At 63.0% G+C, this 57,671-nt stretch carries 44 protein-coding genes and 2 pseudogenes (1 of these 46 running past the window's edge); 23 read left to right on the top strand and 23 right to left on the bottom strand.

What is annotated here, in order from left to right; genetic code table 11:
* Positions 1-171, bottom strand: a pseudogene (locus V8J55_RS17550) (Hsp20/alpha crystallin family protein); the annotation flags it as partial.
* Between the two features lie 75 nt (positions 172-246).
* The gene (locus V8J55_RS17555; RefSeq protein WP_336447576.1) at positions 247-726 is read right to left on the bottom strand and encodes an Hsp20 family protein; all 480 of its coding nucleotides are present in this window, start codon (positions 724-726) and stop codon (positions 247-249) included.
* A gap of 437 nt (positions 727-1,163) precedes the next feature.
* On the opposite strand from V8J55_RS17555, the gene V8J55_RS17560 reads away from it, so the two are divergent.
* The 4 genes from V8J55_RS17560 (at position 1,164) to V8J55_RS17575 (ending at position 4,247) form a co-directional block, all read left to right on the top strand.
* Positions 1,164-1,691 (top strand): hypothetical protein, encoded by a 528-nt coding sequence (locus V8J55_RS17560; protein ID WP_336446897.1) that lies wholly within the window; start codon positions 1,164-1,166, stop codon positions 1,689-1,691.
* Between the two features lie 56 nt (positions 1,692-1,747).
* Positions 1,748-2,503: a hypothetical protein gene (locus V8J55_RS17565; protein ID WP_336446898.1), complete on the top strand. Its 756-nt coding sequence runs from the start codon at positions 1,748-1,750 to the stop codon at positions 2,501-2,503.
* Between the two features lie 61 nt (positions 2,504-2,564).
* Positions 2,565-3,143: a hypothetical protein gene (locus V8J55_RS17570; RefSeq protein ID WP_336446899.1), complete on the top strand. Its 579-nt coding sequence runs from the start codon at positions 2,565-2,567 to the stop codon at positions 3,141-3,143.
* 279 nt (positions 3,144-3,422) lie between these two features.
* Entirely contained in the window at positions 3,423-4,247 is an 825-nt protein-coding gene (locus V8J55_RS17575) for a hypothetical protein (RefSeq protein WP_336446900.1), read from the top strand.
* Between the two features lie 180 nt (positions 4,248-4,427).
* On the opposite strand, the gene V8J55_RS17580 is transcribed toward V8J55_RS17575, so the two are convergent.
* A complete protein-coding gene (locus V8J55_RS17580) occupies positions 4,428-5,498 on the bottom strand; it encodes a sensor histidine kinase (RefSeq protein ID WP_336446901.1) in 1,071 nt (356 codons plus the stop codon).
* Between the two features lie 409 nt (positions 5,499-5,907).
* On the bottom strand, positions 5,908-8,256 hold the full coding sequence (locus tag V8J55_RS17585) for a TonB-dependent receptor (RefSeq protein WP_336446903.1): 2,349 nt from the start codon (positions 8,254-8,256) through the stop codon (positions 5,908-5,910).
* Positions 8,257-8,347: 91 nt separating this feature from the next.
* On the opposite strand from V8J55_RS17585, the gene V8J55_RS17590 reads away from it, so the two are divergent.
* Positions 8,348-8,926, top strand: a complete 579-nt coding sequence (locus tag V8J55_RS17590) for a hypothetical protein (RefSeq protein ID WP_336446904.1) — start codon at positions 8,348-8,350, stop codon at positions 8,924-8,926.
* Positions 8,923-10,440, top strand: a complete 1,518-nt coding sequence (locus V8J55_RS17595) for a PepSY-associated TM helix domain-containing protein (RefSeq protein WP_336446905.1) — start codon at positions 8,923-8,925, stop codon at positions 10,438-10,440. The genes V8J55_RS17590 and V8J55_RS17595 overlap by 4 nt, the downstream gene beginning before the upstream one ends.
* Before the next feature lie 223 nt (positions 10,441-10,663).
* Here V8J55_RS17595 and V8J55_RS17600 read toward each other — a convergent pair whose 3' ends face one another.
* Entirely contained in the window at positions 10,664-11,209 is a 546-nt protein-coding gene (locus V8J55_RS17600) for an MATE family efflux transporter (protein WP_336446906.1), read from the bottom strand.
* 435 nt (positions 11,210-11,644) lie between these two features.
* Between V8J55_RS17600 and V8J55_RS17605 the strand changes: the two genes are divergently transcribed.
* Both V8J55_RS17605 and V8J55_RS17610 read left to right on the top strand, forming a co-directional pair.
* Positions 11,645-12,214: a TetR family transcriptional regulator gene (locus V8J55_RS17605; RefSeq protein WP_336446907.1), complete on the top strand. Its 570-nt coding sequence runs from the start codon at positions 11,645-11,647 to the stop codon at positions 12,212-12,214.
* A 41-nt stretch (positions 12,215-12,255) separates the two neighbouring features.
* Positions 12,256-14,748: a LuxR C-terminal-related transcriptional regulator gene (locus V8J55_RS17610; RefSeq protein WP_336446908.1), complete on the top strand. Its 2,493-nt coding sequence runs from the start codon at positions 12,256-12,258 to the stop codon at positions 14,746-14,748.
* Between the two features lie 20 nt (positions 14,749-14,768).
* Here V8J55_RS17610 and V8J55_RS17615 read toward each other — a convergent pair whose 3' ends face one another.
* From V8J55_RS17615 to V8J55_RS17630, 4 genes are read right to left on the bottom strand one after another with little or no spacing between them, the layout of a single operon-like run.
* Positions 14,769-16,193: an aldehyde dehydrogenase family protein gene (locus tag V8J55_RS17615; RefSeq protein ID WP_336446909.1), complete on the bottom strand. Its 1,425-nt coding sequence runs from the start codon at positions 16,191-16,193 to the stop codon at positions 14,769-14,771.
* Positions 16,190-17,680, bottom strand: coding sequence for an acetyl-CoA acetyltransferase (locus V8J55_RS17620; protein ID WP_336446910.1), 1,491 nt, complete (start codon positions 17,678-17,680; stop codon positions 16,190-16,192). Before V8J55_RS17620 ends, V8J55_RS17615 begins: the two co-directional genes overlap by 4 nt.
* On the bottom strand, positions 17,677-18,888 hold the full coding sequence (locus tag V8J55_RS17625) for a CaiB/BaiF CoA transferase family protein (protein ID WP_336446911.1): 1,212 nt from the start codon (positions 18,886-18,888) through the stop codon (positions 17,677-17,679). Before V8J55_RS17625 ends, V8J55_RS17620 begins: the two co-directional genes overlap by 4 nt.
* A 14-nt stretch (positions 18,889-18,902) precedes the next feature.
* Positions 18,903-21,326: a TonB-dependent receptor gene (locus tag V8J55_RS17630; RefSeq protein ID WP_336446912.1), complete on the bottom strand. Its 2,424-nt coding sequence runs from the start codon at positions 21,324-21,326 to the stop codon at positions 18,903-18,905.
* Between the two features lie 216 nt (positions 21,327-21,542).
* On the opposite strand from V8J55_RS17630, the gene V8J55_RS17635 reads away from it, so the two are divergent.
* Genes V8J55_RS17635 through V8J55_RS17645 form a run of 3 tightly spaced genes read left to right on the top strand, consistent with a single transcriptional unit; the run spans position 21,543 to position 25,250 of the window.
* Positions 21,543-23,375, top strand: a complete 1,833-nt coding sequence (locus V8J55_RS17635) for an AMP-binding protein (RefSeq protein WP_336446913.1) — start codon at positions 21,543-21,545, stop codon at positions 23,373-23,375.
* Positions 23,372-24,625 (top strand): cytochrome P450, encoded by a 1,254-nt coding sequence (locus V8J55_RS17640; RefSeq protein WP_336446914.1) that lies wholly within the window; start codon positions 23,372-23,374, stop codon positions 24,623-24,625. Before V8J55_RS17635 ends, V8J55_RS17640 begins: the two co-directional genes overlap by 4 nt.
* 7 nt (positions 24,626-24,632) lie before the next feature.
* Positions 24,633-25,250 carry a glutathione S-transferase family protein gene (locus V8J55_RS17645; RefSeq protein ID WP_336446915.1) on the top strand — a complete coding sequence of 206 codons (618 nt, stop codon included), beginning with the start codon at positions 24,633-24,635 and terminating at the stop codon, positions 25,248-25,250.
* A 21-nt stretch (positions 25,251-25,271) separates the two neighbouring features.
* On the opposite strand, the gene V8J55_RS17650 is transcribed toward V8J55_RS17645, so the two are convergent.
* The 4 genes from V8J55_RS17650 to V8J55_RS17665 form a co-directional block, all read right to left on the bottom strand.
* The gene (locus V8J55_RS17650; RefSeq protein WP_336446916.1) at positions 25,272-26,375 is read right to left on the bottom strand and encodes an NAD(P)-dependent alcohol dehydrogenase; all 1,104 of its coding nucleotides are present in this window, start codon (positions 26,373-26,375) and stop codon (positions 25,272-25,274) included.
* Positions 26,376-26,566: 191 nt separating this feature from the next.
* Positions 26,567-26,884 carry a 2Fe-2S iron-sulfur cluster-binding protein gene (locus tag V8J55_RS17655; RefSeq protein ID WP_336446917.1) on the bottom strand — a complete coding sequence of 106 codons (318 nt, stop codon included), beginning with the start codon at positions 26,882-26,884 and terminating at the stop codon, positions 26,567-26,569.
* A gap of 18 nt (positions 26,885-26,902) precedes the next feature.
* The gene (locus V8J55_RS17660; protein WP_336446918.1) at positions 26,903-28,333 is read right to left on the bottom strand and encodes an aldehyde dehydrogenase family protein; all 1,431 of its coding nucleotides are present in this window, start codon (positions 28,331-28,333) and stop codon (positions 26,903-26,905) included.
* A 7-nt stretch (positions 28,334-28,340) separates the two neighbouring features.
* Positions 28,341-29,228, bottom strand: coding sequence for a fumarylacetoacetate hydrolase family protein (locus tag V8J55_RS17665; protein ID WP_336446919.1), 888 nt, complete (start codon positions 29,226-29,228; stop codon positions 28,341-28,343).
* 122 nt (positions 29,229-29,350) lie between these two features.
* Between V8J55_RS17665 and V8J55_RS17670 the strand changes: the two genes are divergently transcribed.
* Both V8J55_RS17670 and V8J55_RS17675 read left to right on the top strand, forming a co-directional pair.
* Complete coding sequence (locus V8J55_RS17670; protein ID WP_336446920.1) at positions 29,351-30,154, top strand: acetoacetate decarboxylase family protein; 804 nt, start codon at positions 29,351-29,353, stop codon at positions 30,152-30,154.
* Positions 30,151-30,491, top strand: a pseudogene (locus V8J55_RS17675) (DOPA 4,5-dioxygenase family protein). Before V8J55_RS17670 ends, V8J55_RS17675 begins: the two are co-directional and overlap by 4 nt.
* A gap of 40 nt (positions 30,492-30,531) precedes the next feature.
* On the opposite strand, the gene V8J55_RS17680 reads toward V8J55_RS17675, so the two are convergent.
* From V8J55_RS17680 to V8J55_RS17690, 3 genes are read right to left on the bottom strand one after another with little or no spacing between them, the layout of a single operon-like run.
* On the bottom strand, positions 30,532-31,992 hold the full coding sequence (locus V8J55_RS17680) for an aldehyde dehydrogenase family protein (protein WP_336446921.1): 1,461 nt from the start codon (positions 31,990-31,992) through the stop codon (positions 30,532-30,534).
* Positions 31,993-32,003: 11 nt separating this feature from the next.
* Positions 32,004-33,335 (bottom strand): glutamine synthetase, encoded by a 1,332-nt coding sequence (locus V8J55_RS17685; RefSeq protein ID WP_336446922.1) that lies wholly within the window; start codon positions 33,333-33,335, stop codon positions 32,004-32,006.
* 8 nt (positions 33,336-33,343) lie between these two features.
* Complete coding sequence (locus V8J55_RS17690; protein ID WP_336446923.1) at positions 33,344-34,612, bottom strand: cytochrome P450; 1,269 nt, start codon at positions 34,610-34,612, stop codon at positions 33,344-33,346.
* A 108-nt stretch (positions 34,613-34,720) separates the two neighbouring features.
* Here V8J55_RS17690 and V8J55_RS17695 point away from each other — a divergent pair, with 108 nt between their 5' ends.
* Complete coding sequence (locus V8J55_RS17695) at positions 34,721-35,578, top strand: catechol 1,2-dioxygenase (protein ID WP_336446924.1); 858 nt, start codon at positions 34,721-34,723, stop codon at positions 35,576-35,578.
* A gap of 45 nt (positions 35,579-35,623) precedes the next feature.
* On the opposite strand, the gene V8J55_RS17700 is transcribed toward V8J55_RS17695, so the two are convergent.
* Together V8J55_RS17700 and qhpR are read right to left on the bottom strand one after the other, a co-directional pair.
* Complete coding sequence (locus tag V8J55_RS17700) at positions 35,624-36,469, bottom strand: type 1 glutamine amidotransferase (RefSeq protein ID WP_336446925.1); 846 nt, start codon at positions 36,467-36,469, stop codon at positions 35,624-35,626.
* An 11-nt stretch (positions 36,470-36,480) separates the two neighbouring features.
* Positions 36,481-37,491, bottom strand: a complete 1,011-nt coding sequence (gene qhpR / locus V8J55_RS17705) for an AraC-like transcriptional regulator QhpR (protein WP_336446926.1) — start codon at positions 37,489-37,491, stop codon at positions 36,481-36,483.
* 209 nt (positions 37,492-37,700) lie between these two features.
* Between qhpR and V8J55_RS17710 the strand changes: the two genes are divergently transcribed.
* The 4 genes from V8J55_RS17710 to V8J55_RS17725 all read left to right on the top strand — a co-directional run bounded on the left by V8J55_RS17710 (position 37,701) and on the right by V8J55_RS17725 (position 44,047).
* Positions 37,701-38,858 (top strand): MFS transporter, encoded by a 1,158-nt coding sequence (locus V8J55_RS17710; RefSeq protein ID WP_336446927.1) that lies wholly within the window; start codon positions 37,701-37,703, stop codon positions 38,856-38,858.
* 1 nt (position 38,859) lies between these two features.
* On the top strand, positions 38,860-40,293 hold the full coding sequence (locus tag V8J55_RS17715) for an NAD-dependent succinate-semialdehyde dehydrogenase (protein ID WP_336446928.1): 1,434 nt from the start codon (positions 38,860-38,862) through the stop codon (positions 40,291-40,293).
* Positions 40,290-41,588 (top strand): 4-aminobutyrate--2-oxoglutarate transaminase, encoded by a 1,299-nt coding sequence (gabT, locus tag V8J55_RS17720; protein WP_336446929.1) that lies wholly within the window; start codon positions 40,290-40,292, stop codon positions 41,586-41,588. Before V8J55_RS17715 ends, gabT begins: the two co-directional genes overlap by 4 nt.
* Before the next feature lie 89 nt (positions 41,589-41,677).
* Positions 41,678-44,047, top strand: a complete 2,370-nt coding sequence (locus V8J55_RS17725) for a TonB-dependent receptor (protein ID WP_336446930.1) — start codon at positions 41,678-41,680, stop codon at positions 44,045-44,047.
* Positions 44,048-44,081: 34 nt separating this feature from the next.
* Here the strand turns inward: V8J55_RS17725 and V8J55_RS17730 are convergent, their stop codons facing one another.
* From V8J55_RS17730 to V8J55_RS17740, 3 genes are all read right to left on the bottom strand, one after another.
* The gene (locus tag V8J55_RS17730; RefSeq protein ID WP_336446931.1) at positions 44,082-45,098 is read right to left on the bottom strand and encodes an AraC family transcriptional regulator; all 1,017 of its coding nucleotides are present in this window, start codon (positions 45,096-45,098) and stop codon (positions 44,082-44,084) included.
* Positions 45,099-45,123: 25 nt separating this feature from the next.
* On the bottom strand, positions 45,124-46,257 hold the full coding sequence (locus V8J55_RS17735) for a helix-turn-helix transcriptional regulator (RefSeq protein ID WP_336446932.1): 1,134 nt from the start codon (positions 46,255-46,257) through the stop codon (positions 45,124-45,126).
* Between the two features lie 144 nt (positions 46,258-46,401).
* Positions 46,402-46,554: a hypothetical protein gene (locus tag V8J55_RS17740; protein WP_336446933.1), complete on the bottom strand. Its 153-nt coding sequence runs from the start codon at positions 46,552-46,554 to the stop codon at positions 46,402-46,404.
* Between V8J55_RS17740 and V8J55_RS17745 the strand changes: the two genes are divergently transcribed.
* From V8J55_RS17745 to V8J55_RS17755, 3 genes are read left to right on the top strand one after another with little or no spacing between them, the layout of a single operon-like run.
* The gene (locus tag V8J55_RS17745; RefSeq protein WP_336446934.1) at positions 46,553-48,901 is read left to right on the top strand and encodes a TonB-dependent receptor; all 2,349 of its coding nucleotides are present in this window, start codon (positions 46,553-46,555) and stop codon (positions 48,899-48,901) included. The genes V8J55_RS17740 and V8J55_RS17745 overlap by 2 nt on opposite strands.
* A gap of 20 nt (positions 48,902-48,921) precedes the next feature.
* The gene (locus V8J55_RS17750; protein WP_336446935.1) at positions 48,922-50,694 is read left to right on the top strand and encodes an amidohydrolase; all 1,773 of its coding nucleotides are present in this window, start codon (positions 48,922-48,924) and stop codon (positions 50,692-50,694) included.
* Positions 50,695-50,719: 25 nt separating this feature from the next.
* Positions 50,720-52,429, top strand: coding sequence for an amidohydrolase (locus V8J55_RS17755; protein ID WP_336446936.1), 1,710 nt, complete (start codon positions 50,720-50,722; stop codon positions 52,427-52,429).
* Positions 52,430-53,004: 575 nt separating this feature from the next.
* Here V8J55_RS17755 and V8J55_RS17760 read toward each other — a convergent pair.
* Together V8J55_RS17760 and V8J55_RS17765 are read right to left on the bottom strand one after the other, a co-directional pair.
* Positions 53,005-53,574: an ankyrin repeat domain-containing protein gene (locus tag V8J55_RS17760; RefSeq protein WP_336446937.1), complete on the bottom strand. Its 570-nt coding sequence runs from the start codon at positions 53,572-53,574 to the stop codon at positions 53,005-53,007.
* A 72-nt stretch (positions 53,575-53,646) separates the two neighbouring features.
* Positions 53,647-55,308 carry a catalase gene (locus tag V8J55_RS17765; protein WP_336446938.1) on the bottom strand — a complete coding sequence of 554 codons (1,662 nt, stop codon included), beginning with the start codon at positions 55,306-55,308 and terminating at the stop codon, positions 53,647-53,649.
* Positions 55,309-55,929: 621 nt separating this feature from the next.
* Here V8J55_RS17765 and V8J55_RS17770 point away from each other — a divergent pair.
* Positions 55,930-56,589, top strand: a complete 660-nt coding sequence (locus tag V8J55_RS17770; protein ID WP_336446939.1) for a TetR family transcriptional regulator — start codon at positions 55,930-55,932, stop codon at positions 56,587-56,589.
* A gap of 176 nt (positions 56,590-56,765) precedes the next feature.
* Positions 56,766-57,671, top strand: the 5' portion of a protein-coding gene (locus tag V8J55_RS17775; protein WP_336447577.1) for a 4-hydroxyphenylacetate 3-hydroxylase family protein. It continues 603 nt past the right edge of the window; the window shows 906 of its 1,509 coding nt (coding positions 1-906); it begins with the start codon at positions 56,766-56,768; its stop codon lies off the right edge, out of view.

The following is a 57,671-nucleotide window of genomic DNA, read 5'->3' on the forward strand; positions in this document are numbered from 1 at the left end:
GAGGCCGCCGAACGACGACATACCGAACCCGCGGAAGAGATCGTCGAACAGGCGATTGACGTCGCGGTGAAGCGACACAAGCGGATGATCGCCCCGATCGCGCTCGGCGCTGACCGGAACGGGGAGCCGGTTCTCCTGCCGGCTCCAGGGGATCAGATCACGAATAGCCATGATAGCATCTCCTTTCTGGCTAGAGAGTTTCAGCGTGGCTCGCCGCCGCTGCGGGCGGCGAGCCGGTAGCTCGGGTCAGGCCGCCTCGAGGTCTTTCTTCTTCGGGGCTTCCAGGCGATCATTGGCAGGGGAACTGCCGCCGATCTCGATCTTGCGCGGCCTCATCGCCTCGGTGACGACCCGCCGCAGATCGATTCTCAGCAAACCATTATCGAAGTCGGCGGAGGCGACTTCGACATAGTCCGCAAGCTGGAAGCGCCGTTCGAAGTCGCGGGCCGCAATGCCGCGGTGCAGATACTGCCCCTCGTCATTGTCCTCGCCGCGCTTGCCGCTGATGGTGAGCTGATTCTGCTGGGCGACCACCTCGATATCCCCGGGGCGGAAGCCCGCCACCGCAAGCGTGATGCGGTAACTGTCCTCGCCCTGGCGCGAAAGATCGAAAGGCGGATAGCCTTCGCCGCCGTCGCCGCGCAAATCGGTCTCGAGGAGATCGAACAGGCGGTCGAAGCCGACCGTGGAGCGCCGATAGGGCGCAAAATCAAAACTGCTTCTCATTTTCCAAATCCTCCAAAGTTGAGCAATTTGGGCGTGAGAAACGCCGGAGAGAGCCGGCGCTCTCATTTGACCCACCGGGCCCGGTTTCGGCACCCGGCAATAAAAAGCTAGGAAGCCGAAAATCGCTTTCAAGAGATTTTTTCTGCGATCGGACTCCGCTCAGGCGGATTGACGCGCGAGCGGCGGATCGCCGCCATATGCGATTGGTACCAAAAAGCTGCCTGACTGCAAACGGCCAGATCCTTATGATCAGGTGCCGGGCAATCCGGCCAATTCCGCCGGTGTCACGACGGGCTGACTCCGATCTTTGCGTTCCGAACAACCTGTTGTGATCACGGTCACCTCACTCGCCGCGGCTTTGGGGAATAGGAGCTATGCCACATGATCCGGCGCCTGCCGCATGGCTCAAGGGCTCGAAAAGGAATGGAAATATCTTGATGAGTTTATTCACCGCCGTCGCCATGTCGGTCGCCGCCGCCTCACCATTGGCCGCAGAACCGGCCCCCGCCGCCGCGACCGAGGCGGCGTTCACCCCGCTCGACGAGATAGAACGGGTGCGCCATGAAGGCTGCGGCATCGATCAGTTCGAGGATTTCCTTGGCTGGTACGTCAGTTCGACCACGTCGGGAGGCTGGCTGGAGCAGGTGATCTGGACCAATTATATGGTGAAAGTCGGCAAGCTCGCCGATCCTGAGGGCGCAGCCAACTGGGTCGACCGTCAGGATTATGTCGGCCAGTTCCGCATCACCTCAGCCGACTATCGCTTCAGCCGCGAAAAGGGCGCCACCGGCACCGATTTCCGTCAGGTCACGCTGAAGCGCGTCGCCGAAAAGCAATATCGCGTCGACTGGCACGGCGGTCTGGGCTTCGCGGGGGTCGAAGGCGCCGACCAGGACAAGCAGGACGGCGCTTATATTTTCGAGTTCAAAAAGGACTGCTGGTATCTGACCGAAGATTTGCGTTGACCCGCGCAATGCTTCGAACTTGATCTTTTGTCCAACCCCTTGGATGAGGTAAGTCCATGCGATACCGTCACTATCTGAACCTGATCCCGCTGCTGTTGCTCGTTCCCACGGGCACTGATGCGCGGATCATCCGGATCGACAATGCGCAAACCCTCTCCCCCGATCTGGCCAATCTCCCCGAACCTCCCGCGATCTGGCGCTATACCTGCGATGTCGAACGGGTGCTGACGCGCGGTACGATCCGACTGTCGCGTCTGTACACCGATGAGGGCAAGCTCGATGGCGGCGATTTCATGCACTGGAACCACAAGGGCTATGATCCGTCGCGCCCCGACCGTCCACTCAACGTCGAGCTTTCCTATATATGGGAACCGCAGAACCAGCCCGCGATCGCACCGCGCGAAATCAATATCCAGGTCCGCGTCGGGCTCGACACCGATCTGCCCGAGGTCGCATGGCTCCAGATCCAGCGCCCCTTCCCGGTCAAGCCCCATGGCATCATAGATAGTAGCGCGCTCTCGTCGCAGGTCTTTCCCTACGCCGCTTATGACAAGAACAATGGCCATGGCGAACTGCCGCTCGGCGACCTGCTCGCCTATGCCGAGGGCTATGACGCGCTCGATTGGGCGCTGGTCCGTCCATCCGACCGGTTGGGTGGAGACAAGGAACTCGCGCGCGGCAAGCTCGACATCGCCGCGTTTCGCGAAGCGTTGGCGGCGCTCCCCGCGCTCCGCAAGGCGCTCGCGAAGAAAAGAGCCGCACCCAAGACGCAATGCAAACGGAGCCTGTGGCCCAACCATATCCTTTACTGATCGCGGGCGCCGCAGCGTTCCGGTCCACTCAAGCCAGATAATCCAAGAAGAGGACATCGATATGAAAATTGCAGCATTTGCCGGCGTCGCCCTGCTGGCCCTTTCGGCGTGCGGCCAGAGTGGGGGACAAAGCGAGGTCCCGCCCGCCGACACCGCGGCCGCCGCCAAGTCCGAACCCAAAATCGCCCCCAGCGTGCCCGTAAGCGTTGAGGAAGCCGAGCGCGCGCCCACCGACCTCTCGTCCTATGTTGGCAAATATCCGTTCGACAAGGTCGGCGGCCACCGCTTCCTCGACAATCCGGCGGTCAAGGCGGCGATCGCCGCCGCGGTGCCCGATGCCAAGCAGCGAGCGCAGGTCAAATTCGCCGACGACGGCCTCGGCCTCCCGATCGTCAAGGTCGACGGCGGCCGCATCCTTGTCTGGGGCGGAGCCAAGCGCGCCGAGGACCGTTATAACTGGGCTGTGGTGATCGCGCCCGACGGGTCAAAGCCAGAGGTCTGCATCTATGACGGGCTCGGCTATGGTGAGGACTTCCAGTCGGCGCAATGGTTCAAACCGGGCCAGCCGGGCATCATGAAGCAGGGCACCTGCCCCTCGACCGACGAAGATTATCCCGCCGCTGAAATCGCCGCGGGATAAATGCCCGGCGCAAGGTCGTTCGCGCCGGCCGACCTGCGTGAAGCGATCCAGCACGAGCATGGCTCGAGAGTGGCTTTCCCGGTCGATCCGTCGGCGGATAGGTCGATGGCGTCGCCGGTGGCAAAACCGACGGCTTTCGGAACCGTTAGCCGACCAGAAGTCCTGACTCTAACGCTTAAGGGAGCGCACAATCTTAAAGGCGCGCGCAAACGATGGCTAACGACGGGTGGGCCCCGCAGTACTATTTGGATAAGAAGTTTATCGATGCCAAGAGCACCGATGTCATTTTGGTTTAGAAAGAGAAGTTTGATCAAGGAATTACGAACATCGCTAGTGGCCGCGGTCATATTGTGTGCCGCGCAGGCTGCGGCCTCCCCGGTGTTTGCACAAGAAGATGCTTGGCAGCGCGATCCTGTCACCACTTCAGAAAAGAGGCTCGTCGGAAGAGCCGCAATTCCTGCGATTGTCGGGAACACGGTCGTTATCCTCTCCGCGGGCGATAAACGGGAGACTAGCGCCCAATATTATATGGCGAATGGCAAAATGCGGCGAGCGCGCAATGAGCAACCCTATTTTGATAACTGGGACCTCGAGCCTGAGGAGAAATGGTCGGTTCGAGAAGAGGCCGATCAGCTTTGCATCAGCGGGGGCGGTTGGAAAGAGGATCTATGTCTCGGTATTGCAGTCACTGGGGACCGTGTAACCTTGAAGGACAACAGGATCGGTCTCATCCATGGCATGATTTTAAAAGGTGACGCTCGAAATCTTTCCCCCGCGGCCGGAAAAGCAAACAAAGCGAAAGCGCGCGCCTTGGTCGGTAATACTCTTTTTTTGAAGGCGGCTGACCGCCAGTCCGATACGGACAGCGTTATCTATTTTCTGCGCGATGGCGTCGGCCGAGCGAGACGGGGGCAAGCAGCGGCTGTGCCGATCAAATGGATGTTACAGCTTAACGGCAATTTGTGCATCGTTGAGGCGGAACGCGAGTTCCGAGACAACAACTGTACCAGTTTGTCGATTGATGGCTCAGCCGCAACACTGGCTGCGCCGGATCGTGTTGAAATCCGTGGTCAGATTCTGAAGGGTAATGCGCTCAAAATTTGATTTACCTCGTATCATTTGACTTGCGCCGCGAATGTCCGTTTCGTGAGATCCGTGGCCGAAACCTGCCTGTCCGAAAACGGCCAGGTCAGGCCCATCGGGCGAACTCGTTGGCTAGACGCTGTGCGGCGAAGAGAACGATCTGGGTCGTCCGGAATTTTCCTTCCCCGGCGGGAGGGGTTATCAAATCGCGGCTATCTGCGCTTCGTCATTGGCGGCGACTTGCCGTGCGATCCGCGCGGTCCGGGTCAGTGACACGCGTGTTCCCGGCGCGGTGTCCTCGACTACAATCTCCGCCCCCAATTGTTTTGCGAGTGCCTGGACGATGCGCGTGCCTAGCCCGGCGGCCGATCGTTCGGGATCCTCGTCCATGCCGACCCCGTCGTCGGACACCGAGAGCGTCCAGTCGTCGCCCTGTGCGGCGTAGCCGACGATGATAAGGCCGGGACGGCCGTCAGGAAAGGCGTGCTTGAGCGCGTTGATCACCAGTTCGGTGACGACCAGCCCCATGCTGACCGACACATCGCCGCTGATCGATACCGGATCGACGTCGGTGGTCAGCGTCAATTGCTCGCGGTCATAGATCATCGACGCGCCGATGCTGGCGCACAGCTGCGCCAGATAGGGTTCGAGTTCGACTGCGCCGCCATCGGATTCGGCGAGGTGGCGCTGCAGCGTCGCGATCGACATCACGCGCTGATGCGCGTCGCTCAAATGGCCGCGCGCTTCGTCCGACTGCACCTTGCGTGCGCTCTGCATCAATATGCTCGCGATGATCTGCAGGCTGTTGGCGACGCGATGCTGCATCTCGTGGAGGAGCGCGGCATTGGCGTGAACCAGTTCCTTTTGGCGCTTCTCATTCCTCCGCTCCTCGGTGACGTCGATCACCGTGACCATCATCCGCGTGTTCAGGCCGTCGCCATAATCGAGCCGCTGCGCCTTGATCACGACGCATCGCACCTCCCCCGCGCTCGTCTCGATCTCCATCTCATACGCCTCGACCTCCGCTGCGCCCGACAGCGTCGCGTCGATCAACGAGTGCAGCCGCGGCAAGTCCCAATGATGATGGTCGAGGTCATAGATCGTCTGCCCGGTGACGGTGTCGGGATCGATGCCAAAGGCGGCACAGAAACTGTCGCTCGCCGCGACGATCGCCAGATTCTCGTCGAGCAGCAGCAGCGGGGCATCGGACGCGAGCACCAGCGCCAGCCCCAGCGTGCGGCCCAGATTGATAGGTGGATTGTCGGCAGCCATGCGGCGCGCCTTTCCGGTCGACCCGGACCGCAGGAAGCGGCCTTGTCGGCAGACCAAATCGGGGAGCGAGCTTGATCGACTCCGCCGACCATGCCCGAAAGCCGAGTATAGCATGCCCGCGAGCGCGGACGCGTATGAATTCGGCGCCCTTGCCCCTCCGAAGGGGGACGGTACGGCCACCGTTAGTCTATTGGGCGTGTTAGCCGCCACAATAGCCGGATGTCGGCTTTCCTGGATTTAGGCCCAACAGCGGGCCGTCTCAAATCGGCCAGAATAAGCGATGGGGCTGCAGCTACCTTCGCCGTTTCACGCAGTCGACAAGCGCGCGTAGCAGGGCGGGAAGCGGTTGGCAGGAAGACTGTCTTTTCCCACCGCGAGACGGTCGGGCACTGAAACCGATCAGGAGGCCCTAGAAGCGTCCCTCGAAGGTCAGCCCGATCATCCGCGGTTCGCCGAGCAGCGCCTGCAGGCGGCCAGCATTTCGATATTGATAGTCGTAATATTTGTCGTCGAAGATGTTCGTCGCGACCAGATAGGCGCCGAAATTGTTGTTGCTGTATCCGACCTTGGCGTTGACCAGCGTGCGCGCAGGAACGTCGCGCCCCGCCGACTGGGCGACGACGCTTTGATATTGGGCGCCGCGATAATTGGCGTTGACGTTGATCGACACACCGCTCGCATGGCGCCAGTCGAAACCGGCGGCAGCGGTCCAGCGCGGCGCCTGCGCGAACTGGTGCCCCGCCAGATCCTCGACATTGCCATTGTCGACGACGAAGTCTGAAAACCTGCTGTTCGCATAGCCGACCGAGCCGTAGACATTCAGGGCATCGGTGACGTCGAAGTCGCTTTCGATCTCGAAGCCCCAGACGCGCGACTTGCCCGCATTGCGGGTTTCATAGTCGAAGCGGTTCTCCGACAATTGGACCTGCACCTGCTGATCGGTCCAGTCGATATAGAAGGCGTTGGCGTTGAAGGTCAGCCGGCGGTCGAGCCATTGCGTCCGCAAGGACAGCTCGTAATTCCACGTATATTCCTGATCGTAGGTGAAAGCTCGCGCACGGCCGGGATTGATCCCGCTGCCGCCCGACCGGTAGCCGCGCTGGACGATCGCGCTCACCGTCTTGTCGGGCGCAACCTCCCACGACAAACCACCCTTCGGCAGGAATGCCTCATAGGTCGTCTTCCGCTGCGGCCCCGAACTGCTCGCATCCTCGACATCGGCGAGCAGCAGGTTGTTCACCGTTTGCAGGATGAAGGCAAAGGTCGGGTTCGCGGCATAGTCGGCCGGGTTCGGGATCGCCGTAATCAGCGAGACATCATTCTCGTTCCGCACCTTCTGCCTTTCACGGTCATAACGGAAACCCGTGAGCAGCTTCAGCCCCGGTGCGACCTCCCAGCTCGCGTCGCCGAACAGCGCCTGCGTCTGGATGTCGAAGGGATAGAGCTGTTTCGATGCGATGAAGACGCGCTGCGGATAGACGGCGCGAACCGCCCGCGCAGTGGCAAGCGCGGTCGCGGGATCGAGCCCGGCACCGCCCTGCGCCGGCGGCAGCGCGAGGAACCCCGCGACGCGATTGGTCAGGCCGAGATCCAGATCGAGGTCGAGGCTGAAGGTGCTGTTCGCCAAATAATCGGGATTCTTGTGGTGCGAATAATAGGCACCGATCAGGCCCTGCAACGGACCGGTGTCGAAGGTCAGCCGGACTTCCTGGCTGAAAATCTTCTGGTCGGTCGAATAGTCGCCATAGGCTTCGTCCTCGCGGCGCAGATCGCCATCGTACACCGAAAAGGTCTTGAGGTGATTATAGGTGCTGATCGACGACAGCGTGAATACGTCACCCAGCGGCAGCGACGCATCGAGCGTGAACAGGTCGGTGCTCGTTCTGGTATAGGTGTCGCGGTTCGCTTCGACCGTGCGGCGTTTCCAGCTGTTCGGCAGGTCGGTGAACGAATAGCCGCGTCCGTCATTGCCGAAATGCCGGTCATAGAGATAGGAGGCGACGATGCGCAGCCCGCCCGCGCCCCAGGGCGTGAAGAGCAATTTGGTGCGCACGACTTCGCTGTTCGACCTAGCATAGTCGCCGCCGGTGACGCTGTTCTTGATCAGCCCGTCGCCGCGCGCCAGTTCGCCCGCGACGCGAAACGCCAGCACATCGTCGATGATCGGCCCGCCGACCGCCGCGGCGAGGCGATATTCGCCGTTGGCATCGGTGATCATCGCGCGCGCCTTGCCGCGCCAGTCGAAGCTCGGGTCCGCGGTCTTGAGGATGATCGACCCCGCCAGCGCGTTGCGCCCCTGCAGCGTCGATTGCGGCCCGCGCAGGATTTCGACTTGGTTGAGGTCCCACAAGTCGAGCGGCCCGCCGCCGCTCGCTTCGCGCGGCAACGGCGATCCGTCGAGATAGACGGTAGCGAGGTCGCCGAGCCCGGTGCCCGAGACGTTCGTGCTCGCGATACCGCGGATGTTGAAACCAGATTCGCCAAGGGTCGACGCGACGTTCGCGGTGCGATCGATCAGGTCGTAAACCGAGATCAGATTCTGCCGGTCGATCTCTTCGGACGTGAATACTTTCACGCTTTCGGGGGTATCCTGCAACGTCCGATCGAACTTCATGCCGGTGACGACGATGTCGTTGCTCTCGCCGCCCGCTTCGGTTGTGCCAGCCTCGGCAGCCATGCCGCCGGCGTCTGCTGCGTGCACCGGCATCGCCGCGCCCGCCAGCAGCAGAAGAAGCATCGGCTTGAAAATCTTGGTCATTGCGAAGGACTCCCCATGTCGCTATCGAGCGGGGCCGCTATTGCTATTGCGAATGCGAGTCAATAGTTAGGGTGTGAAAAGGGGATATGCGATGGAAGACAGCTCGCCGCTCGCACCGGCTTTGCTGATGGTGATCGGCGTCGGCGCCGGTGCGTGGATGCTGCGAAAGTCCTGGGGGTCCAGGGATTCGCAGGGGGGCGGCTGGATGATCGGCGGCTGGCTGCTGATCGCCGCGTCCTTCGTGCACCCGATGTGGGCGCTCGGCACCGCGCGCGGCTTCTTCATCGCACTCGCGCTCGCCTCAACGGTCGCGCTCGCGGTCGTCGCGTCGGGCTACAGCATCAAAACCGCCCGCGCCCGGGTGGCGCGCGAAAGCCTTGCCCCCGAACCCTCCGACCGCGCAACGACCAAAGGTCGCGAGACCCTCCGCTGGCTGCTCGCGGGACCGATCGGGATGATCGCCGCTATGGGGGTCGGCATCGCCTGGGCCGCGCTCGTTCCCGGCGAACAGCAGACGCGGCTCGTCGTCGGCGGGCTGATCGTCCCCGTCGCGTGGGGCGCGTGCATGGCGTGGACGCTCGCCGACAACCGTATCCTGCGCGCGACCGCGGTGCTTGTCGGCGTCGCCATCGTCAGCTTCTCCGCCGCGATATTGAAGGGCTTCGCATGACCACCGCCCCCGCCCAGCAGCCCGTCCCGAAAAAGGCGAAGAAAGACCTGATGTCGCGCATTCCCGCGGGCTTCGTCCGCGCGGTACTGCGCGGGCACAGCTCGCTCGGCCTCGCCTTCGCCGCGCTCATCTATCTCATCTGCCTCTCGGGCAGCATTGCGGTCTTCGCGCACGAGTTCCAGCGCTGGGAAAGCGCGGCAGCGCCGCAGGTGACCGTGGTGACGCCGGGCGCGGTGCAGACCGCCTTTGAGGGTGCGATCGCCAAGGGCGGCCCCGGAGTCGAGCATGTCTATATCACCCTGCCGACGGCCGATTTTCCGCGCCTATTGCTCTACGTCGATGCCGAAAAGGATCGCGAATTTCTTGCCGACGCCAGGGGGCAGATCGTCGAGGGCAGCGCCTTTGCGTGGACTGAGTTCATCACCCGCCTCCACATCAACCTCCACCTGCCGCGCACCTGGGGCGGCTTCCTCGTCGGCTTGATCGGGGTCGCTTTGCTCTCCTCGCTCATCTCGGGCATCCTCGCGCACCCGCGCATCTTCCGCGACGCCTTCCACCTTCGGCTCGGCGGATCGAAGCGACTGCAGGAGGCCGACCTCCACAACCGGTTTGGTGTGTGGGCGCTGCCCTTCCACATCCTCATCTCGCTGAGCGGCGCCTTCCTCGGCCTCACGACGATCATCGTCGGGGTGCTCGGCATGGCGATGTTCAGCGGCGACGTGGGCAAGGTCTATGCGCTGTTCACCCCCGTCCCGCCGATCGACGACCCGCGCCCCGCGTCCGTGCTCGACCTTGAACCGATGTTCGCCAAACTGCCCGCCACCGGCGGCCGCGTCGAATATGTCTTCACCGAACATCCGACCGAAATGGGCGGCGCCGCGCTGTTCAACGTCAAGCATCCCAATCGGCTCGCGGGCACCGACAGCTACGCCTTCCGCCGCGACGCGACGATGTACGACGCCTCGCCGGCGGCGAAGAACAACCTCGGCGAAGACGTCCTCGCCTCGATGGGGGTGCTGCACTTCGGCTGGTTCGGCGGCGGGCTCATCAAGATCGTCTATTTCGCGCTCGGCCTCGGCCTCACCTATCTCGCCGCGAGCGGGGTCCATATCTGGCTCGCACGCCGCCGCGACAAGGGCCGCCCCGCTCCGGGATGGGAGCGGCTGTGGAGCGCGACGGTTTGGGGGCAACCCGTCGCGATTGCGCTGGCCGCAATTGCCAGCCTTGCTCTTGCCGATGTCACCTTTGCCATTGGTACATGGTTGGTCTGGTCGGTCCTCTTTTGGCTGGCGGCAATCCGGGTGTCCACCGGGACCATCGCGCTCGTCGGCCGCCGGTTTCTTGCGTGTGCTTTGGTTGCAACCGCGGTAACCCAGATGCTGACGCGGGGCGGAGGCGATCCGATGGCTTGGCTGGTTAATGCTATGCTCGTAACGGCCGGCATCGTTGCGCTGTTGCCCGACCTGCCGACGATACGGACGCTCCTGCGTCCGGCGTCAGTGACCAGCATTTGATCCTCGCGTCCGCATAGAGGGCCCTTGTCCCAAGCACATTGGTCCAACGGCAGCTTCGATAGGCGCCGCTCCCGGAAGCCGACGGGCCGCAACCGGCCAAGATCGACAGATGAGCGTCACACATCAATCTGTTAGAAACGGAACCGGTTCCGGTCGTCGCCACGCCGCATTCATCCCCATCGGCTAAGCCGGACGAACAACGCGGTGCCCAGACCCATGACAATCATGGCCGAAGCGGACAACCCGAACACGGACGAGATAACGAAAGACGGGCTTCACCCGAACTCAGGTGCCAAAGAAGGAAAGCGCCGGCGAACGAGAACGCCACAAGCTGACCCGCGGCGACGCCCGCAATGCCGAGCCGGGGGAATGGCCCCAAGCCAAGTCCAAGGGCCCCACCAACGACGACCTGACCAAAGCCTGCGGCAAGCAGCGTCACAGCGGGGACAACCATATTGCCTGAACCGCGCGCTATCGACGCGAGGGTGTTCGTTAGCCAGATTCCGACGATGGCCCAAGCCGCGACATTGGAGAATGCGAGCGCTTGATCGAGCACGGCGCCCGAGCCGCCCAATGTGCGGTAAACGGCAGGACCGAAAGCCAGCACCGCGGAGGTGAATAATATGCCGAGTAGCGCTGCGATGACAAGCGAACAGAGGGCCAGCGCTTGCGCCCGATCGCGGTCGCCCGCACCGAGCGCGCGGCTCACAGCTCCCGACACGGTGCCGCCCATTCTGGAACCAGCCTTGTGATCAACACCATAGCGCATCCCGCGCTCCTTTATATGATGGCTATCATATAAAGGAGCGCGGGCAACTGCATTCTGCGTTGCATCAGTTAACTCGGCGAATTGCCCCTACACTGGCCGCCATCGGGGGTGTTCCGGTGAGAGGGCACCGCGGGGCAGTTGCCACTTAGTTTTTGGCTCGTTTATCCCAGGCGCCACGATGAACATCAATTAAACGGCTGCGGCCGATGACGGCGACTTGGCCGATGGTTGGCGATGAGTGCTGGGCGTGTTCAAGTTTCCGCAAAGCTAGAGCCGGCGGGGCGGCGTGCGAAGGCGGTTATGATTAAATCTGTATGTTGGACATCGACTCGCTTTCAAATATTAGCTATACAGATAACTAAGGAGAATGGGATGGCGACAGCGGACAGGCCTGCGCGGCAAGATGTGGCCGGTTCGGCGCCCGACCGGCTGCTCGTGGCGCTCGGCGATTTGCTTACCGAGCGCGACACGCTGGAATTTTCGCTTCTCGAGGTTGCCCGGCGGGCGGGGGTGAACCACGCGCTCGTCGGCTATCATTTTGGTGGCAAGGAAGGGCTGCTGTTAGCCTTGCTGGAGCGCTCCGCGGCGGCGGCGCTCAAATCGCTTGAGAAGCTCGTTGCCGCCGACCTCCCCGGGATCGAGAAGATCAGGCTTCATATTCATGGGGTTCTCGGCGTTTATCACTGCCATCCCTATATCAACCGGCTGGTGAACACCCTCCAGTGCGGAAGCGATGCCAACGCGCGGCAATTGGCGGACATCTTCATTCTTCCGCTGAGGCGTTATCAGGCAGCGTTGCTCGACCAGGCAGGTCGCGAGGGAGCGATCGTCGCCGTCGACCCCAGCCTGTTCTATTACATGCTGATCGGGGCCTGTGATTTTCTGTTCCAGTCGCGGCGGACGCTGCCGCATGTGATCGGCGTCGATTCGATCAGCGAGGAAATGAAACGCGCCTATGCCGACCAGCTGGTGCGGATAGTGTCGGACGGTTTGCGCCCAAGATAGCGCGGCCGCCGTGGGAGAGGAGTGAGGCAATGGCGAATCGCATGGCGCTTGCGCTGCAACCAGAGGGGGCGAGCGTGCCCGCCGTCCTGCCGATGGACTATGTTCCGACACGGGCGTTTGACCTCGCGCGCGACGACCGGACGCCGCTTACCGTGATTGCGGCGCCGGCGGGCTATGGCAAAACCAGCCTGCTGCAGGCCCTCGCGGTCGATGCGGCCAACCGCGGCTATGCGACCGAGTGGCGAGCGCTTGAGAATTGCGCCGTCGAGGAGACGGTCGCTCTGATGCCCGACGTCATCTTCGTCGATGATGCACATCTTGGCGATCCGCGGCGCTTCGAACGGTTCATACGTGCCATCGTAACTGGGCCAGGGCGCGGAGCTGCCAGCTGCTATGTCGTCGCGACCCGGACGCTGCCGGAAATGGACTGGCTGGGCCTGGAGGCTCGCGGGCTGACCCGCCTGCTTCGGCTTGAGGATTTGACGCTGAACGAAGAGGAGGCAGCCCGCCTGCTCAACCATTATGCTGGCGCGAACAGCCCGTCGCAAGAGACCCTCTCCGCGGCGCAGCGCTGGACCGAAGGGTGGCCGATCGCTCTGCAGCTTTGCGGCCTCATGGCGCGGCGGAGGAGCTGTATCGCGCGCAACATCATTGAGGACGCGGGCAATTCGGGCGATCTTTTTCGTTACCTCGGGGAAGCGCTCTACGCCGAACTCGACGAACCGATGCAAAGGTTTCTCCTCGCGATCAGCGACCTGGAGCATTTCTCTTTCGCGATGATCGCCGCGCTCATGGGGCCGACCGGAGCCAGTCTGCTGACACGCGCGGCCGCGGAAAATCTCATGGTGGTGCCTGTCGCGTCGCGCCCAGGCTGTCTTCGCCTGCACGGGGTTTTTCGTTCGTTCCTGCAAGGATGCAAAACCCGTAGCGGCATGGCGACAGATCGCGGGCACCTTCGCAGCGCCGCGGCGTGGTCGCTTGCGGAAGGTCATATCGCCGAGGGTATCGAATATCTCCTTCGTGCTGGCCGGGCGGCGGACGCACAATGCGAACTTCTGCGACACGCCCAGCACCTTATCCAGGAAGAAGGCGAAATCGTCCGGCTCCTCTTGTGGTCGAGTGAGATCGAACGCGCTTTGGGGACGCTTGCCGCGCCGCTGCGTTTGTGGCGCTGCTGGGGGCTTTCGCTTTCGCTCGAACTCGATCAGGCCGAAACCGAACTCGCGCTCGCAAGCGCCGATATTCCCGCCGATGCCCCCGCGGAGAATCGCGCGCATCGGGACCGGCTTTATGTCAGTCTGGCGGCCCAGGCGGGGCGGTTCGACGAGGTAATCGCGCGCTCCGAGGCATGGCTTGCCGATTGGGGCGAAGCCAAGCCCTTTCATACGGCGGCGGTGACCGCGCTCAAGGCGTTGTCCTACCACCGGCTCGGTCAACCCGCCGCGAGCCGGCGCGAAATCGCGATCGCGCGGCGCCTGGCCCGCGGCACCGGGCGCAATTTTGCCCATTTGTGGGTGGCGGTGATCGATACCGTCCTTGAGCTCGAGTCCGGGCGCGCGACCCGGGCACGAGCGATGATCGAGATGGAGCTGGCGAATCTCGAAGATCGGACCCCGGTCGCGCGATCGATGGTAGCGTTGATGCACAGCGTCGCTGCACGGGTGATACTCGAGACGGGCGACCTCGATGAAGCGTCCCGAAGGCTCGCCCTCGGTCAGCCGGGTTTTTACCGGCACGGCATCGTGGAGACCTGCTTTGCTGCCTCGGAAGCCGCCGCCATCATTGCCGCCGAGAGCGGCGGCATCGACGTCGCCCTGGCCGAGCTGCGACTGTCGGAAGTACCCGGGCAGCGCTTCGCCGCCCTCTCGGCGATGCGGGCAGTGCAGATGCTCATCGGTGCGCGCCGGATCGACGAGGCGGCCGCCACTTTCGACGCCGAGCTTGGCATGCTTGAGGCCAGCCTCGACAGTGATGTGCTCTTCGCGGCGCTGACTCTGGCACGCGGGCAGGCGGCCAGCGCCTTGATCATGTGCGATCGCCTCATTGCGGCTTGCGAGTCTGCGGGGCGGGGCCGACTGCTCTTGGCAGCGCTGCTGATCGCGGCGGGCGGCCGCGACGCCGAAGGCGACATGGGAGCCGCGCGGCGCTACTGGCGCCGTGCCATCCGTCTCGCCGCCGATGGCGGCCTCCAGCAAACCGCGGTTGAAAATGCGTGGGCGGTCGCTGCGCTGCTACGGTCCGCCGAGGCGATGGAGGCGTTGACCCCGCTCGAGGCTGCGATCTGTTCCAAGATGCGAATCCATGCGGGAATCGACTTCGCGGCAGCGGTCTCCATAGAGATAGAGCAGCTAACTCCGCGCGAGGCCGAAGTGCTGCGACTGCTCGACAGCGGATTGACGAGCGAGCGACTGGCGCAACGCATGGAACTTGGCCCGTCGACCGCCAGATGGCACATGCGCAACATCTATGCGAAGCTCGGCGTCCACAACCGGTCCGGCGCAATCGCCCGTGCCCGGCAACTGGCGCTGATCTGACAAGCGGCCTTGCGCTGACGTCAGGCAACGATGTGCTTCACGGTGACGGTCTGCGAGATGGTATATTCGAGCAGCCCGGATAGCCCGTTTTCCACACCGATCCCCGATTGCTTATGGCCGGCGAAGGGCTGAAACGGCGTGAGATGCTGCACTTCGTTGATCCAGACGGTTCCGGTCTCCAGGCGCTGTGCGACCTCGGTGGCGAGAGCGATATCCTTCGTCCAGACCGAACCCGCGAGCCCATAATCGCTTGCATTGGCGCGGGCGATCGCGTCTTCGAGATTGTCGAATTTCAGAATCGGCAGAACCGGGCCGAAGGGCTCCTCCTGAACGATACGCGATGCCTCCGGGGGATTGCCGATAATCGTCACCGGGATGAAATAGCCCGGTACGTCGCGATCGATGTCGCCTCCCAGAAGGAAGTCATGTCCTTGCGCCTTGCTGTCGTCGATCAGTTCGGCCACCCGCGCGAACTGCAGGGCGTTCTGCACCGGGCCGAGCTGCGTCCCCTGACCGGCGCCGTCGCCGAGGCGCACGCTCCTTGCATAATCCACCAGCGCGCGCGTCAGGGGCTCGTAAATATCGGCGTGCACATAAAGTCGCTTGGTCGCAATGCAGATCTGGCCGCTGTTCCGGAACGCCGCCCAGAAGAGCGCCTTCCCCGTTTGCTCGATATCGACATCCGGCATCACGATCGCAGCGTCGTTGCCGCCAAGTTCGAGCGTGATGCGTTTAAGGTCGGTTGCTGCGGACGCCATGACGCGCTTGCCCGTCGCGGTCGACCCGGTGAAGCTGATCTTGTCGAAGCCGGGATGGGCCGTCATTAGCGGGCCCAGCGCATCATCACCGACAATGACGTTCAAAACTCCGGGCGGAAATACCCCGCGAAGAAGCTCGCCGATCCGCAGCATGGTCAGCGGAGTGAAGGGCGAAGGCTTCAGGACCAGCGAATTGCCCGCCGCCAGTGCCGGAGCGATTTTCCAGAAGGAGAGAAGGACAGGGAAATTCCACGGCGAAATCCCGGCAACCACGCCGACCGGCACGCGGCGGGTCTCCGATAGACGTTCATCCGTATCCTCGTTCACCGTAACGGGGATTTCCATGTCGGCGAACGACGTCAGCCAATAGGCCGCACCCATGATCTCGAACCGCGCCTCGTCGTGCGGCTTTCCCTGCTCGCTGGTCAAAAGCCGCATCAGCGAATCGGCATGTTCCACGAGGACCGCGGCGGCGGCCTTGAGGCTGCGCGCCCGTTCCGTCCGGGGCAAATCGCGCCATCCCGGAAAAGCGCGCCGCGCCGCGGCAACGGCGTCGTCCAACTCCTTCGCGGTCGCATTGGGCGCATGGCCGATGACCGCCTCCGTTGCCGGGTTAATGACGTCAAGGCTGTCTGCCGTGACGACCGCTTCGCCGCCAATGGTCAGGCTGTATTCTGCGAGGCTCATCTTGTCTCTCCTTCAATCATGCGCCATTCGAGCAGTCCGTCCGCCGCCCGATGGAGGACGCCGGAACGGCCGACAGGCGACCGGGCTGGACTGACCAGCAGCGCCAATGTTTCTGTGTCCGTTGCGGGCACGCGCGCCATGCTGCGCGCGCCGGTTGACGTTCGCAGGATGGCCACGCCCTTCTCCCATGCGCCATGCGCATCATTGAGCACGGTGAATGTTTCAAGGCAGGCCGGGCCCTCCGCGCTTTCGACGATGAGGGGTACGGCGCCGCGGGCTCGCCGCGCCGCGGCATCGACGCGGTAATCGGCGGTCAAGGGTGCCTGCGCCGGCGTGCTCGACAGCAGCAGAGCGTGATGCTTGGTGACGAAGTCGCCCTGTCCATAAAGGAGCCCGGTGCCCGCATCCGACCGCAGCGCACGAACCATCGCGGCGGTCGCATGGGTCATATAATTGCTGAAAGGCCCGCCGAAAAAACTGAGGCCGCCGGTCACCGTGGGAACATCCGATGCCCATTGAAATGCGCGCGACGCCATTTTCGGAACGCACGGAAAGCAGCTATAGAGCTCCATCCTGTCGATCGCTCCGTTGGCGAGGTCGCGTGCGGCCATCAACGCAGCATCCTGAGCGTGCGAACGATCGTAGCGATCGCGGTTCAGATAGTCGTCGTCTTCATTCGCTGCGCTGCCTCCGACAATATAGACCCGGCGCTCCGGCGGGATGCCGGCTTCGATGGCCGCCTGTTCGCTCATCAGCAGGACCGCCGCTCCCTGGTTGACCGTCGGGTTCGCGACCATGGAGCGGAGGTAAGGATAGGCGATCGGACGGTTACTTTCCGATGGCTCTGCAATTTCGTCGGCTGTCGGCGTGCGCCGCCGCCACGCATAGGGATTGGCGGCGGCGACTGCGGCATATTTTGCCCACAGTTCGGCGGATTCGCGATGCGCTTCCTGTGGCGTCTGCCCCTTCGCCGCGACGAATGCGTTCTCGTAAAAGGGGTAAACGAAGGTCGGCTGAGCCACCCCATGAGCGATTGCCAGCGGATGCAGTTTTTTCTCGACCGCCCAAGGGTGTTCGAAAACCGCCGCCCGGTCCGGCCAAGGCAACTTCACGCCCGCACGGCGCGCCTTGGATGCCGTATTGCGCGCCTCCCCCCCGACAACGAGCGACACGCGTCGCGATCCTCGCGCGATTTCGAGGGCCGCTTCGTGGATCAGGCGAACCGGGCTCTCGCCCCCGCCTGCCTGGTAAGTGGCATGGGCGGGTTCTATCCCTGCCCGCCGGCAGAATTCGCGCGCGGTATCGGCGTATCTCCAGCTGATCTGATGAACCACATCCACGGCATCGATTGCGTCCGCGCCGACCCCGGCATCGCGGCAGGCTGCTTTCGTGGCTGCCGCCATCAAGCCGAGAGGATCGAGACCTTGCTCGATTTTGCCTGGCCGATCGGCGATCTCGCCAACGCCGACTATGACGACTTGGTTCATGCCAGTTTTTGGTGGGGTTCGACGCCGAATTCGGCGAGCACCTCGTCGGTATGTTCTCCCAGGCGCGGCGCATCGCGCCGCACGCTCGCCGGCGTCCTGGCGAATTTCACCGGATGCTTCAGCGAAATATACGCCCCCTCGGAAGGATGATCGCGCCGTTCGAAAAACCCGACCTGGGTGAGGTGGGGGTCATTGACCACATCTTCGAGCCGCGCCACCTTCATGCATGGCACGTTGCGCTCGGCGAGCGCCTCGACCCACGCGTCGGTGGTCTTTGTTCGTGCGACCGTCTCGATCATCCCGTAAATCTCGGCGATATTCTCGGTGCGCAGCGCGTAGGTGGCGTAGCGAGGATTCTGGGTAAAGGTGCCCGGAGGCATTCCGCCGATTTCGAAGAAATCGTCCCATTGCGCATCCGAATAGGGAAGGATGGCCAGATAGCCGTCGAGTGTGGGGTAGGGTTTGCGGTTGGGATTGAAGACCCGGCTGTATCCGTACGAACCCGTCGGTGGATCGAAGGTGTGCCCGTAGAGATTCTCGGTCATGTTGAAATAGGTGAAGCATTCGAACATCGGCACTTCGACAAATTGTCCCTCAGCCGTGCGTTCACGGTGGAAAAGTGCCGCCATCACGGCATAGGCGCCGAACAGGCCCGACGATTTGTCGGCGATGAGCGAGGGCTGGTAGCGCGGCGCCGGATCACCATCGACGCGTCCCAGCAGGTCGGTTGCTCCCGAGGCGGCCTGGATCAGATCGTCATATGCCTGAAGCGAAGCATAGGGGCCGTCGGCACCATAGCCCGCGCAGTGAACATAAACGATCTCGGGGTTGACCGCGCGGACCTGCTCATAATCGAAGCCAAGCTTGGCGAGGCCCTTCATTCTGACGTTGGTGATGAAAACATCGGCCTCTTTGAGGAGGCGGCGCAGCGCCTCCTGGTCGTCCGACTGGCGCAGATCGAGCAAGACCGACCGCTTGTTGCGGTTGTAATGCATGAACATCGGACCCATTCCGGGGGTCTTCGCGGGCCGACCGGTATAGCGAAATATATCGCCCCCATTGTCGGCCCGCGAACCGGGCGCTTCGATCTTGATCACATCCGCCCCGAGATCCCCCAGAATCTGCGACGAGAAAGCTCCGAACAACACACTGGTCATGTCGACGACGGTCACTCCCGAAAGGGGCCCGGCCGCACTGGATCGTGTCATGTCTTTCCTCTTGGTCAGTAGCGGACGGAGAGTGTCACGCCATAGGTGCGCACCATGCCTGGCACCCGGATCACCGTGTCGGTGAGGATGTCGGACGCCGTATAATAATTTTCGTTGAAGAGGTTTCGGCCGAACACCCCGATGCGGAAGCGATCGTCTTTCAGCTTGAACGTGATGTTCGCATTGACGATCGTATAGGAAGCAACGTCGAAATCGGGATCTTCGCCGAGCGCGCCCGGTGTCGATCCCTGATGGCTCACATTCGCACCGAACTGCACGGCATTGTCGGCGCCGAAGGCGACATCATAGGTCGCAAGGGCGTTGAACTGCCATTTCGGCGTGAAGGGAAATGCCGAACCCGCAAAATCCTGGGGCTGGCCGAGCCGGTCGAAGCCGGTGAAGTCGGTCACGCGGGTGTTCGTGTACGACCCGCCGAGCTTGAGAAACAACGCTTCCGTCGGCCGAATGCTGATATCGACCTCGCCGCCCCAGACGCGCGACTTGGGAACATTGATGATCCGGGTCAGCGAGCTGAAGATCGGATCCTGGATTTCACCGAACAGCTGTTTGTCACGATAGTCGTAATAATAGCCCGATACATTCGCCTGGACCGCCCGATCGGCGAGACTGGCCTTCAGGCCCAGCTCGTAGGCGGTCACCTGTTCCTGCTTGGCAGGATCGAGCTGGGTTTCGACGTTGGCGGCGACGACCGGGAACGCGCCCGACTTGTAGCCGCGGCTGACCGACGCATAGATTAGCGTGTCGTCGTTCGGCTCCCAGTTGACCGCGAGCCGGCCCGCGAAATTGTCTTCGTCGAGCGAGCGGACATAGATGGGATCGCGTCCGGTAAAGTCGGCGCGATAGGTCAGGCACTCATTGGGGCCGACCCCGGGCGACTGGAAGGGGCGGCCGGTCCGCTGCGCGACGACCGCAGCAACACCGGTATTCCAGACTGGCGCCGTATTGTTGTTGAAGTCCGCCGAGCAGCCGCGGAACGAGAGGCTGTCGTCGGTATAGCGGATGCCCGCGCTCAGTTTCCATTGTTCGGAGAGACGAAAATCGGCGTTGGCAAAGCCCGACAACGACCGGCTGCGCTGGGACGAGAGGTTGCGGAAATTGTTGAAGCCGTTCGCCACCTGCGCCGGCGTGTAGACATTCTGCGGGATCTGGCCCCCGACAAAAGCAAGCGTATTGAGGATCGAGGAATCGCGATAATAGCCAATCTGGTCATCGCGAATATTATCGCGCGAATAATAGCCGCCGACGATCCAGTCGAGCGAACCGCCCGAGCCCGTCAGGCGCAGTTCCTGCGAAAAGCTCTTGATGCGGCCATCCGAGAGATATTCGGACGTCTCGAACGGCGTGCCATCGACATCGTTCATGTCGTAGCGCTTCACATCATTATAGCCGGTCAGCGACGTGAATGTGATGTCGGGGCTGAGCTCATAGTCGAGACGTCCCGAAAGGCCATAAAAGCGCGAGCGAGCGCGGTAGGATGGCTTGCCGGTATAGTTTGGCCCCCAGTCGGCTTCGCCGGCTTTCCAGTCGGTGCGCACCGCCGCCGCGAGGCCGGGAACGGCAAATGGCGGGGAGTCCGGCGTGAACGCGACTGCCTGGACGGCGGTCGTGTCCGAATTGTCGTCCCAGTAGGATCCGCTCAACGTCAGGCGAAGCGCCGACGTCGGCTCCCATTCGAGAATGGCCCGGGCGCCTAGGCGATCCTTTTCGCCGAGCCGATCACCCGGGCGGCTGACGCTCTTCTGCCAACCCTTGCCGCTTGTTTCCCAACGTCCCGACACGCGAAGACCGAGGGTGGGCGCAATCGGCAGGCTCACATAGCCTTCGGCATTGATCGTTTCATAATTGCCTAGCTCAACCGTGAAACCGGTCGAGAAGTCGGTCGTCGGCTTTGCCGCGATATAGTTGACCAGGCCGCCAGTCGTATTGCGGCCGTACAGCGTCCCTTGCGGACCCTTGAGGATTTCGACCCGCTCGACGTCGAACGATGGCCCGTTGCTCATATAGGGATAGGCGTAAGCGACTTCATCGACATAGATGCCGACCGGCGAAGTCGACGACAGGTTCGGGGTCTGGAAGCCGATACCGCGTATCGTGTAAATCGGCGTGTTCGCGCTCGACCGGGCGAAGTTGAACGCCGGGGTAATCTGCGCGAGACCCGCAGCATCGCTGATGCCGACCGACCTCAGCGTGTCACCGCTGAAGGCCTGAATCGTGACCCCGACATCGTTGATGTTTTCGGCTCGTCGCTGGGCTGTAACAACGATATCCTGGAATGCCTCCGGAGTTTCGCCCGTATTCTGTCCTTCAGCTGCAGGCGTCTCCGTACCGGTCGTTTGGCCCTGCGCGGCGGCGGGCGCCAGCAGGGAAATAGCCACCACGGCAGCAGAAGCCCCGCACTTGAACCAAGAATTACGCATCTTACCGTCTCCCTATTTTTGTTCTGCTTCCTGTGAGGAAGTCTGCTCAACTCGCCTTTACCGGGCGATTCGGCGCGCCGCCCCCTCTGAAAGACGGGGCCGCATGATCAGCCGACACGAGCTAATCTTTCCGCAGACCTGTCCGCCCCCTCCAAATTGAGGGCGCGGCCCATCGCGGATCGGACCAGGCTCATTGCCATAACAGGGAGAGACAAGATGATGGTGGATGCGACGCCGGTTTCATCCGTGGAGCAGGTCCGGCGAGATTTCGAGGCGCTTGACGCGGGAACGATAGATGCCACGAGCATCTACGACGCGATTCTCCGCTCCGCCCGCCGTTACCCGGACAAAATCGCGGTAATCGAGCTGTTGTCGGCAGAGGCGGACGGGGCGACCAGGCGGATCACCTACGCGGATCTTGCCGATGGCATAACGCGGCGCGCCAATGTGCTGCGTTCGCTTGGTCTCGGCGTCGGCGACCCAGTCCTCTTCCTGCCGCCCCAGTCGATCGACGCACTTCTCGCTTTTTGGGCTGCACAAAGCGGGGCGGCGGTCGCTCCGGTGAACGCCTTCCTTGAGCCAAAGGCGATCGCGGAGATCGCGCGTGGCTGCGGCGCGCGCGCCATCATCAGCGGACCCGCCGGAGGGGAGTGCGGCACGTTTGCACTGGCCGAAGCGGTCAGGAAACTTGTCCCCGGGATCACGCATCATTTGGTGATTGCCGGGCCAGCCGGCGATGGCGCCCTCGACCTTGCCGGTGCGGCGCTCGAAAGCGATGGCTCCGTGCTGGATGGCGCCGCCCCGACGCTCGACGACATCGGCGCCTTCTTCCCCACCGGCGGCACGACCGGCGCCCCGAAGATCGCACGGCTTAGCCACAGAAACCTGTTGGTAGGCTCATTTGCAGCCGCGCATGTGACGAGCCTCGACGACGATCATGTCGTGCCCGCCGGCCTCCCTTTATTCCATGTCGGCGGGGGAGTTATCGGGACGACCCGGGCCATGCTGCTGGGCCATACGCTCGTTCTCCTGACCCAGGCGGGCTACCGGTCGCCGGCCGTGGTTGCCAACTTCTGGAAATGGGCCCGGGAATATGGTTTCACGCAAATCATCACCGTTCCGACGGCCTTCGGTGACTTGCTGCGGGCCTATGACGGGGGGGGGCATGTCGTGCGCTTCGCGACCGCCGGGGCGAGCAAACTGCCGCCCAGCCTGGTGGAGGACTACCGCGAAGCGCTCGGGATCGACCTGCTCGAAGGCTATGGAATGACCGAATGTTCCGGCTTTTGCACCGCCAATCCGAGAGGCCTTGCGGTACGCGCGGGCAGCGGAGGGCTGCAATCTCCTTTCTACCGTGTAAAAATCGTCGCGCTCGATGAGGGGCAGCGCTTCGTGCGCGACTGCGAGAGCGGGGAACTTGGCAACATCGCCGTTTCCGGTCCCGGCGTTTTTCAAGGATATACCGATCCCCGTCAGACCCAGGAGAAGTTGATCGCCGGGATGTCCGACGGCGAGCGCTGGATCGATGCCGGCGACCTCGGGACGCTCGACGCCGACGGCTATTTATGGGTGGTTGGGCGCGCGAAGGATCTGATCATCCGCGGCGGCCATAACATCGACCCGGCGCCGATCGAGGATGCGCTTCTGCAATGCCCGCTCGTCGCCGATGCAGCGGTCGTGGCAATTCCCGACGCGCGCGCCGGCGAGCTTCCGATCGCCTTCGTCCAGCTCGAGGGGGGCGCCGCGCTGGACGAGGACGAGATCCGCGCCTTTTGCGCTGAACAGGTGCCGGACCGTGCGGGCGTCCCGGTCCGGATCATTGCCCTGGACGAGCTGCCGCGCACAGCGATGCGCAAGATTTTCAAGCCCGAATTGCGCCGGCGGGCGGCGCAGCTGGCCGTTGACGGACTGGGGCAGGTTGAGTTGCCGGTTATGCTCGAAACGTCGGGATTGCTGTTCGTCGACTGCCCGCCGGGGCCGCCAGACGGTCTGGTCGACGCGCTTGACCGGCTCAACCTTCGCATTCGCATCAGGGAGACACTCGCTTGACCCAAGCCATCGACGCCACCGCTCTGGCGCGCCCCTCGTCCTTCGGCGATCCGGCCGCCATCTATGAACTTTATCGGAGGCTGCGCAACGAAGCGCCGGTGGCGCGCGTCGAGGCGCCCGGTTACCGACCGTTCTGGGCGCTCACGCGCCATGCCGACATCATGGCGGTCGAAAGGTCGCCCGCCTTGTATCAAGCGGGACCGCGCACCGTTTTACTCCCCGAGAAGGTGGAGGAGATCTATCTCGCGAAATATGGCGACCGGAACGGGGTGAAGCCGCTGACGCATATGGACGGCGATTATCATCGGGGGCACCGCGACGTCACCAAGGACTGGTTCATGCCGCGCCATCTGAAGCAGTTCGAACCGCGGATAGCTGAAATCGCCAAAGAGTTCGTCGACCGGATGGAGGATATGGGCGGCAGTTGCGACTTCTCGGGTGACATCGCATTTCTCTATCCTCTCCGCGTCATCCTGACCCTGATGGGCGTGCCGCGCGAGGACGAACCTCATGTGCTTCGGCTGACGCAGCGCCTTTTCAGTCCTGCCGACAAGGATTTGAAGACCGGCGACAGAGCGGAGGGCGACACGAGCACCCGCGATGTCGTTGCGGAGTTCGCCTCCTATTTCGGCGACCTTTCGGAGAAGCGCCGCGCCGACCCGCGCGACGACATCGTCTCGACGATCGCCAACGGCATGGTGAACGGTTGTCCCATGGCGCGCCGGGAAATGATTTCCTACTATGTGATCGTATCGACCGCCGGCCATGATACCACGGCCGCCTCTATCGCGGGCGGATTGAAGGCGCTGCTCGACTTTCCGGGCGAGATGGAAAGATTGCGCGGCGACCTCGGGCTGCTCGGAAAGGCTTCGGAAGAATTTGTTCGCTGGGTCGCGCCGGTCAAGCACTTCATGCGGACGCCGGTCGAGGATGTCGAGATCCACGGGCAGCGGATTGCGGCCGGCGAGGGCCTCATGCTCTGCTATGCTTCGGCCTGCCGGGACGAACGCGTCTTCCCCGATGGTGACACGCTGCGCATCGATCGCCCCGCGAACCCGCCGCATCTCGCGTTCGGCTACGGTCCGCATTTCTGCCTGGGCAAGCCGCTTGCGTTGATGGAGATTCGGGCCTTCTTCGCGGAACTGTTGCCCCGTCTCAAACATGTCGAGCTGGCAGGGGAGCCATCTTATATCGAATCGGTCTTCGTCAGCGGGCTCAAGCAATTGCCCCTGCGCTATGAATTCGGGTGACCTGCTCATGCGACTTTACCACTGTGACAACAGCCGTTCGTTTCGCGCGCTCTGGGCGCTTGAAGAAGTGGGTGCGGCCTATGAGCTGATATCGCTCACCTTTCCGCCCCGCGAGACGGCTCCCGACTATCTCGGGGTCAATCCGCTCGGCACGGTCCCCTTTCTTGTCGACGGGGAGACGCGAATGACCGAGTCGGCGGCGATCTGCCAATATCTGGCCGATCGCCATCCCGGCGCCCGGCTGAATGTCGCCCCCGATGCTTCGCGTTACGGCGATTATCTGAACGCGCTTCACTATGGCGAAGCGACGCTGACGGTGCCGCAGGCGATCTATCTTCGCTACGCGCTCTTCGAAGCGGAGGAGCGGCGCAGCGAACAGGTGGCGGAAGACTATCGGGTCTGGTTCCACGCCCGGCTCAGCTGGCTGGACGTCATGCTCGCGCGCGGCCGCTTTGTTGCCGGGGATGATTTTACCATCGCCGATATCTCGACGGGCTATGCTTTGATGCTCGCGCGGCATTTCGGTCTCGACGACGGCATCTCGGATCGGCAGGCCGAATATTTCCGGGAGCTGATCGCCCGGCCAGCCTGGGGCCGGGCCTGTGCCCGCCAGGCCCCGGTGTAGAATCGCCGCCGGGCAGCCTTCTCAATCGAAGGTGAGAACGGCCTTCACGATCTTTCCCTCATGTTGATCGGCGACCGCCTCGTTCAGCTGTTCGAACGGATAGGCGCTGATCATTCTGTCATAGGGGAAGCGGCCCTCGAGATGCAGTGCGATCAACTCGGGAATGAAGCTGTCGGGCTCGCTGTCGCCTTCGATAATCCCCTTGATCGTGTATCCGAAGGTTAGAACGCTTGAGGCGGACCCCGGCAATGGCTGGGCCGGATCGGCCGGGATGCCAAGAAGTCCGAGCGTGCCATGCGGTCTAAGGGACGATAGCGCGGCGTGCATGACGGGGCCGATTCCGGTGGTGTCGAGGGCATTGTCGATCCCGGCACCCGTGATTGCACGGACAAACGGAGCGAGCTTGCCTTCGGCAGGATCGTGCACCGCCGTGGCGCCAAGTTCGAGGGCCAGTTCGCGCCGCTCGAGCTTGGGGTCGGAGACGATGATGATGCTACAGCCCGCCACGACCGCCGCGAGAACGGCACTCAGACCAACCGAGCCGCCGCCTGTGATAAGTAGCGACGAGCGCGGGGGACATTTGAGCGCGCGCAGCACCGCGCCGGCGCCCGTCTGCACGCCGCAGCCTAGCGGTGCCAGCTTTTCGAACGGCAGGTCGGCATCGATCTTCACGACATTTGTCTCATAGGCAACGGCGTGGCTTGCAAAGGACGATTGACCGAAGAAGTTACCCGATACCGCTTGGCCATCGAGGCAAAGCGTTTTGCTCCCGTCGTGGCGGCACCCGCTATAGTTCAGTGCGACCGCCGATTCGCAATAGGTCGGCTCACCGGAACTGCACCGCTGGCAATGGCCGCACGAGCGGAAAGTCAAAATCACCCGGTCCCCTGGCGCAACCTTGCGCACGGCGGCACCCGTCTCAACGACAACCCCGGTGCCCTCATGTCCGAATACGGCGGGAAGTGGGATTGGGAGTATCTGGTCACGCGCGACAAGGTCCGTGTGACAAAGCCCGACCGCCTTAATTTCGACGAGGATTTCGTCATCCCGAAGAGCATCAAGTTCGATATCGACAAACTCGAAGGCCGAACTCTTGCTCCGCGTCACTGCAGCCCTGATTCTCATGTTGCTCTCCCTAGCTTGGCCTCCTTTGCGACGAGCGACAGGGATTGGCCCCCTCTGAAAATGGGGGGAGTCGGCTTTCGCCAAATTCGACCTGAAAGCTGACTGGCCGATATCGGCCAGATGGGGTGGTAGCTGCGGTCAGCACTGAGTCACGCTTCAATCAAAAAGCGAAGCATGAGAGACCACACAATCTAACCCTCTTCCGCGATTCGGACCCTGAGGCCATCCAGCGCCTCATCGAGCACGATCTGGCACGACAGCCGCGAACCTACGGCTCGGTGATCGGAGCTATCGAGAAGATCGTCCTCGTCGGCCGACATGGCCGGCAACTTTGCCGCGAACTCAGGCGCGACGATCACGTGGCAGGTCGCGCAGGAACAGCATCCCCCACATAAGGCGAGCAACTCGTCGAAGCCATTGTCGCGGATCGTTTCCATGAGCGTTGCGCCGACGTTGCCTGAAATCTCGCGCGCAATCCCATCGCGCGGCTCAACCGAAATCCGTATCATTTTCTGCCTCTGTCCACTTCAAGAAATAGCCGCGCCGCCGTAGACGGATTTTACCTCGAGATATTCGTGAAGGCCGTAAATTCCCCACTCCCGGCCATTCCCCGACATCTTGTACCCACCGAACGGGGCCGCGGAATCGAGCGAGGCGCCGTTGATATGCACCATGCCGGTGCGCATCCGGGCGGCGACGGCCTTGCAGGCGAGGGGGTCCGGTCCCCAGACTTGGCCCGAGAGGCCGTATGGCGAGGCGTTTGCGATCGCGATCGCCTCGTCGACACTGTCATAGGCGATGATGGCGAGGACGGGGCCGAATATCTCTTCGCGCGCGACGATCATCTGGGGCACCACGTCGGTGAAGATCGTCGGCCTCACGAAATAACCGGGCGCGAGCCCCTCCGGGCAATCCGGGCCGCCCGCGATCAGACGGCTGCCCTCGGTCATCGCGGCGTCGATGAGCTGCCGGACGCGGCCATATTGCGCCGCGTTGGCGACCGGTCCCAGATCGGGCGAGGTTTCGGGCAAGCCGACCGTCATCGCGTCGGCGGTGCGCGCCGCGATCCGGTTCACATCATCGAGCGCGGCGCGCGGCACGAGCAATCGCGTCGGCGCGTTGCAGCTCTGTCCGCTGTTGAGCATGCACGCGCGCACGCTCGCGGGAATCGCGGTTTCCATGTCGGTGCCGGGCAGGATTATGTTAGCGGACTTGCCCCCCAGTTCGAGGGCGACGCGTTTCACGGTCGGCGCGGCGTTGGTCGAAATCGCAATGCCCGCGCGCGTCGATCCGGTGAACGACACCATATCGACATCGGGATGCCGCGTCAGCGTGTCGCCGATCCCCGAACCCGTGCCGTGGACGAGGTTGAACACGCCTTTTGGCAGGCCCGCCTTGTCGATGATGTCCGCAAGGATCGCGGCATCGAGCGGAGCCAGTTCGCTGGGTTTCAGCACCATTGTACAGCCCGCCGCCAGGGCCGGCGCGACCTTGGTCGCGATCTGGTTCATCGGCCAGTTCCAAGGCGTGATGAGCACGCAAACGCCGACGGGCTCGCGGCGCAAGAGGGTCGAGCCCAACGGTTCCTCGAAGGCGAAGTTTTCGAGAACCCGGATCACTTCGCCGAAATGCTGCGGCCCTGAGGGCGCCTGCGCTTCGCGCGCCAGCCCCACGGGGGCGCCTATTTCGTCCATGATCGTGTCGGCAATCTCGTCGCCCCGCGCGATCAGCGCCGCGTTGATCGCGCGCAAAAAGGAAAGCCGCTCCTCGCGCGAGGTCATCGACCAAGCCGGGAAGGCGGCACGCGCCGCGGCAATGGCCGTCTCCGCATCGGCCGCACCGCCCAGCGCAACCTGACCGATCGCGGCCCCGGTCGCCGGATTGACGATATCGGCCAGCTCTGCATCAACCGGGCTAACCCAGCGGCCCTCGATGTAGAAGCGCGTCGCGCCCGTCATGCCCGGCTTACTTTTCGTCGAGCTGCGATTTGTAGAATTGCGCGCCCTGTCCGCCCGCGGCGCGGATGCCGCGAAACTCCCAGTCGCCGCCCATCGCGGTGGAAATCACTTCCTCGGACTCGGTCGGCTGGGCGCCGCAATCGTCGCGGATCGGAGTCGGACCATGGACGATCCGGTTGCTCAGCTTGCCGAGTCCCTCGACCTCGACCTCGACGAGGTCGCCGGGTTCGACGGGGCGGCTGTTGGCGGGGGTCCCGGACAGCAGGACATCGCCCGGCTCCAGCGTGATCGTCCGCGCGATGTCGGCCACCAGGTAATGCATGTCCCATTCCATATTGTCGGTGGTGTCGCTCTGCTTGAGCTCGCCATTGACATAGGTGCGGATCCATTTTTCCCGGAAATCCCAGCCGGTCACCAGCCCGGGTCCGATCGGGCAGAGCGTGTCCGATCCCTTGACCCGCAGCATCGACCCGGAATCGGTGTCGCGAAAATCGTGGAGGCCGTAATCATTGGCGACCGAATAGCCGAGGATATAGTCGCCCGCTTCCGACGGCGCGATGTTGCGGCAGGTCTTGCCGATCACGATCGCGATCTCGCCTTCGAAATTCAGCCATTTGCAGCGCTCGGGACGGACGATATCGCCGTTGTGGGTGTTGAGCGCGGTGACCGGCTTGTGGAAATAAGTCGGCGCCGCGGGCAGCTTGGTAATGAACTCCTCGACGCGGCTGTGATAGTTGAGATGGACGCAGATGATCTTGCTCGGGTTGCAGGGAGCGAGATGCACCGCCTCGTCGACGCCGATGCTGCGCCCGTCGCGGGTGACCAGGCGATCGCCCTCGCGCGTGGCGAGGATCGGATAGCCATCGAGGAGGATGCGGCGATATTCGACGGTCATGGGATGCTCCTGAAACTAGGCGCCGATCTAACCCTGCCAGCGACCACCTGGATTGGCCAATTTGGCCAAGTTGGATTCAGCCGCGCGCGCTAGGCCGGGATAAATTCAGATGAGGAGTGACCATGTCCACGCTCAAGGGCCTATTCTATCCGCGCACGCCGACGGGGCAGGCTTCGATCGTCCCGCCGGTTCCGTGGCATTATTCGGGTGAGCTGATCACGCTGGAATATCGCACCGATCCCGCCAAGGTCGCCGCGCTTTTGCCCGAGGGCTTCGAACCGGCCGACGAGGATCCTGGTGCGGTCGCCGCGATCTGGGCCGATTGGCAGAGCGTCAGCGAGGTTCCGGGCCATATCCTCGACCCCATCCGCGTGCAGTATAAGGAGATGTTTTTCGTCGTCCGCTGCAAGTTCCAGGGCAGACATTATTCGCGCTGCATCTATATCTGGGTCGACAAGGAATTCGCCTTGCTGCGCGGGCAGCATCAAGGCTACCCGAAAAAGCTCGGCTCGATCCACATGAGCCGGCCGGTCGTCGTCGGCCGGGCCGGGCCACGGCTCGAACCCGGCGGCACCTTCGGCGTGACGCTCGCCGCGTTCGACCGGCGCCTGGCCGAAGGGCGCTTCACTATCACCGAAGCCTGCGAGCGCCCCGGTTTCGTCAACGGCCTGCCGATGGCGCATAGCCGCTGGATGCCGACGATCGAGACCGATGGCACCGACAGCCTGAACGAAGTCGTCACCATGTCGAGCTTCGACGTCGAGCTGGGGCGGTGCTTCAAGGGCGATTTCGACCTGTCGCTGTTCGACTCGCCGGTCGAGGAACTGTTCGATATCGCGCTGCAGGAAAAGATCGCTGGCTACTGGCACGAGGTCGGCGTGTCGTGGAAAGCCGGCACAACGCTGTGGCGCCAGAATATCGCGTGACGATCGCGGACTGGCACGCGCATATCTATTTCGACGCCGACGAGGCGGACGCGGCCCGCGAACTGGGCGAAACGATGTGCGCGGTGCTGGGCGTCGCCATGGGGCGCGTCCATAGCGTCCCCGTCGGCTCGCATCCACGCGGAAGCCGCCAGAAGACGATAGCGCAGGACCAGATCGCGAAAGCATTGCGCTGGCTGGTGCAGCCCGCGGCCGGTTCACCATCTTCCTGCACGCGAACAGTGGCGACGATTGGCGCGATCACACCGCGCATGTCGTCTGGCTGGACGAGAGCGAACTGCTCAATCTAGATGTGTTTCGGCGGAAACTGGAAAGCTGACGTACGATCCGCAGGCAGGCGCGTGCCTGACCTCCCATCCTCAGCGCACGGACCCGTCCAGTATCTGCAAGGTCTTGAGGTCCGAATGGAAATCGAGGGCATAGTCGCCGCCCTCGCGGCCAAGGCCCGAAATCCCGATGCCGCCGAACGGCGCGGTCAGGTCGCGGACGAGGAAGGTGTTCACCCACACGGTGCCGCCGCGAACCCGGCGGCCCACGCGCTCGGCCCGCGCCGCATCGCCGGTATAGACCATGGCGGACAGACCATAGGCGGTCGAATTGGCGAGCGCGATCCCTTCGGCCTCGCCGGAGAAGGTCTGGAAGGTCAGCACCGGGCCGAACACTTCGTTCTGAACGACTTCGCTGTCGTTCGATTTGGGGAGGATCAGCGTCGGCTCGATGAAGTTCATGCCCTCCTGCCAGCGCGTCCCGCCGCGAATGACCGTGTCACCCGCCGTGCGTGCGCGGTCGATGAAGCCCATGACGCGATCGACATGCGCGGGGTGGATCAGCGCAGACATGGTCGTCGCCGGGTCGCGGCTGTCGCCCAGCATATGGGCATCGGCATAAGTATGGAATTTCTCGAGGAACTGATTGGCTATGCTGTCCTCGACGATGATTCGGGTGCCGGCCATGCAGACCTGGCCGCTGTCGTCATATTGGCCGGCGGCTTTCTTTGCGGCGGCGTCGATATCGGCGTCGGCGAACACCAGCAGCGGCGATTTTCCGCCCAGCTCGGCGGTGAACGGCACGATAGTCTCCGCCGCCGCCTTGCCGATCACGCGCGCGGTGGGGACCGATCCGGTGAAGCTGATCCGCTTGACGCGGGGGTCGCCGACCAGCACCGCGCCGACCTCGCTTCCCAGACCCTGCACGATGTTGAACACGCCGGGCGGAAAGCCGGCCTCATCGATCAGGTCGGCGAGCAGCGACGCCGACAGCGGCGACCATTCGGCGGGTTTCAGGATCACCGTGTTGCCCGCCGCCAGCGCCGGCGCGCACTTCCACGTCGATAGCATGAACGGGGCGTTCCACGGCGTGATGATTACGGCCAGGCCGGCGGGCATCCGGATGACGCGGTTGGCGGTCCCCTTCGACGACCAGACGCGCTCGACATGCTCCTCGGCAAGGTCGGCATAGCTTCTGAAGTTGAGCGCGGCGCGCGCGATCACACGCAGGCGCAAGCTTTCGTGCAGCATGGCCATGTCCAGACATTCGACGATCGCGATCGGTTCGATATTCGCCTCGATCAGGTCCGACAGCCGCCGCATGATCGCGCCGCGTTCGGCGGGCGCCATGGCTGCCCAGGCTGGAAAGGCGGCGGTCGCCGCTTCGACCGCCAGCGCGGCGGTCTCCGCGTCGCCGCGCGATACATCGGCGAGTTTGCGGTCCCAATCGAACGGACAGCGGGTCTCGAAGGTCGAAGCCGAGGACACGCGCCGGCCGCCGATGAAATGATCGGGCGATACGCTAACGCCCTCGATATTGACGCGATCGCGCATGGATTTAACCCTCAGATATAATGCAGGTAATAGGCGATATGTTCGGCGTCCAGCTTGCCCGCCAGCGTGCGAAGTTCTTCGCGCTTGATCGCGATGAAATTGTCGATCAGCGCCGCGCCGACGGCCTGTTTCAGCACGGCGTCGGCATCGAGTGCGTCGAGCGCGTCGCCCAGCGCGTGTGGGGTGTGGCGCGCCGTATTGGCCTGGTCCAGGCCGTCGCTCGTTTCGGGCGGAGGGAGGGGATATTCCTTTGTCACGCCGAGCAACGCGGCTTGCAGGGCCGCGGCCAGCGCGAAGTGCGGGCTCGCGGCACAATCGGCCAACCGATGTTCGATGCGCGCCGCCGATCCGGTTTCGGCCGAAACGCGGACGGTCACCGCGCGATGATCGATTCCCCAATTTGCCCAATAGCCCGACAGGCTGGCCGGCTGGAGCCGGGCGTAGCTGTTGGTCAGCGGCGCCATGATTCCGGCGAGTGCTTCATGATGTTCCAGCAGCCCCGCGATGCACCCGGCCATGATGTCGCCCGGGCGCCCGTTCGCCGCGTCGTCCGCAAAGATATTATCGCCCTGCGCGTCCTTGAAGCTGAGATTGAAGTGCAGCCCGCTGCCGCTCTTGTCGGCAAAGGGTTTTGGCAGGAAAGACAGAAGATAGCCGCGCTTATAGAGGATTTCGCGCGCCATTTGCCGGAATAGAAAAGCGTCGTCGGCGGCCTTCAGCGCATCGGCATAGCGCAGGGTCAGTTCGAACTGGGGCGCGTCGAATTCGGCGTTGATCGATTCGATCGGAAGGTTGCACTGGTCGGCGCAGGACCAGATATCGTCCACCAGGCCTGCGGGATCGCTGAACGGACCCGTCCCATAAACGAAGGCGCCCGGCGTGTCGTAAGGGACCCATCCGCCATCGGCGCCGCGCTGGAAGATATAGGCTTCCATTTCGATGCCGACCATCGGTTCGAGCCCGATCGCGCGCCAGCCTTCGATCGCGCGCTTGAGCGCGGAGCGTCCGCACAGGGCGAAGGGCGCGCCTTTGAACAGGAGGTCGGCCAGCGCGATCTGGGTATTGTCTTCCCAGGCGGCGCGCAGGTCTTCGGGATCGAAGGCGGCCTCCATGTCGGGCAGCCCGTCCAGCATGCCGCCGCCGGGGGCGTCCACCATCACCTTGTCATAGGTGACCGCATAGGTGCCGACGCACAGCCGCGCGTGCCCCTTCGCCGCCTCGCTCATCGGCACATATTTGCCCCGCGCGAGGTTGAGCTGGTCCGCAAACAGGATACGAACGCGCGGCTTCGCGCCGAGCTGCTGGCGCATGGCGCCCGATTTGGCCTGCGAAAGCTCGTTCATGTCGCCCCTCAAATTTGCTCCACCTTCAACGGCAGATGCTTGATCCCGTGGATGAAATTGGACCGCAGATAGCTGTGCTGCGCGGTCTGTTCGATCCGGCGCACGCGCAGCGCGAGTTCCTGCATCACGATCTTGACCTCCAGCTTGGCGAGCCACATGCCGAGGCAGATGTGCGGGCCACCCTGTCCGAACGATAGAAAGGGATTGCGCGGCCGCTTGAGGTCAATCGTGTAGGGATCGGGGATCGCGGTCTCGTCGCGGTTGCCCGACGCGAACCACAGCAGCACCTTGTCGCCCGCCTTCACCGATTTGCCGTGATAGTCGAAGTCGCGGGTCGCGGTACGGCGGAAATGCGTGGTCGGCGACGCCCAGCGGATCATCTCGTCGGTGGCCTCGTCCCAATGGGCAAAGTCGCTACGCTGAATTTGGGCCAGCAGCGCGGGATCATTGGCCAGCGCGTGAAGCGTCGCGGAGAGGCTGTAGCGCGTCGTATCATTGCCCGCCGCGACCAGCAGGCAGAAGAAATTCTTGAACGCGTCGCGCGACATCCGCGTGCCGTGGCTCGTTTCATCCAGCACCAGGTTGAGGACACCGATCTGCTCGCCCGCGGCCATCCGGTCGAGCAGGCTGTCTGCGTAATCGAACAATTCGATCGCCGAGGGCGAGCGGAACGGAAGAAAGCGGTATGCGTCGGTATCGACCTTGTCGATCACGAAGTCGGTATAGTCGGGATCGGCGTTCGAGATCAGCGCGTCGCCCTTTTCGACCAGCCAGGCGCCATCGGCTTCGGGCACGCCCATGATCTGCGCGAGCATCTGCATCGGCAGTTTGCGGGCGATCGCATCGACGGCATCGAACTCGCCCGCGCCGAGCGCGACGTCGAGAAGGTCGGTGACGATCTTGCGGATCTGGCCTTCGAACCCGGCGACGGTCGATCGCGAAAAAGCCTTGGCGACCAGAGCCCGGAAGGCGCGATGTTCGGGCGCGTCGGTTTCCTGGAAGGTCTTGCGGGCTTCGAATTCATCCGCAGTCTGATCCTCCATGCGGATGCCGCGGGCGGACGACAGCAGGTCGGGCTGGCGATTGAGATCGAGCAGGTCGGCATGGCGCGTGACGTTCCAGAAACCGCGACTGCCATCGGCCATGTCGATCCAGGCCATCGGATCCTCGCGGCGCAGCCGGTCGAAGGTCGCGCACGGCAGGCCTTCGTTGAAGGCGTCCTGCGACGAAAGGTCGACGAACGCATCGGTCGCCCTCGAGAAGGGATAATCTACCATGAACAAAAGCCTATGCCGTGGCTTCGGGCGTGACTTGGCCAAAACGGACAAGCTTGCCCGCGCCAAGTCCGCCATGGTCGTGATCGAAGGATTTTAAGGAGTTGGACAATGGGTGAGATCGTCGGCGCCGCGCTGCTTGCGCATGCCCCCACCATCATGCTGCCGAAGGAAGTTCGCTATGAACTGAACGAAGGCAAGGAGATCAGCCTGGTGCCGGGGCTGCATCGTTTCCGCGCGGAGGTGATGGAGGTGCTTCGACCCGACACGGTCATCCTGTTCGACAGTCACTGGTTCACCACGGTCGAATTCTGTGTGACCGCGCACGACCGACGCGCCGGAAAATACACGTCGGACGAGCTGCCCCGCGGGATGAGCCAGATACCCTATGATCTGAAGGGAAATCCCGATCTGGCGCGAAGCGTCGCCGCCCATGCGACCGCGTGCGGCGTGCGGACCAGCGCCATCGACGATCCTTATCTGCCGATCCATTACCCCACGATCAACATCGCCGATTATCTGCACGGCGGCGAGGAATGGATCAGTGTGGGCTGTGCCCAGACGGGAGAAACGCCTGACTTTCTGAGGGTCGGCGAGGGGGTTGGCAAGGCGATCGCCGAATCCGACCGGCGCGTGCTGCTGATCGCCAGCGGGTCGATGAGCCATCGTTTCTGGCCGCTTTCCGAACTCGAGAAACACGAAGCGTCGGATCCGATCCACATTTCCCGACCCGAGGCACGCGAAGCGGATTATGAGCGGCTGGAATGGTTCCACAAGGGTGACCACGCTTCCGTAATCGATACAATGCCCGAGTTTCTGAAGCATGTCCCCGAGGCGCGCTTCGGTCATTATCTGATGATGGCCGGCGCCTGCGGCGGCCGCAACTGGACATGGCCGGGCGTGCGCTATTCCGACTATGAAAATGCGACCGGCACCAGCCAGGTGCATGTCTATTTCGCACGGACCTGAGCCAAAGCCACCATCCTCATCTCTTCGCGGGGACGACTCGGAATATCAGCCATCGCGTCCGAGAACACAGGTTTCGATCCAGTTGATGATCTCCAGCCGGCGCCTGCGATCGTCGGTGATGTCGGCATCGACGCCGAGTTGCCAGGCGAGGCCGGCATCGGCCGGGTCTGCGGCCAGCCCGGTCAGCCGCTTCACATAGTCGTCAAGCGACGCATGGTCGGCGAAGAAGCCCTGTTCGACCATATTGTCGGCATAGAGGGTGTAGAGCTGCACCAGCTGGGCGATGTCGAATTCGGGATGATATTGCACCGCCCAAACGTCCGATTTGCTGACGGGGATGATCGCTGCCTGGACAAGGCTGTGCTCGTTCGAGGCCAGCAAGGTCGCGCGATCGGGCAGCCGCGTGACCTCGTCATAATGGATGCAGGGCGCATCGAATACGCCTCGCTTGCCAGCGAACATCGGATGGCCGCGCCCATCGTCGTTGAGCAGGATCTTGCGGGCAAAGCCGACCTCGCGCCCCTTGGCATTATATTCGACAAGCCCACCGGCCGCCATGACGGCGATCTGCAATCCCCAGCAACTGCCGAAAATCGGCAGCCCCGCCGCACCCGCCTCTGCTACCAGCGCAATCTGGTTGGTGACGGCGAACTCCGGATCATAAGCGTGCAGCGACGACCCGGTGATGACCATGCCGTCATAGTCCAAAAGCGCGCGCCCTCCCGGTATCGCCCAATCTTCGTCCGCGGCGTTGACCACGTCCAGTTCCAGATCCGGAAAATGCGCCCGGATCGCGAGCGCGTAAATTTCCGAGGACGAACGGACGCCGAGTTCGGCTCCCGATTTTCGCTTGGAGGCGGTGTTGCCTTCCATCAGCAAGAGGCTTGGCATCGATATTGATCTCAATGTTTCGTGGCGGAAAGGGCGGCGCGGAATTTCTGGGGCGGCGTGCCCGCCCAGCGAGTGAAGGCCCGGGTGAAGGTCGAATGTTCGGCATAGCCCAACCGCAAGGCGATTTCGGCAATGGAGGCGCCGGGCCTGACCCGGAATTCCAGAACCGCCTGCCGCATCTTGCAGTCGTCGAGCAGGTGCTGAAACGATGTGGCCTCGTCCGCCAGACGCCGGCGCATCGTGCGGCTCGACATCCCGATTTCACGTGCCAGATGATCCTGGTTGATGTCGCCGTCTGACAGACGGGAGAAAATAATGCCGGCGAGCCTTTCGCGTGCCGGGCGTCGTCGGCGGCGCTCCGCGAGGCTGGACGAAAGCCGCTTGAGATCGCAGGGGCGGTCGAATTCGGGCATCGGGCGATCGAGCATCGCGACGGGCAGCCTGATGCTGTTGGCTTCGCATTCGAACTCGAGCTGACCTTGCCCCAGCTTCAACCCGGTGTCGCTTTTCCGGCATTCAAAGCCGAGTTCGACGAATTCCATCGCCTCAGGAACCGCCATCTTCACGATCTTGGTGATGATGCCCAGGCTGAACAGCGCATCTTGGTGGCGCGGCCAGATCGACGGGTCGAGAATCCGGTACGATATGGTCGCCATTTCCGAAGTCGTTTCGAGGTTCAGCCGCGAGGCATCCTGAAGCAGTTCAAAATTATCGGTCAGGCGCCGTAGCCCTCCGCCCAGCGTTTTCGCGCTCAACACGGCCTCGCCCACTTCGCCCAGTTCGGCGAGATCATATTCCTCACCGATCAGCCAGCTGGCGCTCGCATCGGACGAATGGTCGCCGACGAATTCGGCCATGCGGGTAAAATTGGTCAACGGGATCGTATCGCGGGCGCAATGCGCGGGGGCAGGGTCGATGCCCGCGGCAAGCAACGCGTCGGGTGCATCGACACCGAAATCATGGATACGATCCATCCAGCCGCTCAGGACCGTCGTGCGTACTTCCGCCGTGCTCATAACCATATCCCCCGATATGCTCGCCGAATCATTTTATGTTCGACCTTCCACTGGCTATCGATCGAAACATGCCGAAGTATTGACCAATAGGGTCGCAAAATTGATCATAAAGATCATCGGTTCCGCGAAGCTCGTCCGAGATTGTCCGAAGCTGCCAAGTGCCGGATGAGGAACCCACTTAACTGCCGATCGGGCCGGCGGGAGGGTCGCAGTCAATGTCCTTTGAAATCGACGTCAACAGCAAGGCCTCTGTCCTGAGCGCGGTTTCGCTTGGCACGCTGGGGGTGCTTTCGTTCATCGTCCAGCCGGCGCTGGTCCAGGGGTTTGTGACGCATCTCGGGCTGACCGAGCCGCAGGCCGTCAATCTAGCCGGTCTGGAAATGCTGGGCGTGGCGATCGCGACGATCCTGCTGACGCTGCCGATCAACCCCCTGAACTGGCGCCAGTCGCTGGCGGCGGGGCTGGCGCTGGCGATTATCGGCAACCTGGCCTCGGCGGCGTTGGTGGGAAGCGAGCAGCTCTGGATCGCGCGGCTGATCGCCGGCTTGGGGCACGGCGCGATCATCTCGCTCAGCTTTACCTTTGTCGGCCTGACCGCCCGGGTGGACCGCAATGTCGCCTGGTATCTTGTCGCGCTGCTCACCTATGGCGCGGCGGGATTGTGGCTGATGCCGGGCATCCTCGACAGCATCGGCATGGCGGGATTGTTCCTTGCCTTTGCGGTGCTGCTCACCGCAGGCTTTGCCACCCTGCGCCATATCCCCGCGTCCAGCGCCGCCCGTGTCGAGCCGAGCCCAACCGCGCGCCAGCTGGGCCTGGGGCTTCTGGCGGTCGGCCTCGCCGGGGTTCTAGCCTATAATATGGCGCAGGGGATCGCCTGGGCGATCCTGTTCCTGGTCGGCGTCGACGCCGGGATTTCGGAAGGCGGGGTGGCCCAGGTGCTGTTCGTCTCGCAGCTGTTCGCCATCGTCGGCGCGCTCTGTTCGGTCTATCTGGCCGGACGTTTCGGCCGTCGGGCACCGATCGCGGTCGGCATCCTCGCCGGCGCCGTCTGCATTTCGCTGTTGCTGGACCGCCCTTCGTTTGCCGTCTTCCTCGTCGCGGTCTGTGGTTTCAATCTCCTCTGGAATTTCGTCCTACCGTTCATTCTGGGCGCGATCGGCGATTTTGACGAGAAGGGCCGGATGATGGGGCTGGCCATCGCGATGCAGATGATCGGCCTTGGTGGCGGACCTTTGCTGGCGGCGCACCTGATCGGCGGCGGAAGCTATCGCCCCGCCGAACTCGCCTGCATCGGCTTTTTCCTGATCAGCTATCTTCTTTTGACCATACCGATGCTGCGCCATCGGGCCTTGCTTGCGGAGCGCGCTTGAAATGCCGGATACGCTTTGGAAACTGATGCAGCGCTTTCTGGACGACGCGCACGGCATGGCGGTCTTCAACCCGGCGACGGGGGAGAGGCTGGCGGCGGTGCGTAGCTATTCGATCGATGAGATCGATGCGATCGTCGCGCGGGCGGAGCGGGCGCGGAGGGATTGGGCGGCCTTGACCGCCAAGGTGCGCGCCGAACGGCTGCGCGACTGGTTCGTGCAGATCGTCGCCCATCGCGACCTGCTCGCGGCGCTTTGCACCGCCGAGTGCGGAAAGCCGCTTGCCGAGTCCCTCGGCGAGGTTGCCTATGCCGCCAGCTTCATCGAATGGTTCGCCGAAGAGGGCAAGCGCGCCTACGGCGAAACGATCCCCACCTTCGCCGCGGGCAAGGCGGTGATGACAGTCAAGGAACCGGTCGGGACCTGCACGGCGATCACGCCGTGGAATTTCCCCCTGGCGATGATCACCCGCAAGGTCGGGCCGGCGCTCGCGGCGGGATGCGCGATGATCGTGAAGCCCGCCGAAGCGACGCCGCTATCCGCACTCGCGCTCGAAGCGCTGGCGGCGCAGGCGCGGATCCCGCCGGACATCTTTCGCGTGGTGCCGTCGTCGGCACCTGCCGAAGTCGGCAAGCTCTTCTGCTCGCACCCGCTGATCCGCAAGATCAGCTTCACCGGATCGACGCCTGTCGGCAAGCAGCTGCTCGCCCAGGCGGCCGGCACGGTGAAGCGCGTCAGCATGGAACTGGGCGGCAACGCCCCATTCATCGTCTTCGACGACGCCGACCTCGACGCCGCGGTTGACGGCCTGATGCTGTCCAAGTTCCGCAACGCCGGGCAGACATGCGTGTGCGCCAATCGCGTGCTGGTCCAGGACGCGGTGCATGATGCGTTCGTCGCAAAGCTGGTCGACCGGGTCACCAAGCTGAAGGTCGGCAACGGGGCGGAGAAAGGCGTCGAGATCGGCCCGCTGATCGACGACCGCGCGATGGCGAAAGTTACGGCGCTCGCGGCGGACGCAGTGTCGGTGGGGGCCGTCGTCGCGTGTGGCGGCGAACGCCATGATGCGGGCGCGCGTTTCTTCGCACCGACCGTGCTGACCGGCGTCACGCAGGACATGCCGATCGCACAGACGGAAATTTTCGGCCCGATCGCGCCCGTCATCCGTTTTTCCGACGAAGCGGAAGCGATCCGGCTGGCGAACGATACGCCGTTCGGCCTCGCCGCCTATTTCTACGCGCGCGACGTTGGCCGCGTCTGGCGCGTCACGAACGCGCTCGAATATGGCATGGTCGCGGCCAATGAGGGGGCACTGTCCACTGAAATCGCGCCGTTTGGCGGCGTGAAGGAATCCGGCCTCGGCCGCGAAGGATCGCGCCACGGCCTCGATGAATATCTCGAACTCAAATATGCATTGATTGGAGGATTATCCGCATGACCACCAACGCGGAACTGTGGAATCGCCGCGAAGCCGCCGTGCCGCGCGGCGTAACGTCGATGCACCAGCGGTTTTTCGCGCGCGGCGCCAATGCCGAGGCTTTCGACGCGGAGGGCAATCGCTACATCGATCTCGCGACCGGCATCGCCGTGTGCAACACCGGCCATGGCGATCCGCGCATCATCGCGGCGGTCAAACGCCAGCTCGACGCCTTTTCGCACTGCTCGTTTCAGGTCACACCATATGAAAACTACATCGCGCTCGCCGAACAGCTGAACGCGATCGCGCCGATCGCGGGCGACGCCAAGACGATCTTTTTCACGACCGGGGCCGAGGCGCTGGAAAATGCGGTGAAGATCGCGCGCGCCCACACCGGACGGCGGGGCATTGTCACGTTCCAGGGCGGCTATCACGGCCGCACCCTCCTGACGCTGGCGATGACAGGGAAAGTCTTGCCCTATAAGGCGAAGTTCGGCCCGATGCCGACCGACGTGTTCCACACCCGTTTCCCGATCCCCTATCACAGCTTTTCGGACGAACAGGCGATCGAAGGGCTCCACAACCTGTTCGCATCGTCGATCGAGCCATCCGCCGTCGCGGCCATCGTGCTCGAACCGGTGCTTGGCGAGGGCGGTTTCTACACGGCGTCCTACGCCTTTTTCAAAGCGCTGCGCGCGCTCTGCGACGCGCACGGCATCCTTTTGATCGCCGATGAAGTCCAGACCGGTTTTGCGCGCACCGGGCGGATGTTCGCGATGGACTGGGTGCGCGAGGCCAATGGCGTGACCCCCGACATGATGACGGTAGCCAAGGCGATGGCGGGCGGTTTTCCGGTCTCGGGCGTCATTGGCCGCGCCGATGTCATGGACGCGCCCGACCCCGGCGGATTGGGCGGGACCTATGGCGGGTCGCCGCTGGGCTGCGCCGCCGGCCTCGAAGTGCTGAAGATCATCGAGAGCGACAATCTGTGCGACCGCGCGGTGATGATCGGAAACCGCATCAAGGAACGGCTGCGCGCGATCGCGCAGAGCGGCCTGGACATGATCGGCGACGTTCGCGGTCCCGGCGCGATGATCGCGATGGAGCTGGTGCAGGACCGCGATCCGGCCCGGCCCGATCCGGACATGGCGAAAGCGGTGGTGCAGGAAGGCGCGAGGGAAGGGCTGCTGATGCTGTCCTGCGGCCTGCGCGGTAATGTCGTCCGCTTCCTGCCCGCGCTGTCCGCGAGCGACGCGATTATCGACGAAGCGCTGGGCAAGCTCGAAATCCTATTGCGCCGCCTGTCGCCGGATTGACCGCATCGGCAAAGCACGCGCGGAAGCGGTGTTTCATGATCTCCTGACCATCGGCGTCATAAGGCCGAGGTCCGGAGGAGAATAGGCCGATGCGCGCTGCCCTTGCACTGACCGTTTCGACAGCGGCGATGGCTTTGCCCACCCCCACGCAGGCGCAGGACGCGCCGGTGCCAGCCGAACAAACATCGGGTGAGGAAAGCGGCGGTTTCGGCGACATCGTCGTCACCGCGCAAAAGCGCAGCGAGAATCTGCAGAAGGTACCGATCTCGATTTCGGCCTATTCGGGCGAGCAGCTCGAAGCGCTCGGCATCTCGGACACCACCCAGATAACGCAGCAGATCCCCGGCCTTCGGCTCAACGCCTGGTCGCCGAACATCACAATATTTTCGCTGCGCGGCGTATCGCAGAACAACTTTACCGACAATCTCGAAGCGCCGGTCGCGGTCTATGTCGACAACGCCTATATGGGATCGATCAACGGCGTCTCGGGCCAGTTGTTCGATACTGAGCGGGTAGAGGTCCTGCGCGGGCCGCAGGGAACGCTCTTTGGCCGCAATGCCACGGGCGGGTTGATCCATTATCTCAGCCGCGATGCCAGCGAGAGCGAACTCAACGGCTATGCCGAGGCGAGCTATGGCCGGTTCAACGACTGGTCGCTCGAGGGCGCGGTCGGCGGCGCGCTGACCGAGACGATCCGGTTTCGCGCCGCAGGCCGCGTGAACAAGGCCGACGGCTATGTGAAATCGCGCGACACCGATGCCGCTGCCGGTCTGGTCGGCAGCGGACAGGATCTGGGCGGCAAGGACGGCTGGGCCATTCGCGGCACGATCCAGGCCGATATCACGCCCGATCTGAAGCTCAACCTGTGGGCGAAACATTCGGAGGACAATGACGTCGCGACCGGCGGCTATGTTTTCGACAATTGCGACTTCCAGGCCAACGGCTATTGCAGCGTCGACGACGCCGGGCTGTCCAACGGCACGGGCGGCGTGATCAACGGCGTCACCGGCGACCCGGCGTCCCCCTTCGAACATTTCGGTGAGCGTCCCGGCTATCTGAACCGCAAGGCGACGATCCTCCAGGCTGACTGGACGTGGGACCTGGGCGGCGTCGAGCTGACCTCGATCACCAACGCGGTCAATTTGCGCAAAACCTATGGCGAGGATGGCGATGCCACGCCCCTGCTGGTGATCAACTTCGATACCGGCATCAAATACAAGCAGTTCAGCCAGGAGCTGCGCCTGTCGGGCGAGAGCGATCGCTTCAAGTGGCAGACCGGTCTCTATTATCTCGACATGGATCTCGACGGCTTCATCCGACTGCGCGGCGCGCCCGTCTTCGGCACCGCGATCGGGATCAATGGCACCGCGGTCGATCCGCTGGTTGCACAGTCCTACCTGCTCGAATCGCGAAACTGGTCGATCTTCGGACAGGGCGAATATGAACTCTCCGACCAGCTCAGCATCACGCTGGGCGCGCGCTATTCGAAGGACAAGAAGTCGATCGACTATCGCGCCGTCCTCAGTGACCCGACGGTCGGCCCCGATGCGACCTTCTCCTCGACACCCGCGTTCGAACTCGCCGTTCCGGGCGTCAGCCGGATCAACTATGGTGATTGGGCCGCGCGCGCCGCGCTCAACTACAAGCCGAACGACGATACGATCATCTTCGCGTCGTGGAACCGCGGCATCAAGGGCGGAAACTGGTCGCTGGGATCGGACGTCGTCGCGCAGAATTTCAAACATCGCCCCGAAACGCTGAACAGCTTCGAACTGGGCTTCAAGACTGCGCTCGCCGATCGCGCGCTGCGGATCAACGGGACGCTCTTCCACTATATCTATGACGATTATCAGGCGTTCGCGGTGGTCGGCGGTGTGCCGCAGGTCGGCAATTCGGATGCGCGGTCAACTGGCGCCGAACTCGAACTCTTCTGGTCGCCTTCGGATCGCTTCGATGCGATCCTCGGCGCGACGTGGCAGAAATCGAAGGTCGACCAGGTCGATGGCCCCGGCGAGCAATTCGGTCCCGAATTCTTCCCCGGCGCGCCCGATGCGCAATATTGCACCAATCAGGGCGGCTTCTTCTTCTGCGACTTCCCGCAGGACACGATCACCGACGCGAAGTTTCCCAACGCCCCACGCTTCAGCCTGAATTATATGCTGCGCTACAATATCGACGTCGGCACGGGCAATCTCGCGGCGCAGGTCGACGGTGCTTGGTATGGCAAGCAATATCTCGAGGTGACCAATGGCCTCTCGTCGTTGCAGCGGGCCTATAATGTCAGCAATTTTTCGCTGACCTATGATCATGAACCCAGCGGATTGAGCGTGTCGGGCTGGGTCAAGAATCTGTTCGATCAGGCATATCGCGCCTATACGCTCAACCTGGGCATATTGGGCACGACCTCCTTCTTCGCGCCGCCGCGAACCTATGGCGCGACGGTTAGATATTCGTTCTGATTGCGGGGCCTTCGCGGCGCGGAAGGCCCCCGCTTCATGTCCGGTTTGCCTTTCGCCAGCGGGACGGCGTCATCCCGGCCTGTTTTTGAAAGGCGCGGGTAAAGCTGGCCGCTTCGGCGTAGCCGCAGGCCAGCGCGATGTCGGACACGGTTCGGTTGCTCGAAAACAGCAGTTGCCGGGCGAACCCCAGGCGGCGTTCATTTACAAGCTCGCCAAAGCGCGGCCCTTCGGCGGCCAGGCGGCGCATCAAGGTTGCGCGCGAGCAACCCAGCGTCCGCGCGACGGCATCGAGGCCGGGCAAATCGTCGGGGGGATGCGCCATCAGCAAGTCGCGAACCTGCTCCGCCGTCGACGGATCGACACGGTTGCCCTGCATCCGCGCCTTGAGATGGCCGGCGATGATCGGAAACAATTCGGTGCTCATCGCGGTTGACCCTCGGCCAAGCAACTCGACAGGCAGATAAAGCCGATTGTGCGGCTGCTCGAAATAGACCGGGCAATCGAAATAGCATTCATACCAGGACAGCGCCCCCTGCCGCTCGTGCTCGAAATGCACTTCGGTGGGCGACGAACTCCGGCCGAGATATTGACGCATCAGATTGCACATGACGCCCAGCGAATATTCGCTGTCCTGACGCCGCGGCGTGATTCCATCGTCCCGGATGCCATAAGTGAAATGGCTGATTTTCTTCTCGACGACGAAACCGTTGAAGGTCGCTTCCTGCATGGCGTCGAGATATTCGGTGAAGGTCTGAAACGCCTGGCCGAATGTGGGCGCGCTGAGGAACAGGAAGCTCAAGGGTCCGAGGCCGTCCGCGCTCATGACCCGGGCGGCATGCATCCCGAAATGCGGATTGCCGGCGGCGGTCGCGGCATGTTCGAAGAACCGCACATAATCTGCCAGCGGGACCGCGCCATCGCGATCATCGACGCTGTCGGGGGCGATGCCATGTTCTTCAAGCAACGGCGCCGATGCGATGCCCGTCAGTTCGAGGCAATCGCGAATATGGCGGACGATTTGCGTCGAAATACTGGGGTGGAGTTGGTTCATAGGGTGGCGCCTTGCCGTGGCAACCTTACGCGGGGCTTTGGGCTTGGATTCCAGCGTCGGTCTGGGCGATGCTGGCGGCGCGGGAGGTGCAGATCAGACCGACAAGGTCCGATTGGCGTAGAGCCCCTGTTTTTGCGAGCACCTGTTTGAGCTGGAAGCGTGCCGTAAAGACCGAAATTCCCTTGTCCGCTGCATAGCCGCTGATCGTCTCGCCCCGGCAGATCGCCGCCGCGAGCGACGCCTCGGCACGGGTCAGGCCGTAAAGTTGACCCAGCAGGGGGGGCGACACATTCGTGCGTTCGGCGCCGGCACGAAACAGGAGCAGCGCCGCTCTTGCCTGTCCGCTGCCATCGGGCAGGGCAATGCCGCTGATATGGATGAGGTCGGCGCACTTGCCAAAGGCCGCGCCCGCATTGCGGCCGCACGCGACCTCGCCGAGCAGTGCGCGCAGGTGCTGGTCATCGTGCGGGGTGCGGCCGACCAGTTGCCCGTCGGCCAACGCCAATTCGCCATGATCGGCGACCATGCGTTCGACAGCGGCGTTGTAGCGCAGCGTGAAGCCGTCGGCGCCAAGGAGAACAAGGCCGCAATTAAGGCGGCCGACAACCTCGAGCAATACGGCTTCGCGCTCGCTCAGAAGCGCCGATTTCCGGCTCATGTCGAAGACCTGCCGTATATGCGGCATGAACTGCGCGACCGCTCGCAATGTCTCGCCCTCAAACGCCCAGCGATTGTCGGCATCGCCGTGGAGCGCGAGCAGCACTGTCTCGCCATTGTCCATCTCGACCCGTGCCCCGAGGAAGGAGTGCAGCCCCGCCGCAGCGAGCCGCTTGCGCATGCGTTTCACGTCGGGATCGCGGATGTCGAGGCTTTCCTCGTCCCGGAAGAAGGCGACGTCGGGCATCGGCGGGCTGTGCTGCGTGACCATCCGCGGGTTATGCGCATCGGGTATCGGCGCGGTCGCGCCCGACCGGATGGTCAGTGCATCGACACCGCTCCATCGTGTCGCCATTCGGTCGCCGCCACGCTGGACGCGTTGAACGACTGCACTGCGGACGCCGATCATGGTACGAAAGCGGTCCAGCACATCGGGCCATAGCGCAGAATTCTCCGCGCAGCGATAAGTTTGCGCAAGCAGGTCGGAGGTCGCAGTGTCCATGTCTTCTCCCTGTCATATGCCTACAGCATAGAAACGCTGCGGGTATCGGACTTCTTTGCAGAAGTGGCCAATTTTGCTCCGCGTGGCTATCGTCATGCCACCCGCAATTTGCTCAAAACGGCAGATTTCCAGGCTTCGCGGCAATCAGCTCTGCATGCCCAGCATCGGCTTGTAGCCCATATGGGCGATGCGGCGTTTTGCGGCAGCCGTCACAGTCCCGACATACAGATCGACTCGCCGGACCGCTGCCAGGGCGGACGGCAAATCAGGGGGACTATCGATGAACTCGTCGCGCATGACTTTGCATAGCCTGCTTGGCGCCGCCTCGCTTGCCTTCATTCTGCCTTCCACCGCGTGGGCGCAGGCCGAGTCGGAAAATCGGGAAGCGGACGACCCGATGTCGGGTGACATCGTCGTCACCGCCAACCGCCAATCGCAGATATTGTCGAAAGTGCCGCTGAGCGTCGCGGCCTATAGCCAGGAGACGCTCGACCAGCAGGGCGTCCGGCAGGTGGACGACATCGCGCGGCTCACCCCCGGCGTGACCTTTACCCGCGGCGATCAGCGCAATGCCGGTGCGGCCAATATCTCGATCCGCGGCATCTCCTCGACAGCCGGATCGGCGACGACCGGCATCTATATCGACGACACACCGATCCAGATCCGCAACATCGGCTTCAGCGCCTTTACGCCGTTTCCTGCGGTGTTCGACCTCGAGCGCGTCGAGGTTCTGCGCGGCCCGCAGGGCACCTTGTTCGGCGCGGGGTCGGAAGGCGGCACGGTTCGCTTCATCACGCCGACCCCAGACCTCAAGACCCTCGAACTCTATGGCCGCGCCGAACTGTCCTCGACCGAGAGCGGCGACACGAGCTATGAGGCCGGGCTGGCCGTCAGCGTCCCGCTGGTGACCGACAAGCTGGCCGCGCGCGTCAGCGGATATTATCGCCGCGATGGCGGCTATATCGACCGGGTCGAATATCGAAGCGGCAATGTCGTCGACAAGAATTCGAACTGGCAGGAAACGCTGGTCCTGCAAGGCTCGCTGGCCTGGAAGCCCGCCGATGCCGTCACGGTCACACCGTCGGTCTATTATCAGGATGCCTATTTCAACGACGCCGGCGTCTATTGGGAAAGCCTGTCCAACGCAAAAAAGGGCCGGTTCAACAACGGCAACGCGCTGGCCAACTGGAACAAGGACAAATTCGTGCTGCCGGCTCTGCGGATCGAGGTCGAACTCGGCGGCGTGACGCTCGCGTCCAACAGCTCCTATTTCTATCGCGATCAAAAGGCGCAGAACGACTATACGGTCTTTGAATCGGCGCTCTGGACCCGCAATCCCTTTTTCCCGCTCGGAATGTTCGCACCGGCATTCCAGTACAACAAGCAATCGAATTTCACGCAGGAAGTCCGGCTGCAGTCGAATGACGACGGTAGGCTGAAATGGGTCGTCGGCGCCTTCTATACCAAGAACCGGCAGACCGCGCGCCAGTTCGTCCAGGACACCTTCCTTCCCGACCTGTTCTTTCAGGCAACGGGCGTTCCGTTCAACGTCGCCTTCGGTCAGGGGCTCACCGACGGTCTCTATACCTTCGTGCTCGACAAGGCCGTATCGGTCGACAAGCAGCTCGCGGCTTTCGGTCAGGTCGATTTCAACATCACCGACAAGCTGCAGCTTACCGCTGGAATCCGCGCCGCGCGCACCAAGTTCAGGGCTGAGGCGCAGTTCAAGGGTCCCGTGGTCGGCCCCGATGTCGACGACAGCGGCGGGCAGAAGGAATCGCCGATCACCCCCAAGTTCGGGCTCTCCTATCAAGCCGACGACAATAATCTCATCTATGCCAACGCCTCCAAGGGGTTCCGCATTGGCGGCTATAATCCGGCCGTCGGGCTGCCTTGCGGCGTTTCCAACGCACCCCGGCCAGGAACGGCGCTCGGCGATCTCGGGCTTTCGGATCGCCCGCAGCAGTTCGGGTCGGACTCGGTATGGAGCTATGAGGCAGGGTCGAAGAACAAGCTGTTCGATCGACGGCTGCAACTTGATGCCAGCGCCTTCTACATCGACTGGAAGAATATCCAGCAATCGGTGGCGCTGTCGCGCTGCGGCTTCGCCTTTACCGACAATCTCGGCTCCGCGACAAGCAAGGGTTTCGACCTCCAGTTCCAGCTTCGTGCCACCGATGCACTGATTCTGGGCGGATCGGTCGGCTATACCAAGGCCGAGTTCGACGAGACGATCAAGGCCGGACCCGCGGCGACTGTGAATTTGGTGACCAAGGGCGACGATATCGCGCTTAACCCCTGGCAGATCTACCTCAACGGCCAATATGAATTCGAAGTGGGCAAGCATGACGCCTATGTGCGCGCCGATTTTCAGCATCTCAGCCGCCAGAAGGCGAGGACTGCGGCGCTCAACCCGGCCAATGGCGGCGCCGACCTGAATATCCCGGGCCGCGCGGAGGTCAACAATCTGTCGCTGCGTGCCGGTCTCAAACTCGATGCGGTCGATGTTTCGGTCTTCGTGAACAATGTGACGAACGAAACGCCGCTGTTGGTGCGGCAGCATGATGTCGCCTTCTCGACGCTCTATCGCAACGCCACCGTTCGGCCGCGCACGTTCGGCGTCACCGCCAGCCTTCGTTACTGAATTCTCGTCGGAGACAAATTGTGCAAAAATCGATCCTTCGTATCAGCGCCGCGGCGCTGGTGTTGTTCTCCTTCGCCTCGGGCACGCAGGTATCGGCGGCCGACGCGGTTGCGGCCGCAGCACCGGCGCCCGTCCGCAGCGCCGATCTGGTCTTCGTCAACGGCGAAGTCCGGACGCCGGGCGGCTGGGTGGAAGCCGTCGCCGTTTCGAAAGGGGTGATCATCGCGGTCGGCTCCAGCGCCGACGTGCGCGGACAGGCGGGTGAGGGCGCCCGCATCGTCGATCTGAAGGGCGCGACCCTTCTGCCCGGCCTGACCGATGGCCATGTCCATGCGATGTTCGCGGGCATGGAGCAGTTCACCTGCCGCATCAGGCCCGGAGCGAAGAGCGATGTGATCGCGAAGACGGTCGCCGGCTGCGTCACGGACAAGGCGGAGGGTGAGTGGATCACCGGCGGCAATTGGGTCGCGGCCGGATTCAAGCCGGCCGAACAGAATAGCAAGTTCCTCGACCGGATCGCGCCGAAGAACCCCGTCGCGCTGATCGATGAATCGCACCACAGCCTGTGGGTCAATTCGGCGGCGCTGAAGCAGGCCGGAATCACGCGTGACACGAAGGATCCCGATGGCGGCGCGATCGATCGCGACGGCCGCGGCGAACCGACCGGGCTGCTGCGCGAAACCGCGATGGGGCTGGTCAACGGCAAGATCCCGCGGCCGACCGACGCCCAGCGCGCCGCGGCGCTGACGCTTTCGACGAACCAGATGCTGTCGTTCGGTATCACCGGCTTCATCGATGCCGGCGTGCTGCTGCCCGATGTCGGGGTGATGTCGGCGATGTCGGCGAGCGGCGCGATGAAGCAGCGGGTGCGCGGCTGCATGCGCTGGACGCCGCTCGCCGGCACCAACCCGGTCGCGAACGGCGAGGCGCTGATCGAGGCGCGCGCTTTCTACAGCCAGCCGCGCTTCAAGCTCGATTGCGTCAAGGTCGTTCTCGACGGCGTGCCGACCGAGGGCCGGACCGCGATGATGATCGATCCTTATCTCGACGGTCCGCACGGACATGGCGGCGAACCGACGCGCGGCATTGCGATGCTGGCGCCGGAAATTCTCTATCCCGCAGTGACGCGCTTCGACCGCGAGGGGCTGACGATCAAGTTCCACGCGGCGGGCGACGGCGCGGTGCGCGAGGCGATCGATTCGGTCGCCGCGGCGCGCAAGGCCAATGGCTGGGGCGGCCCGGCGCATGACGTCGGGCACAACAGCTTCGTCGATCCGGCCGACATCGACCGCGTCCGCGATCTCCAGATGACCTGGGAGTTTTCGCCCTATATCTGGTATCCGACCCCGATCGCGGCGACCGACATCCGCGCCGTCGTCGGCGACGAGCGCATGAAGCGCTGGATCCCGATCAAGGACGCGCTCGATTCGCATGCGCTGATCATTGCGGGATCGGACTGGTCGGTCGTGCCGTCGGTCAATCCCTGGCTGGCGATCGAAACGATGGTGACGCGCCAGATGCCGGGCGGCAGCAAGGAGACGCTGGGCGAGGGGCAGAAGATCGGCCTAGACGACGCGATGCGTATCTTCACCGAGAATGCCGCCGTCCACATGGGGCTGCGCGACACGGTCGGCAGCATCGCGCCGGGCATGCACGCCGACGTCATCGTCGTTGAGCGCAACCCGTTCAAGATCCCGATCACCGAAGTCCACAACACCAAGGTGCTGATGACCTTCATCGACGGCGAGAAAGTCTATGACGCGGCGTCGCCGCCCAAACTGACCGCGCACTGATAACAGCTATCCCCGGGAGAATGCCATGAAAGCCATCCGCCGCTCGGTCTCCGCATGTCTCCTGGGAGCGATCTTCGTCGCCGCGCCCGCGCTCGCGCAATTTTCCGGGCCTGGCGAAGCGATCCCGCCGGCGCCGGCGGATCTGATCATCGAGGACGCGCATGTGCTGACCCCCGATGGCTGGGTCGATGCCATGGCGGTGTCGGGGGGAACGATCGTCGCGCTCGGCGGCGCCGATGCGGTGGCCCGGCATCGGACCGCCGACACGCGGATCGTGAAACTGGGCGGACGCACGGTGCTGCCGGGGCTGCACGACATGCATGTCCATCCGATGGGCGCGGGATTGGCGCATGTCGCCTGCGCCATCCCGCACGGTTCGACCCCCGGGGCAATTTTTGCGCGCGTCGCTGAATGCGCAAAGGGCAAGGCGCCGGGCGAATGGATCAGCGGCAACGGTTATGAAGCCTCGTCCTTTGGCGCGACGCCGCCCAACCGGCAGATGCTCGACAAGGTCGCGCCGAACAATCCGGCGCTGTTCTTCGACATCAGCGGCCACAGCAGCTGGGTCAATTCGGCGGCGCTGAAACTGGCGGGGATCGATCACAATACCCCCGATCCCGCCGGCGGCATCATCGAACGCGATGCCAGCGGCGAACCGACCGGCCTGCTGCGCGAACGCGCGGCGGCGCTGGTCTGGACCAAGATGCCGCCGCCGACCCGCGAACAGAATGCGGCGGCGCTGCAATGGGCGCTGGCGACTTTGCTGGCGCAGGGGATCACTGCCTTCGAGGACGCCGGCGTCGGCGAAAAGGGCGCGCTCGCCTATGCCGATCTTGCCGACAAGGGGCTGCTCAAGCAACGCGTGCGCGGGTGCCTGATGTGGACCGATCCGACGGTCCTGCCAAAGCGCAATCTTTACGCGCGCGACCGCTTCACGCCATCGTGCGTCAAGATGTTCCTCGATGGCGTGCCGACCGACGGACATACCGCCGCGATGGTCGAGGATTATCTGCCGCTGCCGAACGCGGTTCATGGCGACGGGCGCGAAAAGGGGCTGCTGCTCGTGCCGCAGGCCAAGCTCGATGCCGAGGTGACGCGCCTCGATGCGATGGGCATGACTGTCAAATTCCACGCGGCCGGCGATGGCGCGGTTCGCGCCGCGCTCGACGCGATCGCCGCCGCCCGCCGCGCGAACGGCTTTTCGGGCCTGCTCCACAACCCCGGCCACAACAGCTTCATCCAGCCCGTCGATATCGCCCGCGCCCGCGCGCTGGGCGCGACCTTCGAATTTTCGCCGTATATCTGGTATCCGTCGCCGATCATCGGCGACATCAAGAAGGCCGTCGGCGAGGAGCGGATGAAGCGCTGGATTCCGGTCAAGGAGGTGCTCGACGCCGGTGTGGCATCGGTGCCGGGCTCGGATTGGCCGGTCACTCCGAGCAGCAATCCCTGGGTCGCTATGGAGACGCTGGTGACGCGCCAGGTGCCCGGCGGCGGCGGCGAAATTCTCGGCGCGGCGGAACGCATCACGCTGAAACAGGCGTTCGACATGTTCACCCGCCAATCGGCCAACCAGCTTTATCTTGGCCAGTCCACAGGCACGCTCGAAACGGGCAAGCGCGCCGATTTCGTCGTCGTCGATCGCGATATCTTCGCGGTTCCAATCACCCAGGTTGGGCAGACCAAGGTGTTGATGACATACATCGATGGTGAAAAGGTCTATTCGGTGCCGTGATCGGGGTGGGTGAGGTTGTCCTAGCCGTCTCCGGCCTCCTTCACCTCCTGCGACCTCCACGACATGCGTACGGATTTCGTTGATGTGGGAAATCCCACCGGATACGAGGTGCCATCCTTCAATGAGGCGCGCGCCGCACGAAATGTCTTCTGGATGGCTTCCGCGTTGCAAGGGCTGATTTGATGCTCGGCGTTTGGTCGGGAGCAGTCTTCTGTCCGGGCTGTTGATGCGGTCGGTGGCTGACCGCTGGCCATGATGGTATCCGCGAACCAGGCCCCACTCTGCTTTGCGGGCTATTATGCCCAAGACATTCGACGGGTGTCCCGGCCCGTCGGAAATTTTGTGCGCGAGGCCGGTTATCGTCGTCAGATGATGAACCTTTCGCCGAAGATGACGGCGAACTGGGTTTTTGCCTCGCCCCACTCGCGCGGACCTTCATCGACGGCGAGGAACGCGGGCCGCGGGAGCAGGCAATCGGAAATTGCCTTCGTTCGGTCGACACGCGCCGGACCCGTCGGCGATGTCGGCTTTCAGGCCGCACCGGCTTCGCCCCCGCGCTATATGCCAGTCGCGGTTCAGGACCCGGTTTCGTTGCCCTGGTCGAGCTGGCGCACGACGTTTTCCGCACCTTGTCCGGCCGCCACGCTCCGCGCCGTACGGCCCGCGTTGTCGACGATTGCCGGGTCGGCTCCGCCCTCCAGCAGCATGTCCACTTGCGCGGTCCGCCCGAAGAGTGCGGCCATCATGATCGCCGTCTGACCCGCCTTGTTGCGCGCGTTGACATCGCACGCCGTCTTCAACAGGCGCGCCGCAATATCGTCATAACCTTTGAATGCGACGCCCATTTGGGCGGTATTGCCCTGCGTGCCGTCGGGCTTGCAGGCATCGGCGCCCTGCGCGATCAAAATTTCGACGGAATCGGCGTGGCCATTATAAGCTGCAAGAATCAGCGGTGTGAAGCCGCGGGCATCATAGCGGTCGATATCGGCACCCGCTTCGAGAAGCGGCCGGATCATTTCGGTGCGGCCCAGACGCGCAGCCTCGAACAACAGCTCTTGCCGCCGCTCGGGCGAGGGCATGTCGCTGGCCGCCGCCGCCGCGGGGTGAAGGATCGCGATGGACGCGTAGAACAGGATGCCAAGCATCAAACTTACTCCAAAAAAGACTCCGGGGTCGGCGGTGATACCGCCCCGGAGCAGGCTCCCACGTAACTTGGATTAGCGCACCGCCAGGCGTTGCTGCGGATAGGTGGCTTCATATTCCGCCACCGCCTCGACGACTTCGGCCAGCTTTACATTCGCAGCCTGTGCGAGACGCTTGCCGTAATCGGGGTCGGCCTGGTAAAAATAGCTGACCATGATCGTGCGCGTCCGGTCGGACGATACCTGGCCGAGGTCGCCCGCCAGATTGGCGACGAGGTCCGCCTTCTCCTTCGCCGAGAGCGAACGGTAGAAGATGCCGGCCTGCTCGAAATTGTTGCTCTTTTCGATCGGCCGTGCATCGACGGTGGCATTGACCGCATAGGTCGACTGCGCGAATTGCGGGGCGACCTGCTTCGCTTCGACCGCCGGGAAATAATTCACGTTCGAAGCGCTGCCCGACTGGTCGAGGACGCCATCCTGTGAATTGTTCACCACGGGGGCGATCGGCCGGTTGACCGGCAATTGCATGACGTTGGCGCCGACGCGGTAGCGCTGCGTGTCCGAATAGCTGAACAGGCGGCCCTGGAGCATCCGGTCGGGCGATGCTTCGATCCCCGGCACCATATTTGCCGGCGCAAAGGCCGATTGTTCGGTGAATTCGAAGAAATTGGCCGGCATCCGGTTCAGCGTCATCTCGCCGATCTTGCGGAACGGCACGCCCAGCCATTCCTTGGTATCGTCGAAGGGATTATAATTCAGCGACGCGAACTGGTCCGCCGTCATGGTCTGGATCATCAGGTCCCAGGCTGGGAAGTTGCCCTTGCCGACCTCGCGATAAAGATCGTCCGTCATGAAGTTGAAGGGCGCCGCCCCGGCATCTTTTGCGGTGAGATTCCTTACGCCCTGCCGGCTGACCCAGCGGAACTTCGCGAAGGTGATTTTACCTTCGCCGCTCACAAGCTTGAAGGCATGGACGCCATTTCCGTCCATGAAGCGGTAGGAGGCAGGTGTGCCGAGGTTCGAATAGACATGCGTAAGCATGTTGGTGGCCTCGGGCGTCGCCGAGAAAAAATCGAAAAAGCGGTTCGGGTCCTGCTTGTTCGTGACTGGCGAGGGCTTCAGCGAATGAACCATGTCCGGAAACTGGATCGCGTCGCGAATGAAAAAGACCGGAAGGTTGTTGCCGACAAGATCCCAGTTGCCCTGGTCCGTATAGAATTTCGTTGCGAACCCGCGCGGGTCGCGCAATCCCTCGGGGCTGCCCGACGGATGGATGACGCTCGAGAAGCGGACGAATACGGGCGTTTCCTTTCCTGCCTGGAAAAGCGATGCCTTGGTTATGCCGGCTATGTCCGCGGTCGCCCGGAACACGCCGTGAGCGCCGGTGCCGCGCGGATGAACGACCCGTTCGGGAATGCGTTCGCGGTCGAAGCGCGCGAGCTTCTCGATGAGCGTCGTATCCTCCAGCAGCACCGGGCCATAATCACCGGGGGCTTTGCTGTTGCGGTTGGCACCGATGGGGGCGCCGTTGTCGCGTGTCATGTTGGGGACCATCGCCGGCGTGGGATTTGCGGGAACAGTCATCGTCGTTCCTGCGTCCGCCGGAAGCATCACGGTGTTCATCCGCGGCGCGACCTGGATGTCGCCGGGCTGCGCAAACGCGCTGCCGCCAGAGAGCGCAAGCAGACTGATCGAGGCGCGAATGGCGACTCTGGACGAGTATGCTGAGATTTTCATAGACGATTTCCTTTTTTTACCGCCGTGTCATTTTGGCCGTCGATGGCGCTTCATGCTCGGAAGGACCCAGCGGGTGAAATTGCTTGTTTCTGTCTGACAGAGTGAAAGGATCGATTGTTCAAACCCCGCGCAATCGACCAAGCACGCGCTTGTCATCGTAGCGCCGGGGGCTGAAGGCGAGATTGCTTGCATTGTGCATGATGGCGTTCAGCGCCCATCTCCTCATTCCCGGCTCACCTATACCGGAATGACGACGCGCCATTTTTCGCATAAGACACGGCGACGGCATGGGACCCTGAGGTCATCGAGGCTATGTTTGAGGGCCTCCGGAGCCGAAGTTTCTATCTTTGGCGTCTCGATATGGGCAACCGATTGTCGGCGGATACTCTGCAATGTGGGAGATATTCTCGAGGACAGATGGGCCCTCTCGCGATGGCATCCGGATTATGCAGAAGAGTTCGCAGCCTATGTGAAGTCCATGGGATCCCACCAATAGCGATCGGCCTTCGCTCATCACTTGATTGAACATTCAGGCATCTGATTGCGGCTCACGGAGGTTTTCGCGTAATGGCGGTCCTTGAATTCGCATGCGCGCACTGGATGCGTCATTGTGGGGGTGGAATGAGCGACAAGAGAATAGAGGGTTCCCGGCAGGCACGGAAGGCAAGCCGAGTGGCGCCCGAGGAGGGGTCGCGAGCCATTTTGCTTGCAGCCACTGCCGAACTGCTCGCTGATCGCAACGATCTCGACTTTTCCCTGGGAGAAGTGGCGAAAAGAACCGGATTGAGCGCAGCTCTGATACCCTATCATTTCGGCAACAAGCATGGCCTTCTTAGCGCGCTTCTGGAATGGAGCTCGGGCCATCATGTCGAACAGCTGGGCGGGCTTGTCGCCATGCCGTTGCCAGCACTCGATAAACTGCGGATTCATGTCCGGGCGATTGTGGCGACCTACATGAAGATGCCCTATCTCGACCGCCTGCTGCACCATTTGATCGATCTTTCCGACGAAGCGGAGGCGCGCCGCGTCTCCGAATATTATGTGGGGCGGGTGGTCGATTTCTACCGGCAGCTGATCGACCAGGGCGTGCGGGAAGGCTCGCTTCGTCCGATCGATCCGATGCATCTATATTTCGTGCTGCTCGGCACCGGAGACCATCTCGTTGCACGGCGCCGGCTTCTTGAGCCTGCGGTGGGGCAAGCGGGCTTTGACGCGGGTTTTGCGCGAGATTTTGGAGACATATTGTATGGCATGATCCTGAACGGCATCGCGGTCGAATAATAGCTGTGGCCTTGTTGTCTGAACATTCAATCAGGATTTGACGCCTTTCGACTGAATATGTATTCAGGGCGGCAATGGGGCGCCGACCGGGGCGCTGATTTTAAAAGTCGCGGCTGCGCAGGGCTTCATCTTTTCCCTCCCAGGTGACGGCGCGGGAGGTTCTGGTGGCAAAAGACATGATCGAGCGGCGCGAAGAATCGGCGAGCGAGCGATGGGCCCGGACAGGCCCGATCGGTAGCGGGGAGGATTATGTCGAGAGCTTGCGCGCAAGATCGCTCGACATCTATCTTTTCGGCGAGCGCGTAGAGGAGCCCGTCGACCATCCGATCATCCGCCCATCGATCAATGCCATGAAGGCGACTTACGATCTGGCCGAGGCCGAACCCGAACTCGCGACCGCCTGGTCGCCTTTGACCGGCGGCCGGGTCAACCGTTTCCTCCATTTTGCAGGCTCGAACGAGGATCTGGTTATGAAGGGGCGGATGCAAAGGCGCCTTGGACAACTCACCGGAACATGCTTCCAGCGCTGCGTCGGCATGGACGGAATCAACGTCCTGCATTCGATCACCTATGAGATAGATGCCAGGCACGGAACCGGCTACCATCGCCGCTTCCTCGACTTCCTGACGCTGGCTCAGCGTAACAACATCGTCCTTGCGGGCGCAATGACCGACCCAAAGGGCGATCGCTCGAAGCGCCCGAGCGAACAGGCGGATCCTGACCTTTTCCTCCATGTCACGCGGCGGACCGAGCGGGGTGTCTATTTGAAGGGGGCCAAGGCGCATATGACGGGCGGCCTCAATTCGCACTGGATCTGCGTTATGCCCACGATGAGCATGGGACCGGAAGACCGGAACTACGCCGTGGTCGCGCTCATCCCAGCCGATGCGGCGGGACTGACTTATATCTACGGCCGGCAATCATGCGACACGCGAGCCCTCGAGGTGGGCGACATCGACAAAGGCAATGCAAGGTTTGGCGGTCAGGAAGTTCTCGTCGTGTTCGACGACGTTTTCGTTCCCCACGAACATGTCCTGATGGATGGCGAACATGAATTCGCGCAGGAAATGGTGTCGCGTTTC

The sequence above is a fragment of the Sphingopyxis sp. CCNWLW2 genome (assembly GCF_037095755.1).
Lineage (GTDB): Bacteria > Pseudomonadota > Alphaproteobacteria > Sphingomonadales > Sphingomonadaceae > Sphingopyxis.

Coding starts and splice junctions, on each gene's coding strand:
- V8J55_RS17555 (WP_336447576.1), bottom strand. CDS start 726: ATGAGAAGCAGTTTTGATTTTGCGCCCTATCGGCGCTCCACGGTCGGC.
- V8J55_RS17560 (WP_336446897.1), top strand. CDS start 1,164: ATGAGTTTATTCACCGCCGTCGCCATGTCGGTCGCCGCCGCCTCACCA.
- V8J55_RS17565 (WP_336446898.1), top strand. CDS start 1,748: ATGCGATACCGTCACTATCTGAACCTGATCCCGCTGCTGTTGCTCGTT.
- V8J55_RS17570 (WP_336446899.1), top strand. CDS start 2,565: ATGAAAATTGCAGCATTTGCCGGCGTCGCCCTGCTGGCCCTTTCGGCG.
- V8J55_RS17575 (WP_336446900.1), top strand. CDS start 3,423: ATGTCATTTTGGTTTAGAAAGAGAAGTTTGATCAAGGAATTACGAACA.
- V8J55_RS17580 (WP_336446901.1), bottom strand. CDS start 5,498: ATGGCTGCCGACAATCCACCTATCAATCTGGGCCGCACGCTGGGGCTG.
- V8J55_RS17585 (WP_336446903.1), bottom strand. CDS start 8,256: ATGACCAAGATTTTCAAGCCGATGCTTCTTCTGCTGCTGGCGGGCGCG.
- V8J55_RS17590 (WP_336446904.1), top strand. CDS start 8,348: ATGGAAGACAGCTCGCCGCTCGCACCGGCTTTGCTGATGGTGATCGGC.
- V8J55_RS17595 (WP_336446905.1), top strand. CDS start 8,923: ATGACCACCGCCCCCGCCCAGCAGCCCGTCCCGAAAAAGGCGAAGAAA.
- V8J55_RS17600 (WP_336446906.1), bottom strand. CDS start 11,209: ATGCGCTATGGTGTTGATCACAAGGCTGGTTCCAGAATGGGCGGCACC.
- V8J55_RS17610 (WP_336446908.1), top strand. CDS start 12,256: ATGGCGCTTGCGCTGCAACCAGAGGGGGCGAGCGTGCCCGCCGTCCTG.
- V8J55_RS17615 (WP_336446909.1), bottom strand. CDS start 16,193: ATGAGCCTCGCAGAATACAGCCTGACCATTGGCGGCGAAGCGGTCGTC.
- V8J55_RS17620 (WP_336446910.1), bottom strand. CDS start 17,680: ATGAACCAAGTCGTCATAGTCGGCGTTGGCGAGATCGCCGATCGGCCA.
- V8J55_RS17625 (WP_336446911.1), bottom strand. CDS start 18,888: ATGACACGATCCAGTGCGGCCGGGCCCCTTTCGGGAGTGACCGTCGTC.
- V8J55_RS17630 (WP_336446912.1), bottom strand. CDS start 21,326: ATGCGTAATTCTTGGTTCAAGTGCGGGGCTTCTGCTGCCGTGGTGGCT.
- V8J55_RS17635 (WP_336446913.1), top strand. CDS start 21,543: ATGATGGTGGATGCGACGCCGGTTTCATCCGTGGAGCAGGTCCGGCGA.
- V8J55_RS17645 (WP_336446915.1), top strand. CDS start 24,633: ATGCGACTTTACCACTGTGACAACAGCCGTTCGTTTCGCGCGCTCTGG.
- V8J55_RS17650 (WP_336446916.1), bottom strand. CDS start 26,375: ATGAGAATCAGGGCTGCAGTGACGCGGAGCAAGAGTTCGGCCTTCGAG.
- V8J55_RS17655 (WP_336446917.1), bottom strand. CDS start 26,884: ATGATACGGATTTCGGTTGAGCCGCGCGATGGGATTGCGCGCGAGATT.
- V8J55_RS17660 (WP_336446918.1), bottom strand. CDS start 28,333: ATGACGGGCGCGACGCGCTTCTACATCGAGGGCCGCTGGGTTAGCCCG.
- V8J55_RS17665 (WP_336446919.1), bottom strand. CDS start 29,228: ATGACCGTCGAATATCGCCGCATCCTCCTCGATGGCTATCCGATCCTC.
- V8J55_RS17670 (WP_336446920.1), top strand. CDS start 29,351: ATGTCCACGCTCAAGGGCCTATTCTATCCGCGCACGCCGACGGGGCAG.
- V8J55_RS17680 (WP_336446921.1), bottom strand. CDS start 31,992: ATGCGCGATCGCGTCAATATCGAGGGCGTTAGCGTATCGCCCGATCAT.
- V8J55_RS17685 (WP_336446922.1), bottom strand. CDS start 33,335: ATGAACGAGCTTTCGCAGGCCAAATCGGGCGCCATGCGCCAGCAGCTC.
- V8J55_RS17690 (WP_336446923.1), bottom strand. CDS start 34,612: ATGGTAGATTATCCCTTCTCGAGGGCGACCGATGCGTTCGTCGACCTT.
- V8J55_RS17695 (WP_336446924.1), top strand. CDS start 34,721: ATGGGTGAGATCGTCGGCGCCGCGCTGCTTGCGCATGCCCCCACCATC.
- V8J55_RS17700 (WP_336446925.1), bottom strand. CDS start 36,469: ATGCCAAGCCTCTTGCTGATGGAAGGCAACACCGCCTCCAAGCGAAAA.
- qhpR (WP_336446926.1), bottom strand. CDS start 37,491: ATGGTTATGAGCACGGCGGAAGTACGCACGACGGTCCTGAGCGGCTGG.
- V8J55_RS17710 (WP_336446927.1), top strand. CDS start 37,701: ATGTCCTTTGAAATCGACGTCAACAGCAAGGCCTCTGTCCTGAGCGCG.
- V8J55_RS17715 (WP_336446928.1), top strand. CDS start 38,860: ATGCCGGATACGCTTTGGAAACTGATGCAGCGCTTTCTGGACGACGCG.
- gabT (WP_336446929.1), top strand. CDS start 40,290: ATGACCACCAACGCGGAACTGTGGAATCGCCGCGAAGCCGCCGTGCCG.
- V8J55_RS17725 (WP_336446930.1), top strand. CDS start 41,678: ATGCGCGCTGCCCTTGCACTGACCGTTTCGACAGCGGCGATGGCTTTG.
- V8J55_RS17730 (WP_336446931.1), bottom strand. CDS start 45,098: ATGAACCAACTCCACCCCAGTATTTCGACGCAAATCGTCCGCCATATT.
- V8J55_RS17735 (WP_336446932.1), bottom strand. CDS start 46,257: ATGGACACTGCGACCTCCGACCTGCTTGCGCAAACTTATCGCTGCGCG.
- V8J55_RS17745 (WP_336446934.1), top strand. CDS start 46,553: ATGACTTTGCATAGCCTGCTTGGCGCCGCCTCGCTTGCCTTCATTCTG.
- V8J55_RS17740 (WP_336446933.1), bottom strand. CDS start 46,554: ATGCGCGACGAGTTCATCGATAGTCCCCCTGATTTGCCGTCCGCCCTG.
- V8J55_RS17755 (WP_336446936.1), top strand. CDS start 50,720: ATGAAAGCCATCCGCCGCTCGGTCTCCGCATGTCTCCTGGGAGCGATC.
- V8J55_RS17760 (WP_336446937.1), bottom strand. CDS start 53,574: ATGCTTGGCATCCTGTTCTACGCGTCCATCGCGATCCTTCACCCCGCG.
- V8J55_RS17765 (WP_336446938.1), bottom strand. CDS start 55,308: ATGAAAATCTCAGCATACTCGTCCAGAGTCGCCATTCGCGCCTCGATC.
- V8J55_RS17770 (WP_336446939.1), top strand. CDS start 55,930: ATGAGCGACAAGAGAATAGAGGGTTCCCGGCAGGCACGGAAGGCAAGC.